The sequence below is a fragment of the Comamonas badia DSM 17552 genome (assembly GCF_000484635.1).
GTDB lineage: Bacteria > Pseudomonadota > Gammaproteobacteria > Burkholderiales > Burkholderiaceae_C > Comamonas_C > Comamonas_C badia.
On sequence record NZ_AXVM01000011.1, the window covers coordinates 1 to 44,210 of the forward strand.

Annotated in this window: 44 protein-coding genes and 2 pseudogenes; 19 read left to right on the top strand and 27 right to left on the bottom strand. The window is 66.4% G+C overall.

Annotated features, from left to right (window positions below):
• Positions 1-635: 635 nt before the first annotated feature.
• Both K320_RS0116580 and K320_RS0116585 read right to left on the bottom strand, forming a co-directional pair.
• Positions 636-914: a hypothetical protein gene (locus tag K320_RS0116580; RefSeq protein WP_024539920.1), complete on the bottom strand. Its 279-nt coding sequence runs from the start codon at positions 912-914 to the stop codon at positions 636-638.
• Between the two features lie 65 nt (positions 915-979).
• Positions 980-1,330 carry a DUF2958 domain-containing protein gene (locus K320_RS0116585; RefSeq protein WP_024539921.1) on the bottom strand — a complete coding sequence of 117 codons (351 nt, stop codon included), beginning with the start codon at positions 1,328-1,330 and terminating at the stop codon, positions 980-982.
• A gap of 478 nt (positions 1,331-1,808) precedes the next feature.
• Between K320_RS0116585 and K320_RS19740 the strand changes: the two are divergent.
• Together K320_RS19740 and K320_RS0116590 are read left to right on the top strand one after the other, a co-directional pair.
• Positions 1,809-1,937 (top strand): annotated as a pseudogene (locus K320_RS19740) (chromate resistance protein ChrB domain-containing protein); the annotation flags it as partial.
• Positions 1,936-2,262 (top strand): annotated as a pseudogene (locus K320_RS0116590) (chromate resistance protein ChrB domain-containing protein); the annotation flags it as partial. The pseudogenes K320_RS19740 and K320_RS0116590, both read left to right, overlap by 2 nt.
• 427 nt (positions 2,263-2,689) lie before the next feature.
• On the opposite strand, the gene K320_RS18825 reads toward K320_RS0116590, so the two are convergent.
• The 3 genes from K320_RS18825 to K320_RS0116605 are packed head-to-tail and all read right to left on the bottom strand — an operon-like array spanning position 2,690 to position 4,366.
• Positions 2,690-3,082: a YkvA family protein gene (locus K320_RS18825; RefSeq protein ID WP_084301287.1), complete on the bottom strand. Its 393-nt coding sequence runs from the start codon at positions 3,080-3,082 to the stop codon at positions 2,690-2,692.
• A complete protein-coding gene (dmeF, locus tag K320_RS0116600) occupies positions 3,079-4,053 on the bottom strand; it encodes a CDF family Co(II)/Ni(II) efflux transporter DmeF (protein WP_024539924.1) in 975 nt (324 codons plus the stop codon). The genes K320_RS18825 and dmeF overlap by 4 nt, the downstream gene beginning before the upstream one ends.
• 40 nt (positions 4,054-4,093) lie before the next feature.
• Positions 4,094-4,366: a metal/formaldehyde-sensitive transcriptional repressor gene (locus tag K320_RS0116605; protein WP_024539925.1), complete on the bottom strand. Its 273-nt coding sequence runs from the start codon at positions 4,364-4,366 to the stop codon at positions 4,094-4,096.
• Between the two features lie 446 nt (positions 4,367-4,812).
• On the opposite strand from K320_RS0116605, the gene K320_RS19170 reads away from it, so the two are divergent.
• Both K320_RS19170 and K320_RS18830 read left to right on the top strand, forming a co-directional pair.
• Positions 4,813-4,983: a hypothetical protein gene (locus tag K320_RS19170; RefSeq protein WP_156914043.1), complete on the top strand. Its 171-nt coding sequence runs from the start codon at positions 4,813-4,815 to the stop codon at positions 4,981-4,983.
• Positions 4,980-5,288, top strand: a complete 309-nt coding sequence (locus K320_RS18830; RefSeq protein ID WP_084301288.1) for a helix-turn-helix domain-containing protein — start codon at positions 4,980-4,982, stop codon at positions 5,286-5,288. Before K320_RS19170 ends, K320_RS18830 begins: the two co-directional genes overlap by 4 nt.
• Here the strand turns inward: K320_RS18830 and K320_RS0116615 are convergent.
• On the bottom strand, positions 5,215-6,144 hold the full coding sequence (locus tag K320_RS0116615) for a tyrosine-type recombinase/integrase (RefSeq protein ID WP_156914045.1): 930 nt from the start codon (positions 6,142-6,144) through the stop codon (positions 5,215-5,217). The two genes, K320_RS18830 and K320_RS0116615, sit on opposite strands and share 74 nt — an antisense overlap.
• 514 nt (positions 6,145-6,658) lie before the next feature.
• Between K320_RS0116615 and aat the strand changes: the two genes are divergently transcribed.
• A complete protein-coding gene (gene aat, locus K320_RS0116620; RefSeq protein ID WP_024539927.1) occupies positions 6,659-7,411 on the top strand; it encodes a leucyl/phenylalanyl-tRNA--protein transferase in 753 nt (250 codons plus the stop codon).
• On the top strand, positions 7,408-8,136 hold the full coding sequence (locus K320_RS0116625) for an arginyltransferase (protein WP_024539928.1): 729 nt from the start codon (positions 7,408-7,410) through the stop codon (positions 8,134-8,136). The genes aat and K320_RS0116625 overlap by 4 nt, the downstream gene beginning before the upstream one ends.
• Positions 8,137-8,206: 70 nt before the next feature.
• Here K320_RS0116625 and K320_RS0116630 read toward each other — a convergent pair whose 3' ends face one another.
• Together K320_RS0116630 and K320_RS0116635 are read right to left on the bottom strand one after the other, a co-directional pair.
• Positions 8,207-9,124: an aspartyl/asparaginyl beta-hydroxylase domain-containing protein gene (locus K320_RS0116630; RefSeq protein ID WP_029696268.1), complete on the bottom strand. Its 918-nt coding sequence runs from the start codon at positions 9,122-9,124 to the stop codon at positions 8,207-8,209.
• 54 nt (positions 9,125-9,178) lie between these two features.
• Complete coding sequence (locus K320_RS0116635; RefSeq protein ID WP_024539930.1) at positions 9,179-9,880, bottom strand: pirin family protein; 702 nt, start codon at positions 9,878-9,880, stop codon at positions 9,179-9,181.
• 112 nt (positions 9,881-9,992) lie between these two features.
• Between K320_RS0116635 and K320_RS0116640 the strand changes: the two genes are divergently transcribed.
• From K320_RS0116640 to K320_RS0116665, 6 genes are all read left to right on the top strand, one after another.
• Positions 9,993-10,931, top strand: a complete 939-nt coding sequence (locus K320_RS0116640; protein WP_024539931.1) for a LysR substrate-binding domain-containing protein — start codon at positions 9,993-9,995, stop codon at positions 10,929-10,931.
• 46 nt (positions 10,932-10,977) lie between these two features.
• Entirely contained in the window at positions 10,978-12,027 is a 1,050-nt protein-coding gene (locus tag K320_RS0116645; protein WP_156914047.1) for an NAD(P)/FAD-dependent oxidoreductase, read from the top strand.
• A gap of 67 nt (positions 12,028-12,094) precedes the next feature.
• Positions 12,095-13,039: a tRNA glutamyl-Q(34) synthetase GluQRS gene (gluQRS, locus tag K320_RS0116650; RefSeq protein ID WP_024539933.1), complete on the top strand. Its 945-nt coding sequence runs from the start codon at positions 12,095-12,097 to the stop codon at positions 13,037-13,039.
• Positions 13,009-13,746: a tRNA (guanosine(46)-N7)-methyltransferase TrmB gene (trmB, locus tag K320_RS0116655; RefSeq protein ID WP_024539934.1), complete on the top strand. Its 738-nt coding sequence runs from the start codon at positions 13,009-13,011 to the stop codon at positions 13,744-13,746. The genes gluQRS and trmB overlap by 31 nt, the downstream gene beginning before the upstream one ends.
• A gap of 164 nt (positions 13,747-13,910) precedes the next feature.
• Positions 13,911-16,814 carry a putative bifunctional diguanylate cyclase/phosphodiesterase gene (locus K320_RS0116660; protein WP_024539935.1) on the top strand — a complete coding sequence of 968 codons (2,904 nt, stop codon included), beginning with the start codon at positions 13,911-13,913 and terminating at the stop codon, positions 16,812-16,814.
• Positions 16,815-16,825: 11 nt separating this feature from the next.
• Positions 16,826-17,191 carry an ArsR/SmtB family transcription factor gene (locus tag K320_RS0116665; protein WP_051384969.1) on the top strand — a complete coding sequence of 122 codons (366 nt, stop codon included), beginning with the start codon at positions 16,826-16,828 and terminating at the stop codon, positions 17,189-17,191.
• A 28-nt stretch (positions 17,192-17,219) separates the two neighbouring features.
• On the opposite strand, the gene K320_RS0116670 is transcribed toward K320_RS0116665, so the two are convergent.
• The 5 genes from K320_RS0116670 to rlmB all read right to left on the bottom strand — a co-directional run bounded on the left by K320_RS0116670 (position 17,220) and on the right by rlmB (position 21,750).
• Positions 17,220-17,558 (bottom strand): SMR family transporter, encoded by a 339-nt coding sequence (locus tag K320_RS0116670; protein WP_024539937.1) that lies wholly within the window; start codon positions 17,556-17,558, stop codon positions 17,220-17,222.
• Positions 17,555-18,469: a M48 family metalloprotease gene (locus K320_RS0116675; RefSeq protein WP_024539938.1), complete on the bottom strand. Its 915-nt coding sequence runs from the start codon at positions 18,467-18,469 to the stop codon at positions 17,555-17,557. The genes K320_RS0116670 and K320_RS0116675 overlap by 4 nt, the downstream gene beginning before the upstream one ends.
• Complete coding sequence (locus K320_RS0116680) at positions 18,466-18,984, bottom strand: SH3 domain-containing protein (protein WP_245593910.1); 519 nt, start codon at positions 18,982-18,984, stop codon at positions 18,466-18,468. The genes K320_RS0116675 and K320_RS0116680 overlap by 4 nt, the downstream gene beginning before the upstream one ends.
• On the bottom strand, positions 18,981-20,903 hold the full coding sequence (locus K320_RS0116685; protein ID WP_029696272.1) for an adenylate/guanylate cyclase domain-containing protein: 1,923 nt from the start codon (positions 20,901-20,903) through the stop codon (positions 18,981-18,983). Before K320_RS0116685 ends, K320_RS0116680 begins: the two co-directional genes overlap by 4 nt.
• Before the next feature lie 112 nt (positions 20,904-21,015).
• Positions 21,016-21,750: a 23S rRNA (guanosine(2251)-2'-O)-methyltransferase RlmB gene (rlmB, locus tag K320_RS0116690; protein ID WP_024539941.1), complete on the bottom strand. Its 735-nt coding sequence runs from the start codon at positions 21,748-21,750 to the stop codon at positions 21,016-21,018.
• 84 nt (positions 21,751-21,834) lie between these two features.
• Here rlmB and K320_RS0116695 point away from each other — a divergent pair, with 84 nt between their 5' ends.
• Positions 21,835-23,268 (top strand): phospholipase D-like domain-containing protein, encoded by a 1,434-nt coding sequence (locus tag K320_RS0116695; RefSeq protein WP_024539942.1) that lies wholly within the window; start codon positions 21,835-21,837, stop codon positions 23,266-23,268.
• Here K320_RS0116695 and K320_RS0116700 read toward each other — a convergent pair.
• On the bottom strand, positions 23,259-23,963 hold the full coding sequence (locus tag K320_RS0116700) for an ABC transporter ATP-binding protein (RefSeq protein ID WP_029696273.1): 705 nt from the start codon (positions 23,961-23,963) through the stop codon (positions 23,259-23,261). The two genes, K320_RS0116695 and K320_RS0116700, sit on opposite strands and share 10 nt — an antisense overlap.
• On the opposite strand from K320_RS0116700, the gene K320_RS0116705 reads away from it, so the two are divergent.
• Positions 23,962-24,618: an arylesterase gene (locus tag K320_RS0116705; protein WP_034343826.1), complete on the top strand. Its 657-nt coding sequence runs from the start codon at positions 23,962-23,964 to the stop codon at positions 24,616-24,618. The two genes, K320_RS0116700 and K320_RS0116705, sit on opposite strands and share 2 nt — an antisense overlap.
• Positions 24,619-24,661: 43 nt before the next feature.
• Here the strand turns inward: K320_RS0116705 and K320_RS0116710 are convergent, their stop codons facing one another.
• Positions 24,662-25,888 (bottom strand): PLP-dependent transferase, encoded by a 1,227-nt coding sequence (locus K320_RS0116710; protein WP_024539945.1) that lies wholly within the window; start codon positions 25,886-25,888, stop codon positions 24,662-24,664.
• Between the two features lie 31 nt (positions 25,889-25,919).
• Here K320_RS0116710 and K320_RS0116715 point away from each other — a divergent pair, with 31 nt between their 5' ends.
• From K320_RS0116715 to K320_RS0116725, 3 genes are all read left to right on the top strand, one after another.
• Positions 25,920-27,599, top strand: a complete 1,680-nt coding sequence (locus K320_RS0116715; RefSeq protein ID WP_024539946.1) for a SulP family inorganic anion transporter — start codon at positions 25,920-25,922, stop codon at positions 27,597-27,599.
• A gap of 93 nt (positions 27,600-27,692) precedes the next feature.
• Positions 27,693-28,439: a GGDEF domain-containing protein gene (locus tag K320_RS0116720; protein ID WP_024539947.1), complete on the top strand. Its 747-nt coding sequence runs from the start codon at positions 27,693-27,695 to the stop codon at positions 28,437-28,439.
• Positions 28,423-29,301, top strand: a complete 879-nt coding sequence (locus K320_RS0116725; RefSeq protein WP_245593911.1) for a MinD/ParA family protein — start codon at positions 28,423-28,425, stop codon at positions 29,299-29,301. The genes K320_RS0116720 and K320_RS0116725 overlap by 17 nt, the downstream gene beginning before the upstream one ends.
• Positions 29,302-29,319: 18 nt before the next feature.
• On the opposite strand, the gene K320_RS0116730 is transcribed toward K320_RS0116725, so the two are convergent.
• The 4 genes from K320_RS0116730 to K320_RS0116745 all read right to left on the bottom strand — a co-directional run bounded on the left by K320_RS0116730 (position 29,320) and on the right by K320_RS0116745 (position 32,887).
• Positions 29,320-30,237: an adenylate/guanylate cyclase domain-containing protein gene (locus K320_RS0116730; RefSeq protein WP_245593912.1), complete on the bottom strand. Its 918-nt coding sequence runs from the start codon at positions 30,235-30,237 to the stop codon at positions 29,320-29,322.
• Between the two features lie 97 nt (positions 30,238-30,334).
• Positions 30,335-31,303, bottom strand: a complete 969-nt coding sequence (locus K320_RS0116735) for an LD-carboxypeptidase (protein ID WP_024539950.1) — start codon at positions 31,301-31,303, stop codon at positions 30,335-30,337.
• 5 nt (positions 31,304-31,308) lie between these two features.
• The gene (gene tadA / locus K320_RS0116740) at positions 31,309-32,457 is read right to left on the bottom strand and encodes a tRNA adenosine(34) deaminase TadA (RefSeq protein ID WP_024539951.1); all 1,149 of its coding nucleotides are present in this window, start codon (positions 32,455-32,457) and stop codon (positions 31,309-31,311) included.
• 61 nt (positions 32,458-32,518) lie between these two features.
• Positions 32,519-32,887 (bottom strand): prepilin-type N-terminal cleavage/methylation domain-containing protein, encoded by a 369-nt coding sequence (locus tag K320_RS0116745; protein ID WP_342667239.1) that lies wholly within the window; start codon positions 32,885-32,887, stop codon positions 32,519-32,521.
• Here K320_RS0116745 and K320_RS0116750 point away from each other — a divergent pair.
• Complete coding sequence (locus K320_RS0116750; protein ID WP_024539953.1) at positions 32,886-34,166, top strand: O-acetylhomoserine aminocarboxypropyltransferase/cysteine synthase family protein; 1,281 nt, start codon at positions 32,886-32,888, stop codon at positions 34,164-34,166. The genes K320_RS0116745 and K320_RS0116750 overlap by 2 nt on opposite strands.
• 68 nt (positions 34,167-34,234) lie before the next feature.
• Here K320_RS0116750 and K320_RS0116755 read toward each other — a convergent pair whose 3' ends face one another.
• From K320_RS0116755 to K320_RS19745, 5 genes are all read right to left on the bottom strand, one after another.
• Positions 34,235-35,518, bottom strand: coding sequence for a TRAP transporter large permease (locus K320_RS0116755; RefSeq protein WP_024539954.1), 1,284 nt, complete (start codon positions 35,516-35,518; stop codon positions 34,235-34,237).
• A complete protein-coding gene (locus K320_RS0116760; protein ID WP_024539955.1) occupies positions 35,515-36,216 on the bottom strand; it encodes a TRAP transporter small permease in 702 nt (233 codons plus the stop codon). The genes K320_RS0116755 and K320_RS0116760 overlap by 4 nt, the downstream gene beginning before the upstream one ends.
• 69 nt (positions 36,217-36,285) lie before the next feature.
• On the bottom strand, positions 36,286-37,317 hold the full coding sequence (locus tag K320_RS0116765; RefSeq protein WP_084301289.1) for a TRAP transporter substrate-binding protein: 1,032 nt from the start codon (positions 37,315-37,317) through the stop codon (positions 36,286-36,288).
• A 135-nt stretch (positions 37,318-37,452) separates the two neighbouring features.
• Positions 37,453-38,559: an NAD(P)/FAD-dependent oxidoreductase gene (locus K320_RS0116770; protein WP_024539957.1), complete on the bottom strand. Its 1,107-nt coding sequence runs from the start codon at positions 38,557-38,559 to the stop codon at positions 37,453-37,455.
• Between the two features lie 56 nt (positions 38,560-38,615).
• The gene (locus tag K320_RS19745; protein ID WP_034343829.1) at positions 38,616-38,987 is read right to left on the bottom strand and encodes a phage head closure protein; all 372 of its coding nucleotides are present in this window, start codon (positions 38,985-38,987) and stop codon (positions 38,616-38,618) included.
• Between the two features lie 308 nt (positions 38,988-39,295).
• Between K320_RS19745 and K320_RS0116780 the strand changes: the two genes are divergently transcribed.
• Positions 39,296-40,162 carry an arginase family protein gene (locus K320_RS0116780; RefSeq protein ID WP_024539959.1) on the top strand — a complete coding sequence of 289 codons (867 nt, stop codon included), beginning with the start codon at positions 39,296-39,298 and terminating at the stop codon, positions 40,160-40,162.
• A 356-nt stretch (positions 40,163-40,518) separates the two neighbouring features.
• Here the strand turns inward: K320_RS0116780 and guaA are convergent, their stop codons facing one another.
• From guaA to K320_RS0116795, 3 genes are all read right to left on the bottom strand, one after another.
• Positions 40,519-42,138, bottom strand: coding sequence for a glutamine-hydrolyzing GMP synthase (guaA, locus tag K320_RS0116785; protein ID WP_024539960.1), 1,620 nt, complete (start codon positions 42,136-42,138; stop codon positions 40,519-40,521).
• 76 nt (positions 42,139-42,214) lie between these two features.
• Complete coding sequence (gene guaB / locus K320_RS0116790) at positions 42,215-43,690, bottom strand: IMP dehydrogenase (RefSeq protein WP_024539961.1); 1,476 nt, start codon at positions 43,688-43,690, stop codon at positions 42,215-42,217.
• Positions 43,691-44,031: 341 nt separating this feature from the next.
• On the bottom strand, positions 44,032-44,210 hold a 179-nt coding region (locus K320_RS0116795; RefSeq protein WP_029696278.1), incomplete at its 5' end, for a transposase.

Below are 44,210 nucleotides of genomic sequence, written 5' to 3' on the forward strand. Positions count from 1 at the left end.
TTCCGGCTGTTCGGTGCGGTCGGCACGAGGAACCCGGTTGGCCCTGTTGCCACCGTCTTTCCTGAGTTCATCGCCCGCGACGGTCAGGAGCGCGCGAACGGGTGCCGTCAAGGAGGCAAGCGCAGGGTTGGTGCGGCCCGCAGGCGCAGCCGAGGACACGGCCCTGCGCGCCTTGACGGCACACGGGCGCGGGCTACAGTCGCGGACAAGGTGATGAGGTCAGGGAAGACGGCTGGACATGGCAACGGCCCCTCCACACGCCGACCGCACGGCAAGCGAAGCGCGCAGGCCCGAAGCTGGAAGCCGGGCCGGAGGCGTCAGCCGAGCGGAGGGAGGGAACGATGGAAGCCCGTCAGGGGCGAGACCCCGCAGGGGGCTCGATGCGCAGCACGACAGCGCGACCGGCCATCTCTCAGGTTGCCGGGGACGCCCAGCCTTCAAAGCAGAATGGACAGCAGGATCAGGACGAGCACACGCAAGGCATCGTGGATCTGCAGCTGATGTTGTCTGGCCGATCCGGCGCAGCCGGGTCGGCGGTGTTCAGGGGCGCCAAGCCTGCGCGGCGGGGATAGCCCGCAGGGCTTTCCCCTGGAGGCAAGCGAAGCGCGCAGCGCCCCGTGAGGGGCGCGAAGGCGTCACGCCGAGTCGTCAGGACGCAGGCTGGATTCCGATACCGGCATCCACGGCGAAGACGAATCCAGGTAGTAGCGCCCGCCAAGCGCATACAGCCCCGAAGGCTCGGTGGGCCGGTAGAACCCAGTAACGCGGCGCGAGAACTGCGCGCCGAACTCGTTGGTGAAGACCACCGCGTCGCCGATGGCAAAGCGCAGGGGCTGGCCGTTCTCCGGCGCGAACGGCTTGAGCACGTCGTGCTGCGCCGTGATTTCGATGATCCAATCGTGATGGCTGCTCATGGCATTGATCTCCTGTGATGGTTGAGAAAGCACAAGGAGCGCCTTGCGGCGCTCCAAGGGCCGGGTCAGACAACGATCCGCCCGGCCAGCCGCGCATCGCGCGCATAGGCGCTCAACCGCTTCTCCGCACGAAAGTGCAGATCACGCTCGACCGGCAACCCCAGCCGCCCGCGCACAGTTGCCAGCTCGTCCAGGCTGACCCAGCCGATTTCCGGCTCTCCCAGGCCCAGGTCGCAAAGACCAAAGGCGTGGTCGTGGTCGTCGGGATCAATCTCGGTCAGCAGCCAGGTCGCGCCGGCGTCCGGCGTAAACAGCTTGACCACGGGCGCCGGATCGAAGTCCGCGTTCTCCAAGGATTCGCGGCCGTTGGCCAGCAGCACGATGCGCTGCTCGTCAGTGATGAGTGCGTTGTTCATGGTGAACTCCTGAAAGGTTGCCGGGCGGAATTGCCCAACCCTTCCGGGGCACGGCGCAGCGCAAGCCGTCAGGGGTCAACGACGGCCGCCAGGACGCAAGCGCCATCGGCGCGCAGCCCTTGACGGCGAGAACGCCGTGGCACGATGAAGGAAACAGCAAGACCGCCTCCCTAGCACCTCCACGCACCCCGGTTTTCAGCAAGCGAAGCGCGCAGGCCCGCGAGGGCCGGAGGCGTCAGCGATGGAAGCCCGCAGGGGGCGAGACGCGCGCAGCGAGGCTCGATGCGCAGCACGAGAGCGCGGCCGGCCGATGGATCGGCCGGAGACGCACCGACTCGCTTGTCCACCAGGCTGCCGGCAAGAGAAGGGCGTCGGTTTGATGAACTGCTGATCTAGGATTCCCGACGCCTCACGACAGATAATTTGTAGAGATCGCTACACCATTGCAGCACTCATGACAGCACTTTAAGCTGCTGCCATGACCTTATCCCCTGCCTCCTGGCTGACCCTAATCGTCAGCCTCCCGTCCGCCAGCGGCACGGCGCGTATGCGCATCTGGCGCGCCGTCAAGGCGCTGGGCTGTGCCGCCCTGCGTGACGGCGCCTACCGGCGCTATTCCCTACGACATCCCGAATGTCGAACTGAGTCACGTGGGCGAGCTGTGCAGCTTCGATGCCTTCCTGGCGAAGTACGACCTGGATGATCCCGCGCTGCGCCAACTGGCCGGGATCGTGCGCGGCGCCGACACCTCAAGGCTTGACCTGACGCCGCAGTCGGCCGGGCTCTATGCGCTGTCGCTGGGCTTGTCGCACAACTTCAGCGACGACCACGAGATGCTGCGGCATGGCATGGTGATGTACGACGCCCTCTATGCGTGGTGCCGTTCGTGCCAGGCCGAGACGCACAACTGGCCCCCAGCCATGACCGCCTGATCCCGCCAGGCAGAGAACCTCTCGAAGGGCGGCAACCGCCCGGCACATGCGCGCTGTTGTCGCCGTCGCCGCGACCCTGTTGCCCCCCACTGGCCGCGAGCGCCAGGGAGGTGGCGCTGACCGGCCCGCAGGTCAGCGCCGCCATCAGCGGCAAGCTCGTGACCGACGAATACCACTGGGGGCACAGGTATTTCGCGGATGGGCGGGTCGAGCGCTCGGAGAACGGCCGCCAGCGGACGGCGCGCTGGTCGGTCAAGGGCAACCGGCTCTGCCTGCTGCAGCCGGAAGTCAGCAAGGACGAACCGATCTGCTACCGCGTCACCCGCGACGGGCAGGAACTGCAGTACAAGGACGATGCGCAGTTCGTGGTGTTCCGGGCGCTGGTGCTGCGGCCCATGCCCAAGTGCGCCGTGAATGGCTGTGGAATCTACAGACGCGGCTGGAGCCACCACCAGGCTGCGGTGCCGACGGCCAACCATATCAACACGATGAGCACCATCCCGAACCGGCTCCTGGGTTTGGCTCCGTTGGCTTGCATCCACGCATCCGCCTGGCCACGGCATTCCGCAAGGACTTCTGGCGGCAATAACCTGACGGTCAGCCAGATCAACGCGGGCAGCAGCAGCATGTCGTCCACATAGCCCAGCACGGGGATGAAGTCCGGGATCAGGTCGATGGGGCTCAGAGCGTAGGCCACCACGAAGACCCCGAGGGCCTTGGCATACCAAGGCGTTCCGGGGTGCTTGCCCGCAAACCACAGCGTCACGCCATCACGCTTGATCCGCTTGGCCCAGGCTTTCAGGGACGCGCCGATGCTCATGCGGCCTGCCGCTGCACTTTGACCGTGACATGCGACAGCTCGTGGATATGCACGAGCAGTGCCTTGTAGTGCGCGGGCTCCAGAGGTTCCCGGGCCACCATCGAAATAATGGCCGCGAAATGCCCCGGGCCGACCTGCCAGACATGCAGATCCGCGACCTGGCTCTCCGTCGGCTCCAGCGCCTCCCGGATCTCCTGCCGCACTTCCTCGCCTTCGGCCACGGCATCGAGCAGCACGCTGCCAGAGTCCTGGATCAGTCCCCACGACCAGCGGGCAATCACCAGCGCGCCGACAACGCCCATGAGCGGATCGGCCCACAGCCAGCCGTAGCTGCGGCCGACCAGCAACGCGACGATGGCCAGCACGGAGGTCAGCGCATCGGCCAGCACATGGATGTAGGCTGCGCGCAGATTGTTGTCGCGGCTCTTGCCGGGCGCCTCGTGCGCATGGTGGTCGTCGTGGCCGTGGTGATGGTCGTGCCCATGATGGTGACCGTGGTGTGTGTGGTCGTCCTTCAGCAGCCAGGCACAGAGCAGATTCACGATCAGCCCGACAACTGCCACGGCGATCGCCTGATTGAAGTCGATATGGATGGGCTGGGTGAGCCGCACCAGACTTTCCCAGGCGATCAGCAGCGCAATCAGGGCCAGGACGATCGCGCTGGCAAAGCCGGCCAGATCGCCCAGCTTACCCGTGCCGAAGGTGAAGCGTGGATTGCCCGCATGCTTGCGCGCGAAGCGGTAGGCCAGCGCGGTGATCAGCATCGCGCCGGCATGGGTGGACATGTGCCAGCCATCGGCCACCAGCGCCATCGAGCCGTAGATCGTGCCCGCGACGATCTCCACCAGCATCATGCTGGCCGTGAGGGCGATCACCAGCCACACCTTGCGCTCGTTGCGCTGGTGGTCGGTGCCAAGAAAGAAGTGGTCGTGTGCGGACGCGGCAAGTGGGGTGGTCGTGGCGCTGGTCATGCGTGGTTTCCAAAGTGGGGACAGTCTGCGGGCGGCAGGTTTATTTCATGTAGGCCCGGATGACTTCGATCATTTCCTCGCCGCCCAGCAGGCGCTCCTTGTCGTCCGGTGGCGCCAGGACATGCTCGCGCAGGTGGTCTTCCATCACTTCGGCGGTCAGGCCGCTGACTGCGCCGCGCACGGAGGCGATCTGGCGCAGCACTTCGACACAGGCCGCATCCGCTTCCAGGGCGCGCTCGATGCCTTCGAGCTGACCCTTGATGCGGCGGACACGCGCGATCAGCTTGGCTTTTTCACGGGAGGTATGGGACATGGCAGAGGGCAATGAATATAGTCCAGGGGGCTATATTACATTTCCAATGCCGCATGCTGAAGTACGGCCCCAGCAAGACACGGCTGCGCGGCTGGGTATTGGATTGACTGGGCGCGGGGGCCAAAGCGGATTCGCGTAACCATCATGCCCATCTGATGCGTTGTGTAGCCAAGAGCTGCCTTCTCAAGCCCTCTAAATGCCACCAGATACCAAGCTTTTTTGGAGCGCCGCCGCCCACTTCTGCATACTACCCACGCACGACAGGCCCAACAACCTAGGCCGGGGACGTGGAGGAGCGAAGCCGAATAGCCACGCTTGGGCAGAAGCGCGGGGTTCGGCTACGCTCACCTATGCCTGCGCAGGTTTCACCGGCGCTGATCTCTTGTGAGAATTTCTCCATGTCGATTCGACTGTCTCCGCCGTGGCAGTCATGTCGGGAGGACTCCATGAGTAATGCAAGCCAGTGGGTGCTGATCAAGCGTTTTGCCAAGGTCACCGGCTACAGCGAAGACGCCATACATCACAAGGCCAAGAACGGCGCGCGGGTGGGCAAGAGCTTCAAAGTGCTTGATGGGCGCGAGGGCCGCGAGCGCGATCAGCGAGGCGGTACGGCATGACCGACGAAACGATCAACGCCGAGCAATGCGCCGAACTCCTGCACTGCACCGAGCAGCGGGTAGAGGAACTGACCCGTACGGGCGAACTGCCCGGAATGAAGTTCGGGCGCGGCTGGATTTACGTGAAGGCCGACTTGCTGGCCTACATTGCCGACCGGGCTCGGAAGGAGGCAGAGGAACGGCGCCAGGACCTCAATGCCAGAAAGACAGTTCCGCGCCTGGACATACCGATCAGGCCGCGGCGGCAGACGCCTCCACCGCTTCCTGTACCGGCCAAAGCCTTTGCGCAAGGTCCACGCCCCTGAAGCTGGCATAACGCTGGGCCATCACCGAACCGGGCTTCCACCCCATGATCTTGTTCAACTCTTCCAGACGGAACATATCGCGTCCGCCTGCGTCTTTCAGCTCCAGCCATCGGCACGTCGCCTCGTGTCTCAGGTCGTGTTCGTGCAGGTCAACAATGCCCATGTATTCGAACGCGATCCTGAAACGGAACGACAGCCGCGAACTGGCCCGCGTCAAGCCCTTCTTGCCTTTCTCCACGCCTTCCTCTTCGAGGAACGGGAAAAGCAGCGCGCTGCGTTCAAACGGCGGCCGGCTCGCAAAGTAGGAGGAAAGCGCCTGATGCACTTCGGGGCGCATCGGCACATCCCGAAAGGAAATCTTCCCTCGCCACTGCTTGGTCTCTTTGACGCGGATCACCTTGCTCTCCGTGTCAATCTGCCCCCTGGTCAGTGTGTAGGCCTCCCTCAGTCGCAGTCCAGTGTTGAGGATCAACAGGTACAGGGTCAGCAATGCATCGCCGCCCTTGAGTTCCAGACCACGCGCACGATCCGGCCGCTCATAGCCCGACAACACCGCCAGAATCTTCTCGTGCTCCCCAGGCAGCAGGCGCCTATCGCGTACCTCACTCACCTTCACTTTGCCACCCTTGGCTTTCACCATCTGGGCATCGACATCGGAATAGGTCGAGTAGCCCTTGGGCAGCAGCTTCACCGGGTTGCTAATTGTCACGTCCAGGTTGTTGCGCAGATACTCATCGATGGCCCGGCTGAGCGCCTGAATACGGTGCTTGATGGACGTGGGCGACAGGTTTTTTTCCACCTTCAGAGTGCGGAGATAGCCGGTCAGCCACTTGTAGCCAGCCTCGGAAAATCGCACCGACCCCACCTCGCGCGTCAACGTCTTGAGGGTGAGAATTTGCGTAGGCGCTGCGAAGCCGCTGTCCGACCACTCCCCCAAGAATGCGGGACAAGCGCACGCCCTCGCCGGGAGATGTCGGGGTGGTCAGCTCTGCAGGCGGAGGGATGTCCGCGTGCTTCATGAGCTTCCACTGCTGCCCGTAAGCAATGGCATCAACCTCGGTGTCAAAGGTGAAGTACTTGCGTCCGTTCGGGAGTGATGGGTGCCTCAGCCCTATTTCCCATTTCCCGGATGGTTTCAGTCGGGGTTTTGCCATGCCACAATCTCCATAGCGCCAATGAGATGGATCATTGTATGGTTTGATCGAGTTTCAGCCGCCATTTTGTGGCGTCTTCGACCACTTTTGAGGCGTTTCTCAAGCATCAATCACTCAATAAGTTGTTGATTCATAAGGATTTCATAGATCATCATGAACATGACAATCGACTACAAGATCGAACTGATCCAGAGACCGGCCTGACCTTCTTCAAGCATGACGGGCGCCCTTCCCTGGCTGGACGCTGACGATCCGTTTCCCCAGCCCGGTGACGGCTGGGATGCCGCCAGCCCCATGCCCGGGCTGCTGGCCGCGGGCGGGCGGCTGGATGTGCCGCATCTGGTGGCGGCCTATTCGCAGGGCATCTTTCCGTGGTTCAGCGAGGGACAGCCGATTTTGTGGTGGTGCACCGCGCCGCGCATGGTGCTGCCGGTGGCGCGGTTCCGCCTGCACCATTCGCTGCGCAAGACGCTGCGCCGCTTTCGCGCCACGCCGCGTTGCGAAGTGCGCGTGGACAGCGATTTCTCCGCCGTCATCCATGCCTGCGCCACCACGCCGCGCGCCGGGCAATCGGGCACCTGGATCGTGCCGCAGATGGTGCGCGCCTATGAGCAATTGCATGCCGCGGGTTTTGCCCACAGCGTGGAAACCTGGGTGGACGGGCAGCTCATCGGCGGCCTGTACTGCGTGGCGCTGGGGCGGGCGGTGTACGGCGAATCGATGTTTGCGCATGCCACCGATGCCTCCAAGATCGCCCTCGCAGCCCTTGTGGCGTTGTGCCGCGGCCAGGGTGTCGAACTCATCGACTGCCAGCAGAACACCGGACACCTGGCGTCGCTGGGCGCGCGCGAAATCGGGCGCGAGGCGTTTCTTGCGCACATTGCAAAGGCACAGACACTGCCAGCGCTGGATTGGCGTTTTGCACCACAATGCTGGGACCAGTTTTTGCTTCGTGACGATGCGGCATGACCCAGCTCAATGACCTGCCCCTGCAGGCCCTGCAGTTCTACACCACGGCGCCCTATGCCTGCAGCTACCTGTCCGGGCATCTCGCGCGTTCGGAGGTGGCTACACCCAGCCACCTGATCCACAGCGGCGTGTATTCCGAACTGGTGGCGCAAGGCTTTCGCCGAAGCGGCATGTTCACCTACCGCCCGCATTGCGAAAGCTGCAACGCCTGCACTCCGATTCGCGTGCTGGCGCAGGATTTCAAGCCGGATCGCAGCCAGCGCCGCGCCATGAAGCGCCACGACAGGCTGCAGGTGCGCACCCTGCGCCTGTGCTATATGCCGGAGCATTACCAGCTCTATCTGCGCTACCAGAACACGCGCCACGCCGGCGGCGGCATGGACCACGACAGCATCGACCAGTACACCCAATTTTTGCTGCAAAGCCGCGTCAACTCGCGCCTGGTGGAATTCCGCGAGCCGGAGTCGGGCGCGCTCAAGATGGTTTCGGTGCTGGACATCCTGGACAACGGCCTGTCGGCCGTCTACACCTTCTACGAGCCCGATGAAGGCGCGAGCTATGGCACCTACAACATCCTGTGGCAGATCGCGCAGGCCAGGGCCATGGGTGTGCCTTACGTGTACCTGGGCTACTGGATCGCCGCCAGTACCAAGATGAACTACAAGACCCACTTCAGGCCGTATGAGTTGCGGCTGGGAGGGCAGTGGGAGCGTTTCGACCGCTGAAATGGTTGAAAAAAGCGCCGTCGGCGCTTGCCAGGATTGCGGGGTCAGCTACGCAAATGATTGCAAAATCTCACCGCGCGGGCACCAGCCACCAGACGAAAAGCGCCAGCACGGCCAGCATCAATCCGTACTTCACCAGGTAGTAAGCCGGGCGGTTCCACTGCTTGAAGCGGCGCCGGTATTGCCCGGCGTAGAAGGAAATCTTGAACAGCCGGCTGATGAGCCCGCGCGGATCGCCCTCCTCGTTGGGCGAGCTGGCGGCGGCCAGCACGTGGCTGGCGATCCAGCGGTTCACGGCCTGCGCGAAGCGGTTGGTCATCGGCCGCTCGATGTCGCACAGCAGCACGATGCGGTGGCCGTCGGTGTCGTTCCATGCCCAATGCATGAAGGTCTCGTCAAAGATCACGCCCTGGCCCTCGCGCCAGCTGTAGGGCTCGCCGTCCACATTGATGAAGCAACGGTCGTCGTTGGGCGCCTGCAGTGTCAGGTGGTAGCGCAGCGAGCCGGCATACGGATCGCGGTGCAGGCCCAGCTTGGCGCCGGGTGGCAGTTGCGTGAACATGGCCGCCTTGATGCTGGGAACGGCGCGCACCAGCGCCGTGGTGCGCGGGCAGAATTCCAGCGCCGACGGGTGCGGCTTGCCATACCAGGTGAGGTAGAAGCGTGTCCAGCCGGTCTTGAAGAATGAATTGAAACCGGCATCGTCGTTGGCGATGGGCGCCCGGATGCGCAGCTGGCGTGCCAGATCCAGCGCCTCGGCGCGGATTTCGTCCCAGTGCTTTTCCAGCTCCACCAGTTCCGGAAACGTGGCCACCGGCAGATACGGCGTGCGCGGCACGCGGGAAAACGCCAGCATGAAGACATTGAACGGCGCGGTAAAGGTGGAGTGGTCGAACAGCTGGCGCAGCGGCTTGTGCCGCACCTTGCCGCGCAGGTGCATGTACAGCCCCGAGAGCAGAAAGGTCAGGACGAAGGCGAGTGCAATGATTTTTGCCATGGGGTGATTTTCGCCGATGGCTGACCACCATCGGCGAACCTGCCATCAGGCCGCCAGATCAAACACCAGCACCTCGGCATCCCTGCCGTGCGCCAGGACGATCTGCGCCTCGCCATCCAGCAGGGCCGCATCGCCGCCGGCCAGCTCGGCGCCATTCACCGCAAGCTGCCCGCGCACCAGATGCACATAGGCCTTGCGCCCGGGGTCGATCTCCAGCGTGGCCGACTCCGCGCCATCGAACAGCCCGGCATACAGCCGCGCATCGGCGTGAATGCCGACGTCGCCGCCTTGCCCCATGGGCGCAGCCACCAGGCGCAGCCGGCCGCGCTTGGCATCCGTCGGCACGGCTGTCTGCTCGTAGCTTGGCGCGATGCCCGTCGCATCGGGCTCGATCCAGATCTGCAGGAAATGCGTCTGCTGGCCTTCCGCGTGGTTGAACTCGCTGTGCATCACGCCGCTGCCGGCGCTCATGCGCTGCACGTCGCCGGGCGGAATGCCCTTGACGTTGCCCATGCTGTCCTTGTGCGCCAGGTTACCCGAAAGCACGTAGCTGATGATTTCCATGTCGCGGTGGCCGTGCGTGCCAAAACCGCTGCCGGGGGCAATGCGGTCTTCGTTGATCACGCGCAGATTGCCCCAGCCCATGTGGCGCGGATCGTGGTAACCGGCGAATGAAAAGCTGTGAAAGGACTTGAGCCAGCCGTGGTCGGCATAGCCGCGGTCCTGGGATTTGCGCAGTGTGAGCATGGTGTTCTCCGTGGACGGGTTGATGTCTCCAATGTAAGACTGAGGATGGTCTCTGCGGGGCACTTCCTTTTGATGACATCATTCAAATAATTCGAATTCGAAAGCCAAACCGATGCAAAACGCAGGTGACACGCTCACACCGGACAATCTGCGCCTGCTGCAGGCCATCGCCATCCATGGCAGCTTTGCGGCGGCGGCGCGCGCACTCGCCCTGGTGCCCAGCGCCCTGACCTACCGCGTGCGCCAGATCGAACAGCAGCTGGATGTGCTGCTGTTTGACCGCAGCCGCCGCCAGGCGGTGGCGACCGAAGCCGGGCGCGAGCTGCTGCGCGAAGGCGAGCGCCTGCTGGCGGAAATGGACGCCGTCGCCCAGCGCGTGCAGCGCGTGGCCACGGGCTGGGAGCCACAGCTCACGCTTTCGGTCGATGGCGTGGTCTCGCGCACCACCATGCTGGAGCTCATCGAGGCCTTCTATGCCCTCGGCTGTCCAACCCGCCTGCGATGGCGCGAGGGCACGCTCACCGGCACGCTGGAGCAGCTCACGGGCGGGCAGGCCGATCTGGCCATCGGCGTGGCGGTGGAAGCGCCGCCGCTGGCCAACCTGCGCACCGCGCCGCTGGGCGATCTGCGTTTCGTGTTTGCGGTGGCGCCGCACCACCCGCTGGCAACGGCCGAAGAACCCATCGCCGATGCCGAACTCGCGCGCCACCGCATGGTGGCCGTGGCCGATTCCGCGCGCCAGCACGGCGCAACGCTGGGTCTGCTGCCCGGGCAGGAGGTGCTGACGGTGCAGAGCCTTGCCACCAAGCTGCGCGCGCAGCTGCGCGGCCTGGGCGCGGGCTATCTGCCGCAGCCGATGGCGCAGCCGTATATCGACGCCGGGCAGCTGGTGGTGCGCGATGCCAGCCGCGCGGCGCGCACCACGCGGCTTTCCTACGCCTGGTGCGACTTCGGCAAGCGCTCGCGCGGGCGGGCGCTGCAGTGGTGGCTGGACCAGCTGCAGCGCCCCGTCACGCGCCGCGCGCTGCTGCAGGGGCACCACGTTGGGTAGGCGCCGGGCGTGTAGAGTGCAGGCACTGTCCACATGAAAGCCTGCCATGCCCGCACAACCTTCCGCCAAACGCCCCCGAACCTCCCGGCACTACGCCATCATCGGCGCCGGCATGGCAGGCGTCGCCTGCGCGCGCACGCTGCAGCAGGCCGGGTGCCGCGTCACGCTGCTGGAGCAGGCCGACCGTGCCGGCGGCCGCACACGCGCGGTGCAGACCGCCTGTGGCAGCCATGATGCCGGCGCGCAGTATTTCACCGTGCGCGATGCGCGTTTTGCCCAGGCGCTGGCGACCACGCCCGGCCTGTGCCGCCCCTGGAGCGTGAGCACGGTGCGCGTGCTTGACGGGGCCGGACGGGTGGTCAGCGCCGCGCCGCCGCCCGGGGAATCGCACTGGGTGGCCGAACCGGCGATGGACGCGCTGGTGGCAACGTGGGCCGCCGCGCTCGCCGGTCTGCGCACGCAATGCGGCGCCACCCGCCTCTCCAGCAGCCACGGCACGTGGCACGTTCACACGCAAGCCGGCGACATCGACGGTTTTGATGCGGTGCTGCTCGCCCTGCCGGCACCGCAGGCCCGGGCGCTGCTGCAGGCATCCGGCATCCAGACCGCCTGGTCCGGCGCCCTCGCGCAAGTGCAGATGGCGCCCTGCTGGACGCTGATGCTGGGCTTTGCGCAGGCCGTGCGCCCGGGCCTGACCACGCTGGGGCCGCAATGGAACGCCGCGCGCAGCACCCACCACCGCATCGCCTGGCTGGCGCGCGAATCGTCCAAGCCCGGCCGCGCGCAGATCGAGCGCTGGACGGTGCAGGCCAGCCCCGAATGGTCCGCTGAGCACCAAGGCGACAGCCCGCAGCGCGTACAGGACAAACTCACCCGCGCGTTCGCCGAAATCACCGGCATCCGCGCCGCGCCCAGCGACGCCCAGGCGCTGCTCTGGCCGCACGCGCAAACGCAGACCCCGCTGGGCCAGCCCTTCGTCTGGGATGCCGCCGAGGGCCTGGGCGCCTGCGGCGACTGGTGCCTGGGCCACCGGCTGGAAGACGCCTTCGTCTCGGGGCTGGAGCTGGCGCTGGCATTGGTTGAGCGTCAGGTGTGAGGAGAGAGTCAGGTGTGAAGCGTGTGAATGGAATGCTTCACGCTTCACGCTTCGCGCCTCACCCCCCATGTACGTTGGCCGCTTCGCCCCCTCGCCCACCGGGCCGCTGCACGCGGGCTCGCTCGTCGCCGCACTGGCCAGCTGGCTGGATGCGCGCTCGTGCGGCGGGCAATGGCTGGTGCGCATCGAAGATGTCGATACCCCGCGCTGCAGCGCCACCGCCGCGCAGACCATCCTTGCGCAGCTGGCTGCCTGCGGCCTCGCCTGGGATGGCGATGTGCTGTGGCAATCCGCGCGCGGCCAGCGCTACCAGCGGGCGCTGACTGCTCTGCTGCAGCGCGGATTGGCCTACCCCTGCGGCTGCACGCGGCGCGACATCGCTGCCGCGCTGGCGGCGCAAGGCCGGCAGCACGAACGCCATGGTGAGCGTCCCTACCCGGGCACCTGCCGCGAAGGGCTGAACGGCAAGCCCGCGCGCACCTGGCGTTTTCACACCAAAAAATACATGGAAAATCGGGCTTCAGCGCTTATGCAGCAAGCGCTGCCAGCTATTTTTTTGATGAATGAACACCTACTGCACTGGCAGGACCGGCGCCTGGGTGCGCAACGGCAGGACGTGGCGCGCGAGGTCGGGGATTTCATCCTGCGCCGTGCCGATGGTCTCTGGGCCTACCAGCTGGCGGTGGTCGTTGACGATGGCGAGCAAGGCGTGACCGACGTGGTGCGCGGCGAAGACCTGGCCGACAACACGCCGCGCCAGATGCTGTTGCAGGCGGCCCTGGGACTGCCCACGCCGCGCTACCTGCATCTGCCGCTGGTGCGTGCGGCCGATGGCGAAAAGTTGTCGAAGCAGCAGGGCGCCCCCGCCATCGACGTATCGCGCCCGCTGCTGGCGCTGGCGCAGGCGGCGGCGGCGCTCGGCCTGCCCGCTGCGCCAGAGACCAGCACGCCGCCCGACGCGCTGGCGTTCTGGCGTGCCGCATGGCCGCACTTCTACAATCGCGCGCCGTGACTCAAAGCCCCCTGCCCCTCTTCCCCGCTGAAGCGCCGCCCCAGCGGCGCATCCGCAGCTTTGTGCTGCGCGCCGGCCGCACCACGTCCGGACAGGAAAAAGCACTCGCCGAACTCGGTCCGCGCTTTCTCATCCCTTATGCCGAGGTACCGCTGGATGCCACCGCGGCTTTTGGCCGGCAGGCGCCGCTGGTCCTGGAAATCGGCTTCGGCATGGGCGAGGCCACGGCGCACATCGCCCGGGTGCGCCCGGACGACAACTTCCTGTGCTGCGAGGTGCACGAACCCGGCGTCGGCGCGCTGCTCAGGCGCATTGGTGAACACGGTATTGCCAACATCCGCATCCTGCGCCACGACGCGGTGGAAGTGCTCACGCACATGCTCGCGCCGGCCCAGCTCGATGGCGTGCACATTTTCTTCCCCGATCCGTGGCACAAAAAGCGCCACCACAAGCGCCGCCTGATCCAGCCGCCGCTTATCGCCCTGCTGGCCAACCGGCTCAGGCCGGGCGGCTATCTGCATTGCGCCACCGACTGGCAGCCCTATGCCGAACAGATGCTGCGGGTGCTCTCTGGCGAACCGCTGCTGGCCAACACGGCGGCGGACTGGGCCGAACGGCCGGCCTACCGACCGCTGACCAAGTTTGAAAACCGCGGCCTGCGGCTCGGTCATGGGGTGTGGGATCTGGTGTTCCGGCGCGGGGCGTGAAGGCAATCGTCAAAATTTGTGACGGCGCCACAGTCGGCGTATCGATGGATGCGCAAGCGCTGAATTGTTGCTAGGATGGTCCGCGCAAGAAAGCTGCGAACCGAACCACCGATCAGCCATGGGCCCACCTCGGTGGCCGCAGCCTTCGCCATCGGGTTCACGGGATGTCACACACGGCGCGCAATAAAACGCAATTCGGCATTTGTCTGGGCGCGCTGCTTTTATGGGCGGCGTTCGCCTGGATACCCGGTCTCGCTGATTTCCATCCCTCCGGCACGCGCCAGCTGGAGCTGCACCTGGCGCTCGAACTGTCTTCCGTCATCCTGTGCGCGATGACGGTGGCGATCATGTGGTACGACCGCAATCCCGCAGGCCGGGAGCGCGGCAACTGGATGGTTTTCGGCCTGGCTCTGGTGGCGCTGCTGGATTTGCTGCACGCGCTCAATTACCGCAGTCTGCTGCTGCCTGCCAGCAGCCTGGCGAACGCGGAGTTCGTCTGGTACCGGCAGCTGGCGCGGCTGGCCGAGGTTCTCGTGCTGCTGGCCTTCGGGCTGAAGCTGCGCGGGCCTGGGCACAAGCGCTATTGGCTCATCGCCGCGGTGGCGGTTGCCGCCGCGATAGGCAACATCGGCGCTTCGCATCCGGCGTGGCTGGCCCAGTGGCTGCGGGACGGCGCGGCCCCGGCCTCGCCCGGCATGCTGCTGCAATACGCATTGGTGCTGGCCGATGCCGCATGCGCCGCGCTGCTGTATTACCGCTGGCGCCGCGACGGTGGCTCGCACTGGCTGCAATTGGCCGCTCTGGCCTTTGTTCTTGGCGTCTCCAATGCGGCCTACATCGGCCACATGGGGTCGCTCGATGGCGTCGGCATGGCGGTGCACCTGCTCAAGATAGCGGTGTATTTCCTGGGCTTTCGGCTGGCCTTGTTCTTCGTCGTCCAGCGCCCGCAGAAAATGATCGCGGCCTCGCAGCACACCATCATGCAGCAAAAGCGCAGGCTCGATGCACTTCTGAACGACATCCCGCTGGAGCTCGTGCAGCTCGACACCGAGCTGAACGTGCGCTACGCCAACCCGCGCTATACCCGGCGCACCGGCACCACCCTGGATGCGCTGCAGGGAACGCCGTGGCTCAGCCAATGGCCGCAGGCGCGGCGCCAGTCCCTGGAGCGGGACTTGCGCGCCGCGCTGCAGGCCAAGACCACCGAGCTGGACGTCCAGCTCGATGCGGAAGGCGCGCCAGCCCAGCGCTTTCACCTGGTGGCCTCGCCCCAACTGGGCGGCGCCTCCGGCGAAGGCCTCGTGGTGATGCTCACGGACACCACCGCGCAGGAGTCGGCACGGATGCTGATGGAAGCCTCGCTCAAGGAGGTTTCCGAGCTGCGCGCGGCGCTGGATGCGCATGCCATCGTCGCCGCCACGGATGCGCGCGGCGTGATCATCAAGGTCAACGACAAGTTCTGCCAGATATCCAAGTACGAGCGCAGCGAGCTGCTGGGCAAGACCCACCGGGTGATCAATTCCGGGCTGCATCCCAAGGGCTTTTTCGCGGCGATGTGGAAGGTGATTTCCTCCGGCGAGGTCTGGAACGGCGAAATCTGCAACCGCGCCAAGGATGGCTCGCTCTACTGGGTGCAGACCACCATCGTGCCCTTCATCGGCGATGAAGGGATCCCGGTGCAGTACATCTCGATCCGCGCCGACATCACCCAGCGCAAGGAAGCCGAGGAGGCGGCGCAGCAGATGGCGCTGTACGACGCGCTCACCAGCCTGCCCAACCGGCGGCTGCTGTACGAGCACATCCGCACCGCCATGGGCAAGAGCGCGGACAGCCGCCACCACAGCGCGCTCATGCTGCTGGACCTGGACAATTTCAAGGAAATCAACGACACGCTGGGGCATGACCAGGGCGACGAGCTGCTGCGCCAAGTCGCCCGGCGGCTGAGCCACAGCGTGCGGCCCGGCGATACCGTGGCGCGCCTGGGCGGGGACGAATTCGTCGTGCTCATCAATGGACTCAGCGCCACCCTGGCGGGCGCCGCGCAGGAGACCCAGACCGTCGCCGAAAAAGTCCGCGTGGCGCTGGAGCAGACCTATGAATTCGGCGGCCACACGGTGCACACCTCGTCCAGCATCGGCGTGTCGCTGTTCCAGGGCAAGGCGACCGCGCTGGAGGAAGTCCTCAAACACGCCGACATGGCGCTCTACCGTGCCAAGGCCCATGGGCGCAACCAGGTCTGCATGTTCGATCCGAGCATGCAGGCGGAAGTGGAGACCCACGCCAGCCTGATGGCCGACCTGCGCCTGGCGCTGCCGCGCGGGGAATTGCGCCTGTACTACCAGGCGGTGGTGGACAAGGATCGCCGGCCCCTGGGCTACGAAGCCCTGCTGCGCTGGCAGCACCCGGAGCGCGGCATGGTGCCGCCGCTGGATTTCATCGCCAAGGCGGAAGATTCCGGGCTCATCGTTCCCATAGGCACCTGGGCGCTGCAGACGGCGTGCCGCCAGCTCGCCCGGTGGGCCCAGTCGCCCGAAACGGCGCATCTGACCATCGCCGTCAACATCAGCGCGCGGCAATTCCGCGACCCGGAGTTCGTCGCCACCGTGCAGCGCACGCTGGCCGTCAGCGGAGCCGATCCGCATCGGCTGCGCCTGGAGCTCACGGAAAGCATGTTCCACAGCGACGTGGAGCAGACGATAGAAAAAATGAACCTGCTGCGCGCGCTGGGCACCGGTTTTTCGTTGGATGACTTCGGCACCGGCTATTCGTCGCTCAGCTACCTCAAACGCATGCCGCTGGATGTGCTGAAGATCGACAAATCCTTCGTCAACGACATCCTGACGGACCCGGACGACGCCGCCATCGCCCAGACCATTCTGGCGCTGGCCGAAACCCTGGAGCTGCAGGTGGTGGCCGAAGGCATCGAAGAGCCGGAGCAGTTCGAATGGCTCAGGCTGCGCGATTGCCATGCCTACCAGGGCTACCTTTTCAGCAAGCCCGAGCCGATTGAAGCCCTTGCCGCGGCGGCGCATCCGCTGCAGGATGCCGTGCCGGCCGCTGGTTTATAGTGGGAGCCGCCATGCCCAAGCCCGAGCCCGCGTACACAGCCGACAGCGAACCCTTGTTGTACCAACCCAACGATGCGGTATTTGCACGGGCCGCGGAGATCTTCCGGCTCATGTCCACGCCGATACGCATACGCATCATCAATACGCTGTGCCATGGCGAGAAGAACGTCTCTGAAATTCTGGCCAATATCGCCACCACGCAGCCCAACCTGAGCCAGCATTTGAACCTGCTCTACCAGGCGCGCGTGCTCGACAAGGAGCGCCGCGGCAACCAGATCTTCTACCGCATCGGCAACCGCGATGTGGTGGCGCTGTGCCGCACCCTGTGCAGCCAGGTAGCGGCCGATCAGCAGGCGCCTGCCGCCGCCGACGAATGAGACGCCCGCCTCTGGCAGCTCCGAGCCGTCATGCGCCGTCGGCAGCCCTGGAGAACAGCTGGATCACCAGCACGCCGGCGACGATGAGCAGCATGCCCAGCAGCGCCGCCGCATCCAGGCGCTGCCCGTGCCAGAGCCAGCCCACGATGGAAATCAATACGATCCCCAGGCCCGACCAGACGGCGTACACCACGCCCGTGGGCAGGTGCTCCATCACCTTGGCCACCAGGTAGAACGCCAGACAGTAGCCCGCCACCGCCAGCAGGCTGGGGCCGATGCGGCTCAGCCCCTGCGAAGACTTCAGGGCGGTGGTGGCAATCACCTCCGCAACGATGGAGATGCCCAGCAGAACCCAGGGATGGTTCAACGCAGCACCCGCCGCATCGCCAGGTAGCGCTGCGCGTTGGTGGCGCCGCCGGTGCCGGAAAATTTGCCGCCCATCAGCGGCTCCAGCCTGGCGATGCGCTCCTGCGCCGGCGGGTGCGTGGCCAGCAGCAGCTGGTAGTTGGCATCCTGCGCCGATCCGCCCGCCACCGCGCGCAGCGACTGCATCAGCCCTGCTGGCGCGTAGCCGGCACGCGCGGCCCACAGCGTGCCGTAGCGATCGGCATCGTATTCGTCGGATTGGTCCAGCCCCCGGGCGTAGAGGTTGCGTACCATGTTGACCATGGCGCCGCTGAGCTGGCTGTTGCCGCTGCGCGCCTCGACGATGCCGCCGGCCATCTGCGCAAAACCGCCCTTCCTGACCGCCGACAGATAGTGGCCGTGCAGCACATGCGTGATTTCATGGCCCAGCACCCCGGCCAGCTCGGCCTCGGAATTGAGCGTGCGCAGCAGGCCCTTGGTGACGAATACATAGCCGCCCGGCGTGGCGTAGGCATTGACGGCGTCGGAATCGATCACGCCAAAGCGCCAGTCGTAGTGCACCGGCCTGCCCTGCCCGTCCTTGCGCGGGTCGGTCTGCTCGGCCACCCACAGGCCGACGCGGTTGACGTAGCGCTGCAGCTCGTCGTCGCGCAGCAGCGGGCGCGCGCCCAGCAGCACCGAGGCAAAGCCCGAGCCCAGCTCGCGCTCTTCCTGCGGGCTGTAGTCCTTGAAGGCGGCAGAAGCGCCTTGCATGACGTTCTGCACGCCGCTCGCCACGCCGCTGCCGGATGAACCGCCGCCCCCGAGGCCGCTCAGCGCACTGCTCAGCCCGGAGGGCATGGTTTCGCACCCGGCCAGCAGGGCAGCGTAGGCGCCCAGCGCCAGCCAGCGCTTGAAGGCCGGGCCCTTCATTGCCCGGCTCCATCATAGTCGGCGATCTTCACGGCGCTGAGCTTGCCGCCGCGGGCGAACTGCTGCGCATCGCCGGGCTTGACAGCATAGCGGTCGAGCTGTTTCACCTCCTGCGGCGCGGGCTGGGCCTTGGCCAGCTGCTCCTGCGTGAGGCCGCGCGTGCCCGTCGTCGCCGTGGGTGCCGAGCTGGAACCGGTGAACAGGCTGGCGAGCGCATTGCCGCCGCCCGCCGCCGGCCTGGCAGCGGCCATCGATTTCACGTGCGAAATCCGCACCCAGCCCTGCTGCTGGCCGGACTGCACCTTGAGCCAGCCGCCCTGCGCCTGCACCGCCTGCAGCGGGACGCCGAGGGGCAGCTGCCGCACCACCATCGAATTGAGCGAGGGCGTGGCGCGCAGCTGCGTGGCGGTGGTCACTTCGTGCGTTTGTGCACCCGCCAAGGCGCCCCAGCAGAGCGCCGCCAGCACGGCCAGCCAGCGCCAGCCACTTGCCATGGCCATGGAAATCCGGTTCACGCTGCACCTCCTTCTCTTGCCGCTGGGGCCGTTTTTTCTGTTCGGCGCATTGTAGGCAGCGGCTCGTGCAAGCGCACCTGTTGTTCGCGCCCCTTGACGCTGAAAGCGCCGTGGTCGATGAAGCCGAAGGCGTCGCCGCACAATGCCCGGGTGGATTCGGAAACCAGAATGCGCGCTATGCCCTTGGTGCAGCCTTCGATGCGGCTGCCCAGGTTGACGGTATCGCCGATGGCGGTGTAATCGAGCCGCTGCGAGGTGCCGAGAAAGCCGATCACGGCCGGGCCGCTGTGGATGCCGATGCCGATCTCCAACACCGTGCCCGGCAGCTCGCGCGCCACCTCGGCGGCAAAACGCTCAAGCGCCTCGGACATGCCGAGTGCCGCGCGCACCGCGCGCTGGGCATGGTCGGCCTGCGCCACCGGCGCGCCCCAGAAGGCCATGATCGCGTCGCCGATGAATTTGTCCAGCGTGCCGCCGTGCTGGAAGATCACCTGCACCTGCATCTCGAAATAGCGGTTGAGCAGCGCGACGATCTCTTCCGGCTTGCGGTGCTCCGAGAGGCTGGTAAAGCCGCGGATGTCGGAAAACAGCACCGTCACCTCGCGGCTGGCGGAGACCTCGGCCTGCGCCACCTGCCGCTCTTCGGAGAGGCTGTTCACGATGCGCGGATCGACAAAGCGCGAGAACATCGCCTGCACGTGGTGGCGCTGCGCCATCTCCAGGCGCGAGGACAGCAGGCCGAAGGCCAGCAGCGCCAGCGCCCCCATCGCCAGCGGCGAGACCGGCATCCAGTAGAGGTTGATGCGCAGCAGCAGCACGGCCATGCCCAGCGTCAGCAGCGCCACCGCGGCCAGCATGGCCGCGGGCCAGACCGGCGAGGCGCGCGCGGCAAAACCCACGCCCATGGCCACGATCAGCACCAGCGCCAGCGCCGGGTTCACCCAGCCCGGCGCTTCGCGCAGCCAGTCATCCGACTGCAGATTGGCCAGCGCCGTCGCCAGCACGAAAGGCCCGGGCGTGGTGGCGTTCACCGGCGTGGGCACGAAGTCGAGCAGCCCGCTGGCCGTGGCGCCGATGACGATGATCTTGCCCGCCGGATCGAAGGGCAGCGCCGCACCCTCGGTCTGCGCTGCCAGATAGGCCTTGGCATACGGTATGCGCGTGAAGGGCTCGCCGTACCAGTGCAGCCGAAAGCGCGGCGCCTGCGGCCCGGGCAGATGCAGCAGTTCAGCGATGCGGCCGATGATGTGCGGCAGCCACCAGCCCTGGGTTTCGCGCCCCAGCTCGATGCTGCGCCCGATTCCGTCCGCGTCCTTGATGAAATTGATGTAGCCGGTGCGCCAGAGTTCGGGCGGCAGCGCAATGGGCGCGTCGATGCCGTAGCGCGCCTGCGGATCGGCGTGCGGCCCGGCGCGTATGCCCATCACCCTGGGCGCCAGCGCCAGCGGCGCCTGCCGCGCAGAGTCTTCCAGCAGGATCATGGGCACGAAGATGCGCTCGTCGTGCATCGCCTGCGCCAGCGCGGCATCGTTCTCCGGGTGCAGCCGGTCCTGGGGCGAAAGAATGATGTCCAGCACGATGGCGCGCGGCTGGTGCGCCGTCAGCGCCGTCAGCAGCTCGGCATGGATGGCACGTGGCCAGGACCAGGTGCCCGCCACCTCCAGCATCTGCGGATCGACCAGCGAAGGCTGGTCGATATCCACCACCACCACGTCCCGGGGCGGCGTGCGCCGCCCGGCGTCCCAGCGCAGCAGGGCATCGCCGGCGCGGTTGTCCAGCGCATCGAGCGCACGCCAGTGCGTCAGATCGGCCAGCGTGAGCAGCGCCAGCAGCGCCCCCAGCAATGCATACAGGGCGCGCCTGCCAAGCCGCTCGCGCAGCCGTGCAAGCCACAGGGTCGATCGCGCAGGTTCAGCCACGAAGCGTGGTATCCGAAGCCGCCTTCACGGCGTCAAGCCAACCGCGGTTGCTATTTGAAGTAGAGCTGCTCGCGCTTGCCTGCATTGCGCTGAGGGCCTATTTTTTTTGGATTCAGCTGCGCTGGCGCAGCGCCTCGTACAGACACACGCCGCTGGCGACCGAGACGTTCAGGCTTTCCACCGCGCCGCGCATGGGGATGGAGACCAGCGCATCGCAGCGCTTGCGCGTGAGCTGGCGCATGCCCTGCCCCTCGGCGCCCAGCACCAGCGCGAGCGGGCCGCTCAGGTCGGCCTGGTAGAGCGTCTGCGGCGCATCGTCGCTGGTGCCCACCACCCGGATGTCGCGCTCCTGCAGTTCGGAGAGCTGGCGCGCGAGATTGGTCACCATGAAGTAGGGCACGGTCTCGGCCGCGCCGCTCGCCACCTTGGCCACGGTGGCGCTGATGCCGGCCGCATGGTCCTTGGGCGCGATCACCGCGTGCGCCCCCGCGCCATCGGCCACGCGCAGGCAGGCGCCGAGGTTGTGCGGATCGGTCACGCCGTCGAGCACCAGCAGCAGCGGCGGCACGCTCAAGCCATCGAGCAGATCGTCCAGCGAATGGCTGCGCGTTATCTCCTGCACGCGCGCCGCCACGCCCTGGTGGCTGTGGGTGCCGGCCAGCCGCGCAATGCGCAGGCTGTCGGCTTCCACCAGGCGCACGCCTGCCTCCCTGGCCCGTTCAATGAACTGGCGCATGCGCGCGTCGCGCCGCGACGGGTCGTGCAGGATTTCCACCACGCTCGCGGGCGCGGTCTTCAGGCGCACGCCCACCGCATGAAAGCCAAAAAGCACTTTGAGATCAGCCATGCCGGGATTATGGATGCCGCGCTGCGGCATGATCGCCGCGTACCCGCACCAAGTCATCGCCAACCGATCCCAGCCCCGACCCGCATGCTGTCCCTGCCCCATCTCTCACCGCTGGAGCACAGCGCCTTCGTGGCGGCGGGGCTGCTGACCTATCTGGTGGTAACGCGCATCCGGCGCCAGCGCCGCCCGGCGTACGCCGCGCTGTCGTGGGTACTGGGGATCGCCGCCTTTCCCTACCTTGGACTGCCGCTGTTCCTGCTGTTTGGCACGCGCAAGCTCATCCGGCCGGCGACGCGGCGCCAGCCCCTGCCGATCGGGCAGACGGCAGAGGGCGCGCCGCCCTGGGCCGCTCGGCTGCTGGCCGCCCTCGGCGTGGTTGCGGCGCGTCCGCAGGAGTCGGTGCGCTTTGCCAGCGACGGGCATGAGGCCCTGGAGCAGTTGCACGGCGTGATCGCATCCGCCCACGCGGCGCTGGATATCTGCACCTATGTGCTGGGCGACGACGCCGTGGGCGCGGAGATTGCCGCTGCCCTTGCCGAACGCGCGCGCCACGGGGTGCGCGTTCGCCTGCTGGTGGACAGCATCGGCAGCCTGAAGAGTGCCCGCAGCCATGATGCCCTGCTCAAGGCGGCGGGCGTGCGTACACGCCGGTTCGTACCGGCGCTGGGCCTGCCGGGACGCGGCAGGACGAATCTGCGCAACCACAGGAAGATGGTGGTGGCCGACGGCCAGCGCCTGTGGGCCGGCGGGCGCAACATGGCCAGCGAGTATTTCGTGGATACCGATGGTGAGCCCGCCTGGCGCGACCTGAGCTTCGTCGCGCACGGGCCGCTGGCGGCGCAGGCGCTGGCCTTGTTCGAGGGCGACTGGCGCATCGCCCGGGGCGTGCGCAAGGCGCCGCGCGCCGACTATGCCGACCGCCTTGCCCGCCATGACGCGGCACTCGGAGCGGCGGTTGCCGGATCGGCCGCCCCAAGCACTGGCGGGCTGGCGCACTGGGTGCCCAGCGGCCCTGATTTTCACGAGGACATTCTGCACGCGCTGATCGTCTCCGCCGTCTTCCATGCGGAGCAGCGGCTGTTGCTGGCCACGCCCTATTTCGTGCCCGACGAGGGCCTGCTGGAGGCGCTGGTGCTGGCCGCCAAGCGCGGCGTGGCGATCACGCTGGTGCTGCCGCGCCGCTCCAACCACCGCCTTGCGGACTGGGCGCGCGGGCGGTCGGTGCGCACGCTGGTGCAGGCGGGCGCGGCTGTACGCCTGCTGCCCGGCATGCTGCACGCCAAGACGGTGGTGGTGGACGACGCGCTGGCGCTGTGCGGCTCGGCCAATCTGGACAGCCGCAGCCTGTTCATCAACTACGAAGCCATGGCGGCCTTTTATGGCGCCGCCGAAATCGGCTGGCTGGCCCGCTGGGTGCAGGACACGGCCCGCCTGGGCGAGCCCGCCAGCAGCAAGGCGCCGAGCTGGCCGCGCGACATCGCCGAGGGCATCGTCGCCACGGTCGGCTTTCAGCTCTGATCGATGGTGGCGATGGCGCCCGCCTCCAGCGTGATGCGCTGCTGGCAGCGTGCCGCGATGCCGCGGTCGTGCGTGACCAGCACCAGCGTGGTGCCCTGCTCCTGGTTGAGCTGCAGCATGAGCTGCATCACCGATTCGCCGGTGGCGTAGTCCAGGCTGCCGGTCGGCTCGTCGGCCAGCAGCAGCGCCGGCTGCACCACGAAGGCGCGCGCCAGCGCCACGCGCTGCTGCTCGCCACCCGAAAGCACCCGCGGGTACGCCCTGGTCCGCTGCGCCAGGCCCACGCGCGCCAGCATTTCCGTGGCGCGCTGCCGCGCATCGCCATGGCCCGCGAGCTCCAGCGGCAGCATGACGTTTTCCAGCGCGTTCAGGTGGCTCAGCAGCTGAAAGCTCTGGAACACGAAGCCGATCTTCTGCGCGCGCAGCGCCGCGCGGGTATCCTCGTCGAGGGCAAACACATCCTGCCCATCCAGCACCACCGTGCCGCTGCTGGGCGTATCCAGCCCCGCCATGATGGACAGCAGGGTGCTCTTGCCCGAGCCCGATGCGCCGACGATGGCGACCGTCTGGCCGTGCTGCAAGGCGAAGCTGACATCCCGCAAAATGTCAAACTGCCCCGTGGCATCGAAGACCGTCTTGCGCAGTTGGCGCACCGAGAGCAGAGGCGAAGCAATGGAAGGTTGGGAATCAGGCATGAACGATCGTGAAGGAAACCGGCGCGGTGCGCACCGGCGTGACTTTATCCTGCTGGCGCTCGCGGGCTGCGCGGCCATGCCGTCCAAGGCAGCGCCGGCGCCGGTGGTTCTGGTGCTGGGCGACTCGATGAGCGCCGAATACGGCCTGGCGCGCGGCAGCGGCTGGGTGGCCCTTTTGCAGGAGCGCCTGGCAGATCAGAAGATGGCGGCAACGGTGATCAACGCCAGCGTGAGCGGCGATACCACGGCCGGCGGGCGCTCGCGCCTGCAGGCGCTGCTGCAGAAGCACCAGCCCGCGCTGGTGGTGATCGAGCTGGGCGGCAACGACGCGCTGCGCGGCCTGCCGCTGCAAGGCACCGAGGACAACCTGGCCCGGATGGTGCAGCAGGCGCAGGCGGCGCGGGCCAAGGTGCTGCTTGTGGGCATGCAGGTGCCACCCAACTACGGCACCGATTACGCACGGCGCTTTGCCGCCCTGTTTGAAACCATCGCCAAGGCGCACGAGGCGGCGCTGGTTCCCTTCCTGCTGGCGGGCGTGGCCGATGGGCCGGAGCCGCTGCGGCTGTTTCAGGCCGACCGCATCCATCCCAACGCGCGGGCACAGCCCCTCATGATGGAAAACGTCTGGAAGGTGCTGGCGCCCATGCTGCGCTGACCAACTATCAATACCGAAGCTGCCAGCGCTTGTCTGTATTGGGCTATTGGCAAAAAACAGTGTCCATCGCCTGCTGCAGGTCCGCGCGCAGATCCCGCACGTCCTCCAGCCCGACCGCAAAGCGCACCACCGTGCCGTGGGCCAGGTGCGGCGTGGCGCGGCTGCGCATGGCCGGCAGTTGGTAGGGCATGACGAGGCTGAGCGGTCCACCCCAGCTGTAGCCCAGGCGAAAGAGCGTGAGCGCATCGCAGAAGGCATCGACCTGCGCGCTGCTGAAGCGCGCGTCCACCACCACGCTGAACAGGCCCGCGGCCAGCCCTTCGCCCTGGCGGCCGCACAGGGCCTGCCAATGGCCATGGCCAGGTGCGCCGGCCAGTGCCGGATGCAGCACCTGCGCCACGGACGCCTGCCCCTGCAGCCATTGCGCCAGCGCACGCGCCGCCACATCCTGCGCTTGGTAGCGCAGCGCCATGCTGGGCAGGGCGCGCAGCACGGCCTCCAGATCGTCGGCCGCCACGCCCAGGCCCAGGTGCATGTGCGTCTCCTGAATGCGCCGGTGCAGCGCCGCATCGCGCGTGGTGATGGCACCCATCAGCACATCGCCGCCGCCGCTGGGGTATTTGGTGAGCGCATGCACCGAGATATCCACCCCCAGACTGCCATCGCCCAGCAGGTCAAAGGGCGCAAACGCCAGGCCCGCGCCCCAGGTGTTATCGAGTGCCGCCGCCACGCCACGCTCCCGGCACAGACGCGCCTGGGCGATGAGATCGGGGAATTCCATGGTGACCGAGCCCGGCGCCTCCAGCCACACCAGGCGCGTGGCGGGCGTGATCTTGCCGGCAAGGTCCTGCACGTCCAGCGGGTCGTACAGCGCGTGGCGCACGCCATAGCGCGCCAGCAGCTCCAGCGTTAGCGCCTTGTTCGGACCATAGACGTTGTCGGGCAGCAGCACTTCCTCGCCCTGTGAGAGCAATGCCAGCGAGGTGGTGCTGATGGCCGCCAAGCCGCTGGGCGCCAGCAGGCAGTGCGTGCCGCCCTCCAGCGTGGCGATGCGCTCCTCCAGCAGAAAGCTCGTCGGCGTGCCATGCAGCCCGTAGGTATAGCCGCTCTTGTCCTGCCAGCGGCGCTTGCGCATGGCGGCGACGTCAGGGAACAGCACGGTGGACGCCTTGTGCACCGGCGGCTGGATGCCCTCGAAGGCGGATGGCGGCGCGTAGGCGTGGTGGATCAGGGCGGTGGCGATGTGGTGCGGATCGGGCTTTTGTGTCATCCCCGCATGGTAGCGCTGCGACAATCCATCGATGACCACACACCCTGGCTTCGCGCGCTGGTTTCCCTTCCTGGCATGGCCGCGGCCCGACCGGGAGCTGCTGCGCGGCGAATTCTGGGCCGGCATGACGGTCGGGCTGATGCTGGTGCCCCAGGGCGTGGCCTATGCCCAGCTCGCCGGCATGCCTTTGATCACGGGCATGTATGCCTCGTTCATCCCGATGCTGGTCGCCGTGCTCTGGGGCTCTTCGGTGCGCCTGGGCGTGGGGCCGACGGCGCTCACCAGCCTGCTCACCGGCGCCTCGCTCATCGGCCTGGCCGAGCTCGGCAGCGCGCATTGGGTGGCCCTGGTGGTGTGGATCGCCATCCTCTCCGGCCTGCTGCAGGCGACGCTTGGGGTGGTGCGTTTTGGCTGGCTGCTCAGCCTGGTGACTTCCCCCGTGCTGAACGGCTTCACCCAGGCGGCGGCGCTGCTCATCCTGACATCGCAACTGCCTTCGCTGCTGGGGCTCGCGACGGGTTGGCGCGCATTTCTGCAGCAGCCCTCCTGGCAGGCGCTGGACTGGCGCGCCGCTGCCTTTGGCCTTGCGAGCATCGCCCTGCTGTGGATGATGCAGCGCTGGCGGCGCAGCTTTCCGGCGGCCATCGTGGTGATCGCGCTCACCGCCACGGCCAGCTGGGCGACGGGCTTCGCGGCGCACGGCGGCGCGGTGATCGGCGCGCTGCCGCAGGGGCTGCCCAGCCTGTTTCTGCCCGGCTGGCTGAGCTGGGGTGATTTCAGCGCGCTCATCATGCCGGTGATGGTGATCACGCTGGTGAGCTTTCTGGAAACCGCCTCCAGCGCCAAGGTGGACCATGGCCAGGGCGGCACGCAATGGAACGAAAACCAGGACTTGATCGCCCACGGCCTGGCCAAGGTGAGCTCGGGCCTGTGCGGCGCCTTCCCCACCAGCGCCTCGTTCTCGCGCTCGGCGCTCAATCTGTATGCCGGCGCGCAGACCGGCTGGGCCACGCTGTTCGCCTTCGCCCTGGTGCTCGCGGCCCTGCTGTGGCTGGTGCCGCTGCTCCACCACGTGCCGCAATCGGTGCTGGCGGCGGTGGTCATCGTCGCCATCAAGGGCCTGATCAAACCCATGAGCATGCTGCGGCTGTGGCGCCTTTCGCGCGTGGAAACCGTCACCGGGCTGCTGACCTTCGCGATCACGCTGCTGAGCGCGCCGCGCATGTACTGGGGCGTACTGATCGGGCTGCTGGTGAACCTGAGCCACTTCCTCTTTCAGCGCCTGCATCCGCGCATCATCGAAGTCGGCCTGCACCCCGACGGCACGCTGCGCGACCGCATGCTCTGGAATCTGCCCGCGCTGCCGGCCGGGGTGCTGGCGCTGCGCATGGACGCGGCGCTGGATTTCGCCTCCGCCACCGCGCTGGAAAAACGCGTGGCCGACGAGCTGGCCAGCCGCCCGCAGCTGCGCCACCTGTGCCTGTTCGCCCAACCCATCAACCGCATCGACGTGACCGGCGTGGAAGCCTTCGTGCGCCTGCTGCTGCTGATGCAAAGCCGCGGCGGCGTGCTGCATGTGAGCGGCCTGAAGCTGCCGGTGCAGCAGACGCTGGAGGCGGCCGGCGCGCTGAAGACCAATACCCACCTGCTCATCTACCGCACGGACGCGCAGGCGGTAGCCGCCCTGCAGAAACTTTACGCGCCGGGATGATTCACAAGCTGCAGCGCCGAGCCATGCAACCAGGGCGCTGTTACACTTGACGGACCCGCTTCAGCTGCCACTTTTCAGGACTTGCGCAACCCCATGGATCTCGGCGATCTGCGTCTAGGCACTGCCCACGCCCTGGTGTCCGAGTCCCTTGGCGAGCGGCTGCCGGCGCCTGAGGCACAGCCCGCGGTTTACCTGCAGGCGCTGATCGACGGGCTGTGCGAGCTATCGCTCAAGGACCCGCTGACCGGCCTGCACAACCGCCGCTACCTCAATGCCGTGCTCGAAAGCGAAATTGACCGCGTCGCACGCACTGGCGAGGCGGCTTTGCTGCTGATCATCGATATCGACTATTTCAAGAACGTCAACGACACCCATGGCCACCCCGTGGGCGACCAGGTGCTGCAAGCGGTGGGGCAGGCGATTCGCGCGTGCATGCGGCCCATGGACACCGTCGCGCGCTACGGCGGCGAAGAGTTTGCCGTGATCCTGCCGGCCTGCCAGTTCGGTTTTGGCAAACGGGTGGCCGAGCGCGTGCGCAGGGCCATCAAGGCGGCGCAGGTGGCGGTATCTCCGGCCCTGACACTGAACGTTACGGCCAGCATCGGCGGCGCCTACACGATCGAGTGGATCCGCAGCACCACCGCGCTGTGGACGGACCGCGCCGACGCCCAGCTCTACAAGGCCAAGCAGAGCGGGCGCAACCGCGCCTGCATCGAAGAGCCGCCGGACAGCACCGTGACCGCTGACGAAAAAAACATGCTTTTGGCCCCGCTATACAAGGCATCGGGCTGGGACGATCTATCGTCCAATGAGACTTTGAACCATGGCAGCGCCCACTGAATCTCCCTCCATGCCCGACGCGCCGCCAGTCGCATCCGCTCCCGCTGCGGCCAGCTCTGCGCAGGACGGCCGCCCGATCCAGAGCACCGGTGCGCGCATCGTTGCCGTCACCAGCGGCAAGGGCGGCGTCGGCAAGACCTTTGTTTCCGCCAATCTGGCGGCCGCCCTTGCGCGCCGCGGCCACCGTGTGCTGGTGCTGGACGCCGACCTCGGCCTGGCCAACCTGGACGTGGTGCTCAACCTCTACCCCAAGCTCACGCTGCACGACGTGATCACCGGCAAGGCGCAGCTCGATGAAGTGGTGGTGCCCACGCCCGGCGGCTTTTCCGTCGTGCTCGCCGGTTCGGGCATGGTGGAATATTCCCGCCTCACCCCCGAGGTGCGCAATGAGCTGCTGCGCGTGATCGAGCAGCTCACGCCGCACTACGACGTGATGCTGCTCGATACCGGCGCCGGCATCTCCGACGTGGTGCTGTTCTCCGTATCACTGGCCTCCGAGGTGCTGGTGGTGGCAACGCCCGAGCCCACCTCGCTCACCGACGCCTATGCCGCCATCAAGGTGCTGGCAGCGCAGCAGGACCGCCAGCACATCCGCCTCGTGGTGAACCAGACGGCGCGGCCGGGCGATGGGCGGGCCATCACCAGCCAGCTGCAGCAGGTGCTCAATCGCTTTGTCGCCACCGGCTCGGGCCAGCCGCTGCGCCTGATCCACATGGGCGATATCCCGGCCGATCCGAGCGTGCGCGATGCCGTGATGCGGCGCCAGCTGCTGGTGCAGCACATGCCGGGCAGCCCGGCGGCATTGGCGGTATCCCAGCTGGCCGGCAAATTCGAAAGCACGCTGCTGCCGCCCGCAAGCTGAGGTTCGGCTGGCGCTTCGCTACTGTTTTGGCGGCGGCCCGCCGGAAATCGAAAAACCCAGCACCGGCGCCGATTCATCGGCAAACGGCACACTGAGCGCGAGTTCGCCGATACCATGCAGCAGGCAGCTTTCGCGGCGCAGCTGCACCGGCGAAGCGCCACCGGCAAAGCGCACCCAGGTGCCGAAGCTGCTCAAATCGGTCAGCACGGCGCTGCCCTGGCGCCAATCCACGCGCGCATGCGTGCGCGAGGCGCGCTGGTCATCGACGCGCACGTGGCAATCGGCGCCGCGTCCGATGTACACGGTGCCCGCCGCCGCGGTGAACCACTGCCGCGTGCCATGCCACTCGAATTCGAGCCGGCCGGTGCCGCCCGCACCAGCCAGGAGCACGCCCAGCTCGCTCGGCAGGCCGCCCTGGACGGTCAGGTTGTCCTGCCCCTCCTCTTCGCGCCATTCGATCTGGTAGGTGACGACGGCTTCCGAGCGGCCGCGCACCTCGATGTGCCCCAGGCGGTTCGCCCCGCCGCGCTGGCGCCCGCGCAGCTCCTGCACCGTGGCCTCGGTGGCCAGGATTTCATCCGGCCCCGCGCGCTCGCACAGACGCGCCGCGATATTGACCGCATCGCCATAGCAATCGCCTTCGACCTCCACGACTTCGCCCGTGCACAGGCCGACACGCACCGCCAGGCGCTGCGACTCGGGCAGCGCGCGGGTCGCCAGGAATTGCTCGCGCATGAGCTGCACGGCGGCGTTGGCGGCGTCGGCGCCATGGGCAAAAATGCCGAACACGCCGTCGCCCAGCTTCTTGACCACCCGCCCGCCGCCGTGCTTGATGGCCAGGCCCATTTGCCGCGTCAGTGTGGTGACCGCACGCGTTGCCTCGGCGTTGCCCAGCGCGTCAAACAGCGCCGTGCTGCCCGCGATGTCTGCAAACACCACGGTCTTGATGGGACTGGCTGCGTTGGACAGGGGAAAGCCTCAGGGTTGGATGCCGTGCATTATCAGTACAAACGCACAAAATCTGAAAAAACGGTCAATGAACGTGACCCCAGAGCATCAACGCATCGCGCCCTTCGACCGCCAGCGCCACCTTCGCCCCTACCGGCAGGGTGACCTTGGTGGGTACATGGCCAAACGGCAGCCCGGTCAGCACCGGAACGCGCGTGTGCTGGCGCAGCCACGCCACCACCGTGGCCAGCGAAAACCCCTTGTCGTGCGGCGTGCGGCGGTAGTCCGTGAACTGCCCAAGCACGATGGCCTTCTGCCGCGCCAGCACGCCCACGTACAGCAGCTGGGTGAGCATGCGCTCGATGCGGTAGGGGTGCTCGCCCACATCTTCCAGAAACAGCACGCCGCCCTGGATGGTCGGCAGCCATGGCGTGCCCACCAGCGAACACAGTACCGCCAGGTTGCCGCCCCACAGCAGCGCGCCGTGCAGCTCCTTGCCCGCCAGCACACCTTCGCTGTCCTTGGGCAGGCGCCAGCCGGTACCCTCGCCTTCGCCGCTGAAAAGGTCCTGCAGGCAGGCCAGCATGATGTCGTCGGGTTCTTCTGCACAGCCCAGGTCCGCACACAGCAGCGGCCCCGCCCAGGTGCCGGTGCCCGTGCGCGCCAGCAGCGCCATCTGCAGCGCGGTGAAATCGCTCATGCCGACAAAGCGCGTGCCGCGCTCCACGGCCCTGGCCAACTGCTTGTAGCGTATCTCGGGCAGCAGCCGCGTGAGGCCATAGCCGCCGCGCGTCATCATCGCCACGTCGGCACCGCTGGCCGCCGCGCGGTGGATGGCGGCGAGCCGCGCGGCATCGTCGCCGGCAAAGCGCGTGTGGCTGGACAGCGCATCCGGGTCCAGCTCCACTTCATGGCCGAGCCGCTGCAGGCGCTTGATGGCGCGGCGCAGCGCGGCCTTGTCGCGCACCGCGCCGGAAGGCGAATAGACGTAAATATGCTGCGCGCCCGCGTGGTGGCTGCAGTGCTCGTGTGCGTGATCGTGGGTGGAAGGCAAGGGTTTCAGGCCGGGCTGCGCGGCGCGGCTCCATCGGGATGGGTGACAGGCGCAAAGTATTCCACAGCGCGGCGCGCCACGTTTCCGGCGGCCGCGGCATCGGCGATCGCCGCCTCGAACCATGGCATGCCGTCGGGCACTTGCCGCGGCTCCCGGGACCAGTGCTCCAAGGCCCTGGGACCGGCGCGGTGGCCCTCGTCCGGGTAGGGCGCATTTGCCGCACCGGCGGGCATGGCGGGCAGCTGCAGCAGCAGCGCCCCGGCGCAATGGGGCAGCAGCCGATGGGGCCATGCCGTGGCGCCCTGGCCATCCGCCAGTCCCAGCACGGCCGCATTCAGACCCAGGCGCGCCAGCAGTTCCTTGAGCACCTGGGCATGCCAATCCGCGCTGTGCACCACTGCCTTCTTCGGCTTGTCGCTGCGGCCAAAGCCGATCAGGTCGGGGACGATCACGCGCTGACCCAGGGCGACCAGCGCCGGTGCAAAATCGCGCCATTGCCAGCTCCAGCCCCGGGCGCCATGCAGCAGCAGCCAGGCCCCGCCGCCCGTACCCGGGCCCAGGTCCAGATAATGCAGGCGCAAGCCCTGCAATGTTGGCAAATCGGACACCCAACGCGACAGCGGGCTGGCGAAGGCGGCCATGCGGGCGTCGGGTGTGCGCAGCGCATCATCGCGCAGCGGCTGCGCGCTGGTGCGCTGCAACCGGCGCCGCTGGCCGAAAAAATCCTGCAGCAGCGCAGTGCACTCGGCGGCAAGCACGCCGCCATGGAGAGCCGTCTGGTGGTTCAGCCGCGGCTCGGCGAACACATTGAAAACCGAGCCCGCGGCGCCCGTCTTGGGATCGGGCGCGCCAAACACCACGCGCGCCAGGCGCGCATGCAGCATGGCACCGGCGCACATCAGGCAGGGCTCGAGCGTGACATAGAGCGTGCAGCCATCGAGCCGGTAGTTGCCCAGCTGCTGCGCCGCTGCGCGCAAGGCAGCGATTTCGGCGTGCGCCGTCGGGTCGTGCTGCTGCCTGGGGGCATTGCGCCCGGTGGCGATGAGCACGCCCTCCCGGACGATCGCGGCACCGACCGGCACCTCGCCCGCTGCCTGCGCCTCCCGCGCTGCACCCAGCGCCGCGCGCATCCAGTGCTCATCGCCTTCCATCATGCGGTAAAAAAATCACAAACCATAGCATCTATCGTAATACAGCAAAGCGTTAGAGGCATATTCATTGACCATCTTCGGGCATCGCCCGAGGCTGCTGCATCAACGATTCCATCTGTTGCTTGACCTGCTGCTGCACCTGCTGGCTCTGCTCCTTCACGCTCGTCGGCTTGGCAGCATTGACTGCGCCCTGCCCTGCGGCAGGCGGCAGCGCGATGGATGGCGCATGCAGCTGCTTCTTGACCAAAATGGCCACGATGGCCAGGACGACCAGCAAACCCACCAGGCTGAATCCAAAGCGCATTGCCCACTCCTGCATGTATTGCCGTGCATGGTAGCGCCGGCCATATGCACATAAGCATTTGTTCTTTCCGCATCCCGGCACGACCACGCACAATAGGCGGTTTTTCCGACAACACGAAGGCAAGTCCATGCATATCGACACCCTGGCGGTCCACGCCGGCTACTCCCCTGACCCCACCACCAAGTCGGCGGCGGTGCCGATCTACCAGACCACTTCCTATGTCTTCGACAGCGCGCAGCACGGCGCGGACCTCTTCGACCTCAAGGTGCCGGGCAACATCTACACGCGCATCATGAACCCGACCACCGACGTGCTGGAAAAGCGCCTCGCGGCGCTCGAAGGCGGCGTGGCGGCGCTGGCCTTCGCGTCGGGCATGTCGGCCATCACGGCGGCGATCCAGACCATCGCCGAGGCGGGCGACAACATCGTCAGCTCCAGCACGCTCTACGGCGGCACCTACAACCTGTTTGCCCACACCTTTCCGCAGCAGGGCATCACGGTGCGCTTCGCCGACCCGCGCAAGCCCGAGAGCTTCGGCGCGCTGATCGACGAACGCACCAAGGCCATCTTTTGCGAATCCATCGGCAACCCGCTGGGCAACGTGACCGACATCCGCGCGCTGGCCGACGTGGCGCACGCCCACGGCGTGCCGCTGATCGTGGACAACACCGTGCCCAGCCCCTACCTGCTGCGCCCGATCGAGCACGGCGCGGACATCGTGGTGCACGCGCTCACCAAGTACCTGAACGGCCACGGCAACAGCATAGGCGGGGCCATCGTGGACAGCGGCAAGTTCCCCTGGGCCGAGCACAAGGCCCGCTTCAAGCGCCTGAACGAGCCCGACGTGAGCTACCACGGCGTGGTCTACACCGAGGCGCTGGGCCCGGCCGCGTACATCGGCCGCGCGCGCGTGGTGCCGCTGCGCAACACCGGCGCGGCGCTGGCGCCGCACAGCGCCTTCCTGATCCTGCAGGGCATCGAAACCCTGGGCCTGCGCATGGAGCGCACCTGCGAAAACGCGCAGAAAATCGCCGAAACGCTGGAGAAACACCCCAAGGTGGAATGGGTGCGCTACGCCGGCCTGCCCAGCCACCCGGACCATGCGCTGGTGCAACGGCAACTGGGCGGCAAGGCTTCGGGCATCGTCTCGTTCAACCTCAAATCCAGCGGCGACCCGCGCGCCGCCGGGGCGCGCTTCCTCGACGCGCTCAAGCTCTTCTACCGCCTGGTGAACATCGGCGACACGCGCTCGCTCGCCACGCACCCGGCCAGCACCACGCACCGCCAGCTCAACCCCGAGGAGCTGGCGAGCGCCGGCGTGACCGAGGGCATGATCCGCCTGTCCATCGGCATCGAACACATCAGCGACCTGCTTGCCGACCTGAACCAGGCCCTCGAAGCCGTCTGAGGTTTCAAGCGAAAAGAGCCACCAGGGCTTTTCCAGCAAGCGCTGGCAGCTCTTTTTTTGGAGTATCTCTAAATCATCCCCAGCATGCGCGGCAGCCACAGGCTCATCGCGGGCCAGTAGGTGACGGCGACGAGAAAGCCCAGCATCGCCAGCAGCCAGGGCCAGACGGCCACCGTCAGCTCGGTAATTCCCATCTTGGTGATGCCCGAAGCGACGTACAGGTTCAGGCCCACCGGCGGATGGCACATGCCGACTTCCATGTTCACCACCATCAGGATACCCAGGTGAATGGGGTCTATGCCCAGCTTCATCGCGATCGGAAACAGGATCGGCGCGAAGATCAGCATGATCGACGAGGGCTCCATGAAGTTGCCCGCCAGCAGCAGGACGACATTGACCGCCAGCAGGAAGCCGATCACGCCCAGGCCGTGGCTCATGATCCAGTCGGCCATGGCCTGCGGGATGTTCTCGTTGGCCATGATGAAGCTGAACAGCGCCGCGTTGGTGATGATGTACAGCAGCATCGCGCTCATGTTGGCGGAGTTCAGCAGCACCTTGGGCACGTCCTTCAGGCCCATGTCCTTGTAGATGAACACCGCGACGAAGAAGGCGTAGACCGCGCTCATGGCCGCGGCCTCGGTGGGCGTGAAGATGCCGGCGTAGATGCCGCCCATCACCACGATGATCAAGAGCAGCCCCCAGACCGACTCGCGAAAGGCCTTCCAGCGTTCGCCCCAGCTGGCCTTGGGCAGGCGCGGGTAGTCGTTCTTGCGCGCGCGCCACCAGGTCACCAGGCCCAGCACGAAGGCCAGCACGATGCCGGGGATGACGCCGGCCATGAACAAGGCGCCGACCGAGGTATTGGTGGCCACGGCGTACATCACCATCACGATGGAGGGCGGGATCAGGATGCCGAGCGCCCCCGAGGTGGTGATGACACCCGCGCCGAAGCGCTTCGGGAAGCCCGCCTTGACCATGGCCGGCAGCAGGATGGAGCCTATGGCCACCACCGTCGCCGGGCTGGAACCCGACACCGCCGCGAACAGCGCGCAGGCCATCACGCCGCCCAGGCCCAGGCCGCCGTACCAGTGGCCGACCATGGCGGTGGCGAAGCGGATCATGCGCTTGGCCACGCCCCCGTGGGTGAGGAAGTTGCCCGCCAGAATGAAGAACGGGATGGCCATGATCTCGAACTTCTCGATGCCGGTGAAGAGCTTGAGCGCCACCGATTCCAGCGGCACGTCGGTGAAGCCGAACAAAAAACTCAGCACCGTCAGGCCCAGCGCGATCGACACCGGCATGCCGGTGAGCATCAGCGCCGCGAGGAGGAAGAAGATGATGGCGGCGTTCACGGCTTGCCTCCCCGAGGCTTGCCGGTCTCATCCGGGTGCAGGTTGTCGCGCAGGCCGTAGGGGTCGGCTTCGCCCGCATCCTTGAAGGGCGGCGCCACCACCGGCTCCTCGTCATCGTCCAGGCCGTCCACATGGCCGTGGTCGTGGTGCGGCAGCTCGCCGGTGCGGATGAAGCTGACCAGCACCTGCAGAAAGCGGAAGCACATCAATCCGCTGCCCAGCGGAATCGCGCTGTACACCACCCAGGTGGGCCATTCCAGATCGGGCGTCGTCGGGCCTTCGATGAGGTGCTCCACATTCATACCCAGGGCGTTGAAGATGCCGTAGTGCGCGCCGTTCTCCCAGACGAATTTGCCGCCCATCCAGGCCACCACGCCCGTGAACAGGGCCCCCGCGGCCAGGCCGAAGATGATGAATTTGCTGCGCAGCGGCGTCTGCATGCGGTTGATGAGCACGTCCACACCCACATGGATGCCGGTGCGCACACCGTAGGCCGCACCGAACTTGGCCATCCAGACGAACATGATGATGGTCAGTTCCTGCGCCCAGGTCAGATTGACGGAGAGCAGCCAGTCCTGCAGGCCGGGAATGGCATAGCCGGCGGTATAGCGGTGCACCACCGCGACGAAGACGATGAGCGTGGCGGCGCCCATCAGGAAGGCGATCAGCCACTCTTCCAGGTGATCGAGGATTTTCATGGTTTTCACCTAAAAAATGAGCGTTGAACGGTTGCCGCTCAACGCTCAATGCCTGATTTTCAGTAGGTATCAGAGCTTGGTCGGATCAAACCCCGTGGCCTTGTAGACCTCCTGGATGGTGTCCTTGCCGATGCGGCTGGCCATCTTCTCGTGTACCGGAACCAGCGCCTTCTTGAGCGCGGCGCGCTCCTCGGCCGTGGGCGTGTAGATCTCGGTTTTGCCGCTCTTCTTCACCTCGGCCAGCGCGCGGTCGTTCTCGTCCTGCGCGATCTGGTTGGCGTAGGCCGTAGCCTGGCGCATCGCGTCTTCCAGCTGGCCGCGCACGTCGGCGGGCAGGCCGTCCCAGAACTTCTTGTTGGTGATGACCGCATAGCCGAGGTAGCCATGGTGGGTCATGCTCAGGTGTTTCTGCACCTCGTGCATCTTCTGGGTGTAGAAATTGGACGGCGGGTTCTCGGTGGCGTCCACCACGCCGGTCTGCAGCGCCTGGTAGGTTTCACCGAAGGCGATCACCTGCGGAATGCCACCGAGCGCGCGGATCTGCTCCTCGATCACCTTGGAGGACTGGATGCGGTACTTCAGGCCCTTGTAATCCGCCACGCCGTGCAGCGGCCGGTTGGCCGAGAACACCTTGAAGCCGTTGTCCCAGTAGGCCAGGCCCTTGACGCCGCGCGGCTCCAGCCTGGTGAACAGCCTGGCGCCCACCGGGCCGGTGGTGATCTTGTGCAGCTCGTCGCGGTTGTCGAAGATGTAGGGCAGGTCGAACACCTCGAATTCCTTGGCGCCCAGCGGGCCGAACTTGGCCAGCGAGGGCGCCAGCATCTGGACCGAGCCGAGCTGCAGCGCCTCCATCTCTTCCTTGTCCTTGTAGAGGGCGCTGTTGGCGTACACCTCGACCTTGACCTTGCCGCCGGTCAGCTCCTCGGCCTTCCTGGCGAAGAACTCGCTGCCCTTGCCCTTGGGTGTGTCGTGCGCCACCACATGGCTGAACTTGATCACGATGGGCGATTGCGCCCGTGCGATGAATGGCGCCCCTGCCAGACCCGCCAGAGACAACGCCGCCAGAACCGGACGGCGACCCACTTTGATCGATTCACGCATGCAAGCACTCCTGTGGAAAAGAAAAAACGGCGTGGCCGCAAACTCCAGCCCACCGCGCGTGGGAGCGATTCTGTTGCATGGAGCCCGCCGCGCCACCCGGAAAAACCCTGTCTGATCAGGAATTCCTGACATGCATCAGCCGCCGTGCAGCAAACCGGCGACATGAGCACCGATCGCCAGACAACTGGTAAGCCCCGGCGATTCGATGCCCAGCAGGTTGACGAGCCCCGGCACGCCATGCACGTTCGGCCCCTGGATCGCGAAATCCGCCGCAGGCCCGCCCTGCCCCTGGATCTTCGGTCGCATGCCGGCATAGGCAGGCAGCAGCGCCCCATCGGGCAGGCCTGGCCAGTAGCGGCGCACCTCGCCATAGAAAACCCGGGCCCGGCGTGCATCCACGTGCAGGTCGCTTGGGTCATCCACCCACTGCACATCGGGCCCGAAGCGCGCCTGGCCGGCCAGATCGAGCGTCAGGTGCACACCCAGACCGGCCGCCTCCGGCAAGGGATAAATCAGGCGCGAGAACGGCGCACGCACGCCGCAGGCAAAGTAATTGCCCTTGGCATAAAACGCCTGGGGAATGAACGCCGCAGACAGTCCTTCGGTATGCCGTGCCAGCTTCACCGCATCCAAGCCGGCGGCATTCACCAGCCATGCCGTTTCAAGCTGCGCGCCATCCTGGGTGTGCAGCCGCAGCATCCCTCGCACACGGGCGACGCGCTCGACACGCGTGCGCAGCACCACCATGGCGCCCTGCTGCTCCAAGTCGGCCTGCAGTGCCAGCATCAATGCATGGCTGTCAACGATGCCGGTGCTGGGCGAAAGCAGCGCGGCGTGGCAGGCCAGCTGCGGCTCCAGCCGCCGTGCACTGGCGCCATCAAGCCACTGCAGATCGCCCACCCCGTTGGCCTCGCCCTGCGCCGCCAGGACCCGCAGGGCGTCTGCCTGCCGCAGGGAAGTCGCCACGATAAGCTTGCCGCAGCGGCTATGGGGTATGCCGCGCTGCCTGCAGTAGTCGTACAACAGCGCGCGGCCCTGCACGCACAGCAGCGCCTTAAGCGACCCCGTGGGGTAATAGAGGCCGGAGTGAACCACCTCGCTGCTGCGCGCACTGGTCTGTGTGCCGATCGCACCCTCCGCCTCCAGCACCAGCACCTCGCGCCCCTGCAAAGCCAGCGCGCGCGCCACCGCCAGGCCAACGACACCAGCGCCTACCACCACGCACTGCACGCGATCTGCCACGCTTAGCCGCTCCATCATCAACGGGATCGTAATTCCGTGTGGTTACCCCACTCGTTTCACATCAGCACCGGTTCCCGATGCTCTGAACGCGCATCAACCGCGCTCACGACGTTGTATATGGTACGTTCATGGACCACGCGATCCTTGCCGGTCAGGCCGGGCCTGCAGCGCATCCTGACCCTTGCCGTCACCTCGGATCGCGCGGCATCGACGGCGAAGGATTCCCGTCCCGCCAAAGGCTCCACAACGGCCCAGTTGGTGAGGCCGCCGACACCAGTTGAGATCTCCTGTCGACCGTGGATGGCGTAGTTGCAGCGAAACGAAACCACCCCGGCCGGCGTGACAGCTACATAGAGGCCGTCACGGCCGTTCACCTCGTAGAGCTTGTCTTTCGGCTTGAGGTTGCGCAACTTGGTATCGGTCAGCATGGTGAAGTTGAGCCCCGAACCCTGACAGGTTCGGGCGTGACGGCACTGCCGAACACGCATTTCAAAGGTACAAGGGATTGAAGCTGAATGGCCGTAACGGCAAAGACGGCACGGGGCGCAGCCCGAAAGCCCGGCGGCGCGAAGCGCCGACACGCCCAGGCCGGCCGTGCCATCTTTATATTTCTCGAAACGCCCTCATATTGCCGGGCAAAAGCACTTTCTATCCGCACCCGGACAGGTGCCACCCATGAAAACAGAGTTCAACCGAGGGCTGTCGCGCATGGGCGCTTTGAAACAGGAATGCGTCAATGCCCACAAAGACACTCCGACTGAACATGCCGCAATGGCAAGGCGGCACTGAGCCCGCCTATCGTTTCGGCGCCGAACTGCTGCGCTGGCTGGCACCTGCGCACGAAGGGCCGGAAGAAACGATAGAGGTTCCCGCAGCCAACGGCCAGCCACTGGAAATCGAACAAGGCATCAAAGCACGCATGGTCCTGCTGGCGCAGGCGCGCGCTGCGCGGGCCGCCATCGAGCGGCACCAGCCCGATCGCATCGTCACGCTGGGCGGGGACTGCCTTGTTGACCTTGCCCCGATGGCCTACTTGAATCGCCGCTATGACGGCAAGCTGGGCGTGCTGTGGGTCGATGCTCACCCGGACGTCATGAGCGCCGCCGAGTTCTCGCACGCCCATGCTCATGTGCTGGGTATGCTGCTGGGGCGCGGCGACGCGGATTTCACGGCCGAGGTTGAGCACAAGCTGAACCCGGCGCGCGTGATGATCGCCGGCATGAGCGATTGGACGCCCGCCGAGGGAAACATTCTTCAGGAGTTGGGCATCCGGCATACCCCGGCAGCCGACCTTGCTGAGAGCAGCCAGTCGATCCTCGACTGGATCAAAGCCGAAGGCATCTCGCACCTGGCGGTGCATTTCGACCTGGACGTGCTCGATGCCGCCCACTTCTCGCCGCTGCTGTTCAACAAGCCAGAGCAGCCGGAAGGCACGTTCGACGGCATCGTGCAAGGCACGATGCGGCTGGGCCAAGTCATTCGGCTGTTGCAGGATGTGAGTAGCGCCTGTGACATGGTTGGGTTGGCCTTTGCGGAGTTCCTGCCGTGGGACATGCTGCGCCTCAAGAATGCAATGGCCAGCCTGCCCATCATGCAACGCTGACCGGCCCCTGTAACACCGCCGCCTGAGCCAGCGCGAAGGCGGCGGCGTCCTAATTTGGCTGTTGGGCTTGAGCACCGGGCGCGACCACTGCCGCGCCCGGATTTGCGTTGCACCGCGCCCAGGGCGGAACGGCCTGGGCGCGGTTATTCCTTCGTCTCGATGGGCCACCCCACGACACGCGGCAATCCGGCCTCGATTTTTACCGTCAACTCTACCGCCAACTTTTTCTGCTGGCCGGCGATAGCCACCGATAGCTTCTGTGACGTATTTCTTTATAGATCAACGCGTTACGTCAGTTTTTCGATAGCTGGCGATAGTCCTCGAAGGACCTAAATTCACCCCCGAAGGACGTCAATTCACTCCCACTCAATCGTCGCCGGCGGCTTGCTGCTCACGTCGTAGGTCACGCGGTTGATGCCGCGAATCTCGTTGATGATGCGGCTGCTCACCTTCTTGAGCAGGCTGTAGGGCAGCTCGGCCCAGTCGGCGGTCATGAAGTCGCTGGTCTGCACGGCGCGCAGCGCGACCACGTAGTCGTAGGTGCGGCCATCGCCCATCACGCCGACGCTTTTCACGGGCAGGAAGACGGCAAAGGCCTGGCTGGTCAAGTCGTACCAGCTCTTGCCCGATTTCTCGTCGATGCAGCCGCGCAGTTCTTCGATGAAGATGGCGTCGGCCCGGCGCAGCAGGTCGGCGTATTCCTTCTTCACCTCACCCAGAATGCGCACGCCCAGGCCGGGGCCGGGGAAGGGGTGGCGATAGACCATTTCGGGTGGCAGACCGAGCGCAATGCCCAGTGCCCGCACCTCGTCCTTGAACAAATCGCGCAGCGGCTCCAGCAGTTCCAGACCCAGTTGCTCGGGCAGGCCGCCGACGTTGTGGTGGCTCTTGATCGTCACGGCCTTTTTGCTGCTTTTGCTCGCGCCGGATTCGATCACGTCCGGGTAGATCGTGCCTTGCGCCAGGAAGGAGATGGCATTGCCGCCGCCGGCGCTCTTGAGTTCTTGCGCCTCGGCCTTGAAAACGTCGACGAACAGGCGGCCAATGGTCTTGCGCTTTTGCTCGGGTTCATTGATGCCCGCAAGCTCCGACAGAAACAGATCGCTCGCATCCACGCGCACCACCTTGGCATGCAGCTTGCCGGCGAACATCTCCATCACCATGTCGCCCTCGTTCAGGCGCAGCAGGCCATGGTCAACGAAAACGCAGGTCAGCTGCTCGCCTATCGCGCGGTGGATCAAGGCCGCCGCAACGCTGGAATCCACGCCGCCGGACAGCCCCAGCAGCACCTGCCGGCTGCCGACCTGGAGGCGGATTTTTTCCACCGCTTCAGCGACGTGGTTGCGCATCTCCCAATCCGCGCGGGCACCGCAGATGCCCAGCACGAAGCGCTCCAGCATCGCCTTGCCCTGCAGCGTGTGCGTGACTTCGGGGTGGAACTGCACGGCGTAAAAATGCCGCTCCTCATCGGCCATGCCAGCGATGGGGCAGGACGCCGTGCTGGCCATGAGTTTGAAGCCGGGCGGCAGCTGCGTCACCTTGTCGCCGTGGCTCATCCACACCTTGAGCATGCCGTGCCCGTCGGCTGTGGTGAAGTCGGCGATGTCCCTGAGCAGCGCCGTGTGCCCGCGCGCGCGCACCTCGGCATAGCCGAATTCACGCTGCCCGGATGCCTGCACCGTGCCGCCCAGCTGTTGCGCCATGGTCTGCATGCCGTAGCAGATGCCCAGCACCGGCACGCCCAGCGTGAAGACGGCGGCTGGCGCGCGGTCGGTGCTCTCTTGCGTGGTGCTGGCGTGGCTGCCCGAAAGAATGACGCCCTTGAGGTGCCCGCCCCGCGCCTGTTCCTGCAGCCAGGCATCGCTCACATCGCAGGGGTGGACCTCGCAATACACCTGCGTCTCGCGCACACGCCGCGCGATGAGCTGTGTGACCTGGGAGCCGAAATCGAGGATGAGGATGGTGTCGTGCTGCATGGATTTATAAGAAAAACGGCTTCAGCGCTTGCCTGGCAAGCGCTGGCAGCTATCAATATGAAGATGCCTGAAGGACTCAGTCCGCGCGGTAGTTCGGCGCTTCCTTCGTGATCTGCACGTCGTGCACGTGCGATTCGCGGATGCCGGCGGCGGTGATCTCGACGAACTCGGCCTTGTCGTTCATGTCGGCGATCGTGGCGCAGCCGCAGTAGCCCATGGCGGCGCGCACGCCACCGGCCAGCTGGTAGACGATGCTGACCATGCTGCCCTTGTACGGCACGCGTCCTTCGATGCCCTCGGGTACGAGCTTGTCGGCGTTGGGGTTGCCGCTGCTCGCCTCCTGGAAGTAGCGGTCGGCGCTGCCCTGCTGCATCGCGCCGATCGAGCCCATGCCACGGTAGCTTTTGTACGAGCGTCCCTGGTAGAGAATGACCTCGCCCGGCGCCTCTTCGGTGCCAGCGAAGACGCCGCCCATCATCACCGAGCTGGCACCCGCGGCCAGCGCCTTGGCGATGTCGCCGGAGAAGCGGATGCCGCCATCGGCGATCAGCGGCACGCCCGTGCCCTTGAGCGCGGTAGCCACGCTGTCAATCGCCATGATCTGCGGCACGCCGACGCCGGCGACGATGCGCGTGGTGCAGATCGAGCCAGGGCCTATGCCGACCTTGACCGCATCGGCGCCCGCCTCGGCCAGCGCGATGGCGGCGGTGCCGGTGGCGATGTTGCCGCCGATCACCTGAATCTGAGGGTAATGCCTCTTGACCCAGCGCACGCGCTCGATCACGCCCTTGCTGTGGCCGTGCGCGGTGTCCACCACGATGGCATCCACGCCGGCCTTCACCAGCAGCTCGACACGCTCCTCGGTGCCCGCGCCCACCCCGACGGCAGCCGCCACGCGCAGGCTGCCGGCGCTGTCGCGCGCGGCGTTGGGGAAGGTCGTCTGCTTGTGGATGTCCTTGACGGTGATCAGGCCCTTGAGCTCGAAGGCATCGTTCACCACCAGCAGGCGTTCCAGCTTGTGCTTGTTGAGCAGCGCCTTGGCGTGCGCAGGACCGGTGTCGTCTTTTTCGTTGACGGTGATCAGGCGCTCGCGCGGTGTCATGATCTCGCGCACCTTGACGTCGTAGCGCGTCTCGAAGCGCACGTCGCGGCTGGTGACTATGCCCACCACCTTGCCGCCGTCGCACACTGGAAAGCCGGAAATGCCCAGTTCCTCGGAGAGCTGCAGCACCTGCAGCACCGTGTGCTCGGGGGTGATGACCACCGGATCGTGCACCACGCCCGATTCGTGGCGCTTGACCTTGGAAACTTCCGCCGCCTGCTGCTCGGCCGTCAGGTTCTTGTGCACCACGCCGATGCCGCCTTCCTGGGCAATGGCGATCGCCAGACGTGCTTCGGTCACCGTGTCCATGGCAGCGGACACCAGCGGGATATTCAGGGAAATGCCGCGCGTGAAGCGCGTGGCGAGCGAGGCGTCCTTGGGCAGGACCTGGGAATACGCCGGCACCAGCAACACATCGTCGAAGGTGAGCGCTTTTCCAAGAAGGCGCATGGAAAGCTCCAAAAATCGGATTGTACCCATGAGGCCGCAACGCATTGCTGCAGCGCCGCATCCAGGAGGCTGCCGGCCTTGGAAACCGTCCGATGCACATGGATCGCAGCGGTCCATTTTTGGCTTCGCGGCTCTTCGAGAACGCTTTCGACGCCCCAAGTCCGACAGCCCCTAGGAGTCTGCGCGGCAGACGTGAAATGATGAGCTGTTCGACGCCACTGCAGGCACCGAGCCGTTGGTGCGAAGACCAAGGAACGCGCATCCGATGCGCTGCAGGGTCGAGTATCGAGTCGCCATTCGGGCGGCAGCGGGTTCGAGAAGGTTTTGCCTTGTGTTTTGCCTCACAAGTACGCCATGCGCCGCAGATTCAGCGCCATGCAGACGAGTTTCCACTCGCATCTGGCTTTGGCGAAGCTGCGCAGACTGAACTGGCGGAACCCCAGGACCGACTTGATCCACCCATTGGGTGGCTCAACGATGTGCTTGCGTCGACGATAGGCGTCCTTGACCCGTGCCGTCT

Excerpts from the sequence above, each read along its gene's own strand:
- K320_RS0116625 (WP_024539928.1), top strand. The coding sequence starts at position 7,408 with ATGACCCAGCTCAATGACCTGCCCCTGCAGGCCCTGCAGTTCTACACC.
- K320_RS0116660 (WP_024539935.1), top strand. The coding sequence starts at position 13,911 with ATGTCACACACGGCGCGCAATAAAACGCAATTCGGCATTTGTCTGGGC.
- K320_RS19170 (WP_156914043.1), top strand. The coding sequence starts at position 4,813 with ATGAGTAATGCAAGCCAGTGGGTGCTGATCAAGCGTTTTGCCAAGGTC.
- K320_RS0116760 (WP_024539955.1), bottom strand. The coding sequence starts at position 36,216 with ATGAAAATCCTCGATCACCTGGAAGAGTGGCTGATCGCCTTCCTGATG.
- K320_RS0116765 (WP_084301289.1), bottom strand. The coding sequence starts at position 37,317 with ATGCGTGAATCGATCAAAGTGGGTCGCCGTCCGGTTCTGGCGGCGTTG.
- aat (WP_024539927.1), top strand. The coding sequence starts at position 6,659 with ATGACGGGCGCCCTTCCCTGGCTGGACGCTGACGATCCGTTTCCCCAG.
- K320_RS0116705 (WP_034343826.1), top strand. The coding sequence starts at position 23,962 with ATGAACGATCGTGAAGGAAACCGGCGCGGTGCGCACCGGCGTGACTTT.
- guaB (WP_024539961.1), bottom strand. The coding sequence starts at position 43,690 with ATGCGCCTTCTTGGAAAAGCGCTCACCTTCGACGATGTGTTGCTGGTG.
- K320_RS0116695 (WP_024539942.1), top strand. The coding sequence starts at position 21,835 with ATGCTGTCCCTGCCCCATCTCTCACCGCTGGAGCACAGCGCCTTCGTG.
- K320_RS0116700 (WP_029696273.1), bottom strand. The coding sequence starts at position 23,963 with ATGCCTGATTCCCAACCTTCCATTGCTTCGCCTCTGCTCTCGGTGCGC.
- tadA (WP_024539951.1), bottom strand. The coding sequence starts at position 32,457 with ATGATGGAAGGCGATGAGCACTGGATGCGCGCGGCGCTGGGTGCAGCG.
- K320_RS0116725 (WP_245593911.1), top strand. The coding sequence starts at position 28,423 with ATGGCAGCGCCCACTGAATCTCCCTCCATGCCCGACGCGCCGCCAGTC.
- gluQRS (WP_024539933.1), top strand. The coding sequence starts at position 12,095 with ATGTACGTTGGCCGCTTCGCCCCCTCGCCCACCGGGCCGCTGCACGCG.
- K320_RS0116585 (WP_024539921.1), bottom strand. The coding sequence starts at position 1,330 with ATGAACAACGCACTCATCACTGACGAGCAGCGCATCGTGCTGCTGGCC.
- K320_RS0116715 (WP_024539946.1), top strand. The coding sequence starts at position 25,920 with ATGACCACACACCCTGGCTTCGCGCGCTGGTTTCCCTTCCTGGCATGG.
- K320_RS18825 (WP_084301287.1), bottom strand. The coding sequence starts at position 3,082 with ATGAGCATCGGCGCGTCCCTGAAAGCCTGGGCCAAGCGGATCAAGCGT.
- dmeF (WP_024539924.1), bottom strand. The coding sequence starts at position 4,053 with ATGACCAGCGCCACGACCACCCCACTTGCCGCGTCCGCACACGACCAC.
- K320_RS19745 (WP_034343829.1), bottom strand. The coding sequence starts at position 38,987 with ATGCTGACCGATACCAAGTTGCGCAACCTCAAGCCGAAAGACAAGCTC.
- K320_RS0116710 (WP_024539945.1), bottom strand. The coding sequence starts at position 25,888 with ATGACACAAAAGCCCGATCCGCACCACATCGCCACCGCCCTGATCCAC.
- guaA (WP_024539960.1), bottom strand. The coding sequence starts at position 42,138 with ATGCAGCACGACACCATCCTCATCCTCGATTTCGGCTCCCAGGTCACA.
- K320_RS0116720 (WP_024539947.1), top strand. The coding sequence starts at position 27,693 with ATGGATCTCGGCGATCTGCGTCTAGGCACTGCCCACGCCCTGGTGTCC.
- K320_RS0116605 (WP_024539925.1), bottom strand. The coding sequence starts at position 4,366 with ATGTCCCATACCTCCCGTGAAAAAGCCAAGCTGATCGCGCGTGTCCGC.
- K320_RS0116640 (WP_024539931.1), top strand. The coding sequence starts at position 9,993 with ATGCAAAACGCAGGTGACACGCTCACACCGGACAATCTGCGCCTGCTG.
- K320_RS0116635 (WP_024539930.1), bottom strand. The coding sequence starts at position 9,880 with ATGCTCACACTGCGCAAATCCCAGGACCGCGGCTATGCCGACCACGGC.
- K320_RS0116675 (WP_024539938.1), bottom strand. The coding sequence starts at position 18,469 with ATGAAGGGCCCGGCCTTCAAGCGCTGGCTGGCGCTGGGCGCCTACGCT.
- K320_RS0116665 (WP_051384969.1), top strand. The coding sequence starts at position 16,826 with ATGCCCAAGCCCGAGCCCGCGTACACAGCCGACAGCGAACCCTTGTTG.
- rlmB (WP_024539941.1), bottom strand. The coding sequence starts at position 21,750 with ATGGCTGATCTCAAAGTGCTTTTTGGCTTTCATGCGGTGGGCGTGCGC.
- K320_RS0116645 (WP_156914047.1), top strand. The coding sequence starts at position 10,978 with ATGCCCGCACAACCTTCCGCCAAACGCCCCCGAACCTCCCGGCACTAC.
- K320_RS0116750 (WP_024539953.1), top strand. The coding sequence starts at position 32,886 with ATGCATATCGACACCCTGGCGGTCCACGCCGGCTACTCCCCTGACCCC.
- K320_RS0116780 (WP_024539959.1), top strand. The coding sequence starts at position 39,296 with ATGCCCACAAAGACACTCCGACTGAACATGCCGCAATGGCAAGGCGGC.
- K320_RS0116745 (WP_342667239.1), bottom strand. The coding sequence starts at position 32,887 with ATGGACTTGCCTTCGTGTTGTCGGAAAAACCGCCTATTGTGCGTGGTC.
- trmB (WP_024539934.1), top strand. The coding sequence starts at position 13,009 with ATGGCCGCACTTCTACAATCGCGCGCCGTGACTCAAAGCCCCCTGCCC.
- K320_RS0116580 (WP_024539920.1), bottom strand. The coding sequence starts at position 914 with ATGAGCAGCCATCACGATTGGATCATCGAAATCACGGCGCAGCACGAC.
- K320_RS18830 (WP_084301288.1), top strand. The coding sequence starts at position 4,980 with ATGACCGACGAAACGATCAACGCCGAGCAATGCGCCGAACTCCTGCAC.